The following is a 57,671-nucleotide window of genomic DNA, read 5'->3' as shown; positions in this document are numbered from 1 at the left end:
CACTTACAACGCCGACACCGACCGCATCCTCACCGACGCCCCCTTCTTCGCCGGGGAGTGGCTCAGAGGACGCCACTGCGGACTCCTCGCCGGCGCGGCCGTCGGCACCTGGGACACCGCAGCCCTGGCCGCATTCCCCCTCCGCCACAACGCCATGCGCTGGCTAGGCCTCACCGGCAAGACCATCATCATCGACGAGGCCCACGCCTACGACGCCTACGGACACCGTGTCACCGAACGCTTCCTGGAATGGCTGGGCCACACCCGAACCCCCGTGATCCTGCTGTCCGCCACCCTCACCGGCACCATCGCCACCCGCCTCGCCACCGCCTACCGCACCGGCGCCGGACACACCACCCTCGTCACCATCGCCCCCACCTACCCAGGCTGGACCCACATCGACGCCCAAACCGGCACCGTCACCACCAGCGACACCCTCGCAACCACCCGCGCCCGCCGCCTGGCCGTCAACCTCCACCACGTCCACCACCAAGCCGACCCGACCACCTCCGACAGCCGCCTCGCCACCATCACCCGCACCCTCCAGCCCATGATCGACGAAAGCCACGGCTGCGCAGCGATCGTCTGCAACACCGTCGCCGACGCCCAAGCCACCGCCCGCCACCTGCGGACTTCATGGACCGGCCCCGGCGCCCCACTCGTTCAACTACTCCACGCCCGAATGCCGGCAAGCCAACGCCAAGGCATCACACGTCGCATCGAAAACTGGGCAGGCAAACCCCGCGCCGCCCACACCACCGCCTCCGGCACCTACATCCCCGCCCGCGGCCGCCGCCCCACCCGACCGGTCATCGTCGTCGCCACCCAGGTCATCGAACAATCCCTCGACGTCGACTTCGACCACGTCATCACCGACCTCGCCCCCATCGCCCTCCTCCTCCAACGAGCCGGCCGCTGCCACCGCCACCCCCGCGCACACCGCCCCACATGGGCCCCCACCCCTGCCATGACCGTCCTCATCCCCACCGGGAACCTCCCACCACGCCAATGGGGCACCGTCTACAGCGAAACCCTCCTCGACCGCACCGTCACAGCCCTCCAGACCCTCCACCGCGGCATCTGCGCCATCCCCGCAGACGTCCAACACCTCGTCGACCACGTCTACACCATCGACTGGACCACCACCCCCGCTGCCAACGACCAAGCCACCGAACAAGCCCAGCGCGCCACCGCCGACACCGCCACCATCCCCACCCCCACCCGCCCCATCCGCGACCTCCGCCCCCTCACCACCATCGACAACCAAGACCTCATCGCCACCCGACTCGGCGCGGACACCACCCGCATCCTCCCCGTCTGGACCGACACCGACAGTCGAATCTGGCTCGATCGCAAAGCACGCCACCAACCCCTTCCCACCCACATCAGCCCCGCCGACACCAAAACCATCCGCAACCTGATGTCCCGCACCATCCAAATCGACCAACGCTGGCTCCAAGGACGCCACCCCGACACCGACACCCCAACCAGCTGGAGAAACATCGGCGCCCTGCGAGACGTCCTCCTCCTGCCCCAACGCACCACCCGCACAGGCACACAGCCTTACGGACTCAACGGCAGGACCATCCACCTCCACACCCTCGACGGCCTCGTACGCGACTAACAGACACTCCGCACGACACTGCACCTTGACAACAGGACCGAAGCCGAACCACGAACTCTCAGCGCAAGCAGAGGTAAACCGTGCTTGGGCCATGCGAAGACCACCAGCCAGCCATCCTCTCCGCGCGAGCGGAGGTGAGCCGCAGCTGGGGTTCACCGTCACGCACATGCCCGGGTCCTCTCCGCGAGCGGAGGTGAGCCGGCGGTGGACTGGTGGACGGGCCCAGACGTTCGGGTCCTCTCCGCGCGAGCGGAGGTGAGCCGCCGTTCACGGAGACGTGGAAGCCGGGCCCGAAGTTCTCTCCACGCGAGCGCAGCCAGACCGCCCGAGAGACAGGTGTCCCCTGGCACGCAACCGTGTCACCTCATCAACACCCCTCGCAGCGGCAGCGAGAGTGACCCCTCCCAAGCGCCCCAGCCGTTGCCACACCCTCTGACCTGCACTAACGTCGACGATCCGTCATCGCTTCCCGTGGAACCTCGCAGGGGCAAGGTTGGCAGTGCCGTCGGCGGCGACGGTGGAGACCCACGCGATCGGCAGGGGCACGACCACGGCGGTCATCAGCCGGCAGAAGGACGAGAACTGGATGGCTTGAGGGTCGAAGGCGACACGCATGATCATCCGTATCCCGCGTGCCCGTCGGATCTCCGATGGGCACGACAGACCGAACTCCACGGGTGATCGCGTTACGAGCTCGTAGGCTTCATGCTACTGAACTTGATCGGGTGTTGTCGGGCATACAGCTCATCGTGCTCCGCATGCCTTGCGCGATGATGAATCGTGTTCCCAGGCGATCGGAATCCGGTTCGTTGCACGGCGCCGGGACCGCTAGGGTCAGGCGGGTGAGTGATCCTCAGCCAGTCGTATGGCTACTTACCGGCATGCCCGGCTCAGGTAAGACCACCTTCGCGAAGGCGTTGGCACGAGGCGGTGTCGTCCGTCTGTCAGTGGATGAACAAATGACAGCCCGGCATGGACGGATCGGCAAGGACCACGCCGAGTACGAACACCTCGCGCTTCAGGCTCCCGTGATCGAGGACGTTCGGCGACAGCTCGTCGCACTCCTACGGGAAGGCCGTTCGGTAGTGCTGGATCACGGCCTGGGCACCCGTGCGGTCAGGGACGACTACAAGCAGCTGGTCACGGAGTATGGCGCCAGGTGGCGGCTCGTCCACTTCCAGGCTGATCACGATGAGTTGTTGCGGAGACTGGCCAAGCGGAACAACGAACAAGAACATGGCGTGATTTCGCCAGAGACGCTGGCCTGGATCGCCGAGCACTCTGAAGCCCCTGCGGGTGAGGGTGAAGAACCCCCGGTACTTCCAACCTCAGCCTGACAAAGCTCCCGGGCTGAGAAGGCTGCCGGTCACACAGGTCCGTCCCGGTCGATAGCCAGGCCAGATCAGGTGTCCAGCGCCAGGTCGGCGCCGGCAAGGCATCCGTCGATGAGGTGCGGCCGGTACTGGATCTTCCTGAGGCTACGCTTCACGGCGGTGGCGAGCTGGTCGAGGTTCGCGGCGGCAAGGTTGCCGATGGTCCGTTTCACCAGTGACCAGATGCCGTCCTGCGGGTTGAGGTCGGTTGCGTAGGAAGGGAAGTGGAAGACGGTCAGCCAGTCCTCGTTCGCGGCGATGAAGTCCTTCATCTGCGGCATGAGGTGGGTGCGCAGGTTGTTCCAGACCAGGACGATGGGGCCTGTGAGCTGGTTGTGGGCCCGCACGATGAGGTCGCGAAAGTCCTGCCAGGTGAAGCCCTTGGGCTCGCCTTTGCGGCCCCGGTGGACGTGGAAGCTGTAGATCAGCCGCGACCGCTCTCCGGAACGGAAGCAGGTCCTTCCCCGCCATCGAGACCCGTCCGGAGCCCCGGCCCCGGACGCGGACGACGGGCGTCTGGCCGACGCGGCCCCAGGACCTTGCGCGTGGCGGTTTCAGCGACTGGCTGGCCTCGTCCTCGAAGACGATCCAGGCACCGCGGGCCGCCGCCGTGCTTTTACCTGTGGCCACACCTCCTTCTTCCATAACTCCACTGCCTCGTCGTCACGTTCGATCGCCCGCCGAGCCGGCTGCTGCCAGGACCAGCCATGGCGTTTGAGTAGCCGCCACGTCCCCTCCACTGTGTAGCTGACGTGGAACAACCGTCCGATCAACGTCTTCACCCGGGCCAACGTCCACCGCTGGACCGCCCAGCCATGGGCGAGCGGACCACGCTCCAACTCCCGCTCCAGCCTGGCCATCTGGCAACTCGACAGCCTCGGACGCCCAGGCGAGCCCTTCGACCGGACCCCCTCCCGGCCCCGCTCCCGCCACTGCCGACGCCAGCGCTCCACCGACCGTTCGCTCACCCGAAGCGCGACCACGATCTCCCTGTTCTTCGCACCGCCCTCGAAGAGACCGACTGCCTCCAGCCGAACCCGCTCCCTAAGGGCTGTCCCGTAAAAGACCTTCGAGGCCCGCAGCGTGCTATCCCATGACAGCTCGGGCCGCGTCGAGAAAGGCCAGTCTGTTGTCCTCCAGGTAGTCGCGCACGCTCTCACCGTCGGGCAAGCCTTCCCACACGGTCCGGTTGAGGTCGAGGAAGTACTTGCGTGCCGCGTCGTGCACGGGCAGCGGAAACTGGATACGGATCAGCCGTTCCACGACCCAGAGTCTGTTCATGGAGTCTCGGGTCGTGAGGAACCAAGGGGTCATGTCGTCCCACTCGTGCGGCCGACTGAAGGCCGCACGCTCCGCCTCGGCCCCCACCTCGACGAACCGCTCCAGCAGCGTAAGCCGCTCCGCACGCCGGGCCTCCGACAACTCGGTCTGCTGCCGCCGCTGCTCCGTCCGCTCAGCCGACCGCTGCGTTGCAAACTGGACGAGGAAGGACAGCGCGCCACCGAGCGCGACGCCGCCCAACGATATGAGTGACACCCAAACTTGACCAGACATGGTAGCTATCGTTCCACGCTGTCGATCTTTAAGTGCCGCCTCTCAGTCGATCTTTGAGTCGCTGCGAACATGGTCAGTCGTTGCGCAGTTTGCTCGTCTATCCAGTGAGGGTGAGGTTGTGCAGGCGGGCGATGCCGAGCATGGCGTGGTGGACACCGTCGCCCTTGAGGCGGCAGTCGCGGAGGATCTTCCAGGTCTTCATGCGGGCGAAGGCGTGCTCGACGCGAGCCCGGATCTGCTTGTGCGAGCGGTTGTGTTCCTGCTTCCAGTCGGGGAGTTCCTCACCGGCCCGGCGGCGGTGCGGCATCACCAGGCCGGTTCCCGGATAGCCGCCGTCGGCGATCGTCACGGTCTTCCCGACAGCGGTCTTGGCCCCGGATTCCTCCCACGCCCTGCAGTCGTTGCGGTTACCGGGCAGGGGCTGGCCGACCACGACGATCAGACGGGTGTCGGCATCGATGACGACCTGGTGGTTGGTGGAGTACCTGTAGTTCTTGGACTGTTCGGCGATCGTGTGGTCGCGGGTGGGGACCAGGGTGCCGTCCACGATGAGTACCGTGTCTTTCCCGAAGCGACGCCTGGGCTGGAGCGCGAGGAGCGGGCCAAGTTGGTCGATGATCCGGTCGGCCGCCGACTTCGAGACTCCGAAGAGCGGGGCTATCTGGCGCATCGTCAAGTTCGTCCGCCAGTACGCCGCGACCAGCAGTACCCGGTCCCCCAGCGGCAGCCCCCACGGCCGCCCCTTACGCACCGCGTCCGCACCCTCGCGGCGCAGCGCGGTCACCAACTTCCCGAAGCATCGTGGGCTCATCCCGGTGAACGGGGCTATCCAGGACGGCTCCGACGCCGTGATCACACCAGACACAGCGAGATCATCTCAACTGCTGGCCATTCGCGGTGGCTTCTCGCGGCTGGCTTCGTTCGCTTTCAGTAGCAGCGTTCGCCTGATTGCTTGAGCAGCGGTGGCCCGTGAGCCAGGAGTGTGGGTAGTGGAGACTGCTTTGCGCCCTGTGCGATCGGCATGGATGCTGGCTCGCCGGAGGTACTGAAGATGATCAACGTTGTGTTGAAGCTGTCAGCCCGTGATTTGGTGCATGCGGACCTGGCGTCGTGCGGGTGGGCAGGGTCTGACCGCCACCTGGCCGGCGTCGCAAAGCAGTTGGAACGTGCCCGGATCGGCGAGGTCGACTACCTTGCGGTCTGCCCTGCAATGGACATCCCTGTGGCGAAGGGCGGCGTCGACTACCAGGCCAAGGAGGGTGTCGGCACTTTGTGGCAGCTGGCAGTCCACCCCGCATTACAGTCGTGCGGGATCGGCACGTTCCTTGTTGAAGCCGCAGAACTGCGGATCAGGAACCGCGGTCTGCGGCAGGCCGAGCTCGGTGTGGAGGAAAGCAACCCCCGGGCACGTGCGCTATACGAAAGGCTGGGTTACGTCGCGTACGACCGTCAGCCGGACTCGTGGGACGAGCAAGCCCCTGATGGATCGTTGCGCCGCTACGAAACGATGTGCACGTTGATGCGGAAGGAACTCACGTAGCCTCAGTCACCTTCGCGGGATCTGTCAGCGGACGCGTCGTCCTTCGCCCTGCACGTGCATGCCAAGGCACGTGCAGGCCAAGGCACGTGCGTGCTCGATGGACCCAACCGGAGCCTGTGGGGCGGCTCGCCCGACGGTGAGAGTGTGCGGGGCGTGGCGACGCAGCCCGAGCGGTCACGAGATAGCCCACCACTGACCCCAACGATCTTTTACGGGACAGCCCTTAGCAGCCCTCTTCACGTCGTTCAAGCCGCCGCCCTGCGCGTATCTCACAAACCACAATTACCGACCAGCCCTACGCACCGTCAGGCAAATGCCCCGACATCACTCAATCAAGTTCAGTATCAACTCGTACGAATTACGCAGGATATTCGGCCCCGCCAACCGAACTAGCGGTTGAACCATAGCTACTTCGGTTCCCGACCGTGTCCTTATCAGCCCCCGGTGGTGAAGGTTGAGCTGCGCTTCGACCGGCCTTCCACTCGTCGCATTGCGTCAGGTCCCAAAGGGAGAGAAAGCACCCCCAGGAGCCAGACCGCGTGAGAGGTGGGCCAGCCTTGGGTGCGGCGAGCACTTGAACCGTAGCGCTCCAGCTATGCCATTCTTCGACCGAGCGATTCCCTCTCGGCAGAGCGTTCCGGAGTGGCATCCGCAGAGGCACCCAAACTTCTCACTGTGCTCCGGGTTCGCGCTTTTACGGCAACCGCACCGTTCTGACTGGCCCTTCAGGGATGCCAGACCATTGGATGCGGAACCGGGATCCCCTATTCGTATCGCGATCTCATCTTCAAGGAGGGTTCACGCGACCCCTTCCCGCCCCGCAGGTCCATCACACCTCTGCGAAGGCAGGGTTTTGGCGATGGCTTCGTCGATCAGGCTGTCGCGAGAAATGAGTGTCCACGTCGCACCGGAGGCTGTTCGATCGATGAGGAGCTCCGCCATCGGGACTGCACTTTCCTGCTCATCGATCCAATTCACTTCAATCTCTCTCTTCTTGTCAGAATCTTGCTCTCCACCCTCCCTCTGGCGTCCGGCTTGGCCGCGCCGAATATCTGGGATAGTGAGGCTCGATCGAGTAGATGATCTTTTCTTCAGCGGACCACCCACTCGAGCCCTCCGTTACAGCATGTCCGTCGGGTCTGTTCGGGCCCGTGCATGAACCCGGGCACCCAACGCACAGGTGCCTTGGCAGGGAAGAGAGTCACCCGGACACCGAAATCAATCAGGATCTCTTTCCGGGCCTGTACATCCGGTGCGCGGAACCAGCGGTCCGCGACGGTCTCACCCGTCGGCCGCCGGACCATGCCTGGTGTTGCTGAGGCTCGGTCTCAAGCGCGGCAAGTTCACGGCCCAGGGCCGCGTAGCGCTCACGGAACCAAGAGGCGTCATCCGAGGAGTCGTACAGCCCAGCCTCTCGGTCGGCTCGAAGCCGCACACGGTTGGCCCGCGTCTCGGCGATGCGCTCGGGTATCCCGTCTCCGGGGTCGTGCACCGTCTCGAAGCTCAGGCCATCGCCTAGCTTGCGAAGAAACCATTCCTCGACGTAGGAGTCGAGGAGGTGGGCCTGGATCAGTGGCGAGGGACGGCAGTTCTGGGACTGTAGCGACCCCTTGTTCCGGGTGGTGCAGGTGTAGCGCGGAGGCGCGTCCTTTGACGTCTGGGTGTAGAGCCGGGCGTGGCACTGCCCGGGCGGGTGCGGCTCGACGTGGTCGACCTTGCCCCCCATGACCTTCCACACGTACTGGAAGCCGTAGGACGGCTTGCCCTTCGGCCGGCCTGCTGCCCTGATCTTGACCGTGGCGTCGCGGTTGCGGCGCTGGATCGCGCGCAGTTCCATCTGCGCGCCCCAGGCTTCCATGGTGAACCGGTTCTCGTCTGCCGAGTCGTCCAGCTCCCACGGACCGTCGTGTCCGTACGTGACGAGCATCTTCTTCTCGTCCCGCATCTTGTATCCAGTGTTCAGGCAGTCGACGACGTTGCGCCCCAGCCGATCTACGGCGGCCGCGACGAGACCGTCATAGGGGCCCTTCTCGTCACGGAGCCAGGAACCCAGCTTCGGGCGGGACACGGGGTCAGTGGCGCCCGAGACTTCCCAGTCGTCTGCCCAGCCAATGATGTGCGCGCCCACGGACGCGGCAGCAGCAAGCACATTCTCCCGCTGGCGCTCAGGGGACGAAGTCGCCAGCTTCACGCGCGACAGTCGCCGCACTCCGAGCAGGCATTTGCCACATCCGTCGTAGGGACGCTCGATCGCATGTGGGGCCATACCGCGCGAGACTCTCTCCGCTCGCGCACGCATGGTACGGAGAAGCGGCGGCACAACACCTGGGAGCGATCTTGGTCAGCCCAGGAAGCTCAACCGCACCTGACGGTCCGTATTATCGATGTTCGTATCGACCAGACACACCGACTGCCACGTCCCCAGTTCCAGCCGCCCCCCGATCACCGGCAGTGTCGCGTGCGGCGGGACGAGGGCGGGGAGTACGTGGTCGCGGCCGTGTCCGGGGCTGCCGTGGCGGTGCTGCCAGCGGTCGTCGGAGGGAAGCAGGGTGTGGAGGGCGGCCAAAAGGTCCTCGTCGCTGCCCGATCCGGTTTCGAGGAGGGCGATACCGGCGGTCGCGTGCGGGACGAAGACGTTGAGCAGGCCGTCCCGGGCGGCTGCGGTCCGGGCGAGGAACTGCGCGCAGTCACGCGTCAGGTCGGTGACCGTCTCCGCCGATCCGGTGGTGATGTGCAGGACGCTGGTGGTGAAGGCAGGGGGCATGTACCCATCCTCCCGCCCCTCTGCCGAGATCGCCCGTCCACGTGCCGAGACACCATTGACCGTGTCGGCCGCGGCTGACTACGTTCGGCACCATGGTGCGTTCAGCTCTGCTCACTACGCGCGGTCACATCGACCTGCTGCGGGTGGCTTCCGCCGCGTGTTGTCGCGGCTGCTGACGTCTTTTCCGCACATCGCTTCCGCCGGTGAGCGGGCACTTCGCCCGTCTTCACCCGCCGCCGTACGTGTCTGCACGTACGCGCCCCGGTGCCCTCCACCTCGTCGACCGCGTGTCGTGACCCCCGCGCCGTAGCAGCGGCACGGCGTCACCCGCGACCGGGGTCGAGGTGCTCCTCCCCTGTCCGTGGACTGCTCGTGGAGCCCTCATGACCATCGGCCATGCCCTCTCTCCACCGGATACATCGCCGGAATCCGCCGGTGAGGAATCGCTTTCGTCCAGGAGCCCGTCGCTCGATCTGGAGCCGGTCGTCCGCGCCTCCGCCCGGGGTGCGCTCCTGCGCGCGGTGCCCCGTGGGATCCGCCGGACCTTCGGGCCGCTGCTGCTTCTCGTGCTGTGGCAGGTGCTCAGCGCCACCGGGGTTCTGCACCCCGACGTACTCGCGTCACCCGGCACCATCGCCCGTGCCGCCGCGGATCTGATCGCGGACGGGACGCTGCCGTCGGCGATGGGGATCTCGTTGCGGCGGGTGGCCGTGGGGCTGGTCGTCGGGGGTGTCGTCGGCACGGCGCTCGCGCTGGTCTCCGGGCTCTCACGGCTCGGCGAGGATCTCGTGGACGCGAGCGTGCAGATGCTGCGCACCGTTCCCTGGGTCGGGCTGATCCCCCTGTTCATCATCTGGTTCGGGATCGGTGAGGCACCGAAGGTGGCGCTCATCGCGCTCGGTGTGGCCTTTCATCTGTATCTCAATGTGTATGCGGGCATTCGCGGGGTCGACGCCCATCTCATCGAGGCAGGCGAATCGTTGGGGCTCGGCCGTTGGGGACTGATCAGGCATGTGGTGCTGCCGGGTGCGCTCCCAGGAGCGATGACGGGGCTGCGCTATTCGCTCGCCACCGCGTGGCTGGCGCTGGTCTTCGGTGAGTCCGTCAACGCCGATGCCGGGATCGGTTTCCTGATGAATCAGGCCCGGGAGTTCTTCCGCACCGACGTCATCGTCGTCTGCCTGGTCGTCTATGCCTGCCTCGGCCTCGCCGCCGATGCCGTCGTCCGCCTACTCGAAAGGCTGCTGCTGCAATGGCGACCGACCTTCACGGGAAAGTGAACTCCCCCGCACCGGCCGACCGGCCCGGGCCCGCCGTGCGGGTCGAGGGGCTGACCCGTTCCTTCGACGGACGCGCCGTCATCGACGGGCTCGATCTCACGCTGCGCGCCGGGGAGTTCACCGCCCTCCTCGGACGCAGCGGCTGCGGCAAGTCGACCCTGCTGCGGGTGCTGGCCGGGCTGGACCGGGAGATCGAGGGCACCGTGCTCGTCCCGAAGCGGCGTGCCGTCGCCTTTCAGGCACCCCGGCTGATGCCGTGGAAGAGGGTCTGGCGCAATGTGCTGCTGGGACTGCCGGGAAAGCCGGAACGGGCGGTCGCCGAACGCGCGTTGGCGGAGGTCGGGCTGCGGGAACGGTCGGGGGCCTGGCCCAGGACGCTCTCCGGTGGTGAGGCACAGCGCGCGTCTCTGGCTCGGGCGCTGGTGCGGGAGCCCGATCTGCTGCTGCTCGACGAACCGTTCGGCGCGCTCGACGCGTTGACCCGGATCAGGGCCCAGCAGCTGGTGGCCGAGCTCTGGCAGCGGCGTGGCTGCGCCGTGCTGCTGGTCACGCACGACGTGGACGAGGCGCTGCTGCTGGCCGACCGTGCGCTGGTCATGCGGGACGGTGCGATCGCGTACGAGACGCCCGTCGCCCTGGACCGGCCGCGCGCGGTGGGCAGTCCCGAGTTCGCCGCACTGCGTTCCCGGTTGTTGTCGGAGCTGGGCGTCGATACCGCCGCCGCACCCGCCGAAACCGCCTGAACAGCGACCCGCCGATCACCGACCTCCGGCGGCGCACGGGAGTCCCCGCGCGCCCCGAGAAGAGAGAAGCCGATGAGAAGCCGAACCCTGCCGGCCCTGCTCCTCCCCCTCACCCTGCTGCTGGCCGCCTGCGGCGGAGCCACGTCCGCCTCCACCGCGGACAACACCGACGGGAAGAGTGGTGTCGTCCTCCGTGTCGGCGACCAGAAGGGAGGCTACGAAGCGATCCTGCGTGCCTCCGGTGAACTGGACGACCTCGACTACCGGATCACCTGGTCGACCTTCACCTCGGGCCCGCCCCTGCTCGAAGCGATCAACGCCGAAGCTGTGGACATCGGGGGTGTCGGCAACACTCCGCCGGTCTTCGCCGCGGGGTCCGACTCCAAGATCGTCGTGGTGGGGGCCAGTCACGGCTCGTCCGCCGGTGAGGCGATCGTGGTCCCGAAGGATTCGCCGCTGCGGAGTCCGGCACAGCTCAAGGGCCGGTCGATCGCGGTGGCGCAGGGCAGTTCGGCCCACTACCAGCTGGTGGCCTCGCTGAAGAAGGCGGGACTCGGCATCTCGGACGTGAAGCTGAAGTACCTCCAGCCCGCCGACGCCCTGGCCGCCTTCAGCCGGGGCAAGGTCGATGCCTGGGCCATCTGGGATCCGTACACCTCGCAGGTGCTCCGCACCACGAACGCCCGGGTACTGACCACCGGTGAGGGCGTGGTGAACGGCCTCAGCTTCCAGGTGGCCTCGCCCTCCGCGCTGAAGGACGACAAGAAGTCCCGGGCCATCGGTGACCTGCTGCGCCGTCTGGAGCGTGCGCAGAGCTGGGTCTTCGAGCACCCGGAGGCGTGGGCGAAGGTCTGGGCGAAGGAGACCGGGCTGCCGTACGAGGTCGCCCTGGACTCGGTCGAGCGCAGCCACGGAACCCGGGTGCCCGTTGCCGTCGACACTGCCGCGGTCGCGTCCGAGCAGGCGATCGCCGACACCTTCGCCGATCTGAAGCTCGTTCCGCGGCGCTTCGCCTTCAAGGACTACGTCGACGCCCGCTTCAACCGTGATCTGCCCCCGTCCTCCACCACTCCCCGTTCGTACGGAAAGGCCTCGTCATGAATGTTCATCTGCATTGGTTCCTGCCCACGGGCGGTGACGGACGTACGCTCGTCGACCGGCACGCCTACACCGACGGCGGGATCAAGCGGAGCCGGATCACTCCGGTGAGCGGGGTGCGCGCACCCGACATCGAGTATCTGGCGCAGATCGCGAAGGCCGCCGAGCAGCTGGGGTTCGAGGCCGTGCTGACACCCACCGGGACCTGGTGCGAGGATGCCTGGCTGACGACAGTGGCGCTGGCGCAGCACACCGAACGCCTGAAGTTCCTCGTGGCGTTCCGGCCGGGGGCGATCTCACCGGTGCTCGCCGCGCAGATGGCGGCGACGTATCAGCGGATCACCCGGGGACGGTTGCTGCTCAATGTGGTGACGGGCGGCGATGCCACGGAGCAGCGGCGCTTCGGCGACCATCTCGACCACGACCGGCGCTATGCGCGGACCGCCGAATTCCTCTCGGTGGTGCGCGGCGCGTGGAGCGGGCGGCCCTACGACTTCGACGGTGAGCACTACCAGGTGGAGGGCGGGCTGACCGCGCTGCCGCCGGACCCGCTGCCCGACATCTTCTTCGGCGGGTCGTCGGCAGCGGCCGGTCCGGTGGCCGCCGCTCATGCCGATGTCTATCTGACCTGGGGCGAACCGCCGGCCGCGGTCAAGGAGAAGATCGACTGGATCCGCGGCCTGGCAGAGGAAGAGGGCCGTACGGTCCGCTTCGGCATCCGGCTGCACACCATTTCCCGCGACTCGTCGCGGGAGGCGTGGGCGACGGCGGACCGCTTGCTGGACGATCTCGACCCCGAGACGGTCGCCGCCGCTCAGCAGGCGTTGGGGCGGAGCGAGTCGGTCGGGCAGCAGCGCATGCTGGCCCTGCACGGCGGCTCACGCGACAAGCTGGAGATCGCGCCGAACCTGTGGGCCGGTGTCGGTCTGGTACGGGGCGGTGCGGGCACCGCGCTGGTCGGCAGTCACGCCGAGGTCGCCGACCGGATCGAGGAGTACCACTCCCTGGGCGTGGAGCACTTCGTGCTGTCCGGTTATCCGCATCTGGAGGAGGCGTACTGGTTCGGCGAGGGCGTGACGCCCGAGCTGGCGGCGCGTGGTCTGCTGACCACCGTACCGGCGTCGCCGCTGCTCAAGGTGCCTGCGGCGAACGGCCGACCGGCCTCCGCGCCGGGCGGGGCACCTCTCTTGATCGCCGGCGGTCGGTGAGCCGAGTGGTGCGGTGAGCCGAGTGGGGCCGTAAGCCCCTGGGGTCGTAAGCACTGGGGTCGTGAGCCCAGTGACCCGCGAGCCGTGCCCGGCGGTCGGCCGGTGGTCACCCTGCGCCGGTCCGGCGTCGGCCGTGCGTCGCCGCAGCGGTCGGGCGGTCGGTCGGGCGGTCGGGCGGTCGGGCGGTCGGCCGTGCGTCGCCGCACCGGTCCGGCGGTCGGGCCGTCGGCCGATGTGAGGGAACCATGCCGGGGCGCGGGAAGATCCCCGGCCCCCGAGAAGTTGGTAGAAGCGTGAACAACTTCGGGGTGGTCGCGGCAGTACGCACAGTCGATGTCGTCGTCATAGGCGCCGGACAGGCAGGACTGTCCGGCGCCTACCACCTGCGACGCGCCGGACTGGAACCCGACCGCGACTTCGTCGTGCTCGATCACGCCCCGCACCCCGGCGGCGCCTGGCAGTTCCGCTGGCCCTCGCTGACGTACGGCAAGGTCCACGGCATGCACGCGCTGCCGGGCATGGAACTCACCGGAGCCGACGACAGCCGCCCCTCGTCCGAGGTGATCAGCGCGTACTTCGCCACCTACGAGCGCACCTTCGACCTGCGCGTTCACCGGCCGGTCGAGGTGAGTGCCGTGCGCGAGGGAGACGGCGGACGGCTGCTCGTCGAGACGTCGGAGGGGACGTACGCCACCCGCGCCCTGATCAACGCCACCGGCACCTGGGACCGGCCGTTCTGGCCCCGCTGTCCGGGCCAGGAGACCTTCCGAGGGCGGCAGCTGCACACCGCGAACTATCCGGGGCCCACCGAGTTCGCCGGACAGCGCGTGGTGGTGGTCGGCGGCGGCGCCTCCGGCACGCAACATCTGATGGAGATCGCCCAGGTGGCGGCCGAGACGTACTGGGTCACGCGCCGGCCGCCCGTCTTCCGTGAGGGACCGTTCGGCGCGGAAGAGGGGCGCGCCGCCGTGGCACTGGTGGAGGAGCGGGTGCGGCGCGGGCTGCCGCCGCAGAGCGTGGTGAGTGTGACCGGACTCCCGCTCAACGACGCGATCCGGCGCGCCCGCGAAGAGGGCGTGCTCGACCGGTTGCCGATGTTCGACCGGATCACGCCGGGCGGCGTGGCATGGGATGACGGCCGGACGGTCGACGCGGATGTGATCCTCTGGGCGACGGGGTTCCGGGCCGCCATCGATCATCTCGCGCCGCTGAAGCTGCGCGAGCCGGGCGGCGGCATCCAGGTGGAGGACACACAGTCAGTACGGGACGAGCGCATCCATCTCGTCGGATACGGGCCGTCCGCCAGCACGATCGGCGCCAACCGGGCGGGGCGGTCCGCAGTGCGTGCGATCACCCGGCTGCTGGACACGCCCGAGCCGGAGCGGACCCCCGAGCCGGAGCGGATCCCTGAGCCGGTGTGGACCCCCGAGCCGGAGAGGACCCGTGAGCCGGAGCGGATCCCGGAGCCGGTGTGGACCCCTGAGCCGGTTCCTGCCGTGACCCGATCTCCGATACCTGGCATGACCCCATGAACAGAACATACGAACAGGGGATCGGGTGTTCGCTGGAACGCGTGATCGTTTCGCTGTTCGTTGCTCAACTCCGCCGGGCTGGTTGATGATTACAGGGCGCAAGCGACGGGCTGCAGACCGCGACTGCGCAGTCCCACATATGCACCGCGTACAAGGAGAATCACCGAATGAACGTCATCACCAACCTGCTGGCCGGCATCGTCCACTTCGTGGGTTGGCTCGTCTGACCATTGCTCCACCCGGCGCCGTCGCTTCCCGTCCCACGGGAGCGGCGGCGCCGCCGCGTGTACGGTCTCGGCGCAGCATGTCCGCTCCCATCGATCAGCTTGCCGCGGGAGCCAGTTGGCTGTCGCGCCGGACCAGGGCGGCATAGCGGCCACCCTGCTGAAGGAGTTCGTCATGGGTGCCGCGCTCGGCGGTCCGGCCGCCGTCCAGGACGACGATCTGGTCGGCGTCGCGGACGGTGGAGAGCCGGTGCGCGATGGTGATGGTGGTGCGCCCCGCGGACAGCGCGTCGATCGCCTCCTGGACAGCGAATTCGGTACGGGTGTCGAGGGCGCTCGTCGCTTCGTCGAGCACGAGGACGGGCGGGTCGCGCAGGATCGTACGGGCGATGGCGAGGCGCTGCTTCTCACCGCCGGAGAAGCGGTAGCCGCGTTCACCGACCAGGGTGTCGTAGCCGTCGGGCAGTGAGGCGATGTGGTCGTGGATCTGCGCCGCACGAGCGGCCGCCTCGATTTCGGCGTCCGTCGCGTCCGGCTTGGCGAAGCGCAGGTTCTCGGCGACCGAGGCATGGAAGAGATAGGTCTCCTGGGAGACCACGCCCACGGCCCGCGCCAGGGTGTCGAAGTCCAGATCGCGCACGTCGACGCCGTCGAGCGTGACCCGGCCGCCGGTGACGTCGTAGAGCCTGGGCACCAGATAGCTGAGCGTGGACTTGCCGGACCCGGTCGGACCGACGACCGCCAGGCTGCCTCCGGCCGGCACGGTCATATCGATGCCGGTAAGGGTGGGGCCGCTCTTCTCGTCGTAACTGAAGTCGACGTCCTCGAAGCGGATCTCACCGCGGATCCTCTCCAACCGGACGGGGTTCTCGGGCTCGGTGATGTCCACCTTGAGGTCGAGGTACTCGAAGATCCGCTGGAAGAGCGCGAGGGACGTCTGCATCTGCACGCCGGTGGAGAGCAGGCTCACGGCGGGCCGGAAGAGACCCTGCTGGAGCGAGACGAAGGCGACGAGCGTGCCGATGGAGACGGTGGGGCCGCCGGCCTGCAGGGCCAGGCCCGCTGCCCAGTAGATGACGGCGGGCATGGCGGCCATGACGATGCCGATCGTCGACATCCGCCACCGCCCGGCCATGCTGGAGCGCACTTCGAGGTCGACCAGCTTCTCGGACTCCTCGGCGAAACCCTTGGTGAGGGAGTCCGCCCGGCCCATCGTCCGGCCGAGCAGGATGCCACTGACCGAGAGCGACTCGGTGACCGTGGCCGCCATCGAGGCCATCTGCTTCTGACGCCGGGTGGTGATCTTCTTGCGCTCGCGGCCCACCTTGCGGCTGATCCAGACGAAGACCGGAAGCAGCAGGAGCGAGACGAGGGTGAGCCGCCAGTCGAGCGCCAGCATGGCGACGACCGTGGCGACGACCGCCGTGAGGTTGGAGACCAGCGACGTCGCCGTGGAGGTGACGGTCGCCTGCATGCCGCCGATGTCATTGGCGATGCGGGACTGCACCTCGCCGGTGCGGGTCCTGGTGAAGAAGGCGAGCGGCATCCGCTGGAGCTGGGCGTAGACCGCGGTGCGCAGGTCATGCATGACGCGCTGGCCCACCGTGGTGGAGATCAGGGTCTGCAGGACGCCGAAGACGCTGTTCATCACAGCGGTGACGACCATGCCGAGGGCGAGCAGCGACAGCAGTCCCGTACGCCCCTGGGGGATGGCGGTGTCCAGGATCTCGCGCAGCAGGAAAGGAGAGGCGACCGACACCAGCGACGCGGCGCCGACGAGCAGCCCGACCAGCGCGAGCCTGCCTCGGTAGGGACGGAAGAGGCGCAGGATGCGACGCACCTCGGCGGGCGGGCGACTCCCGTCCGGAGAGGGGGGCGTCCAGTTGATTTCTTCGGGTTTCATGGGCTCCTTCGTCGGGCGTGCGGCAACTCCGCGCAGGACCAGGGTCTCGGAACTGAGTCTCGGAACTGAGTCTCGGAACTGAGTCTCGGAACTGAGTCTCGGAACTGAGTCTCGGAACTGAGTCTCGGAACGGGGCCTCGGAACGGAGCCTCGGAACGGGACAGCCCGGAACAGGCAGAGCGTGCAACTCAAAGCTTTCGAGAGCATAGCTCATTGTTACCTATACTCACAATGCACAAGGTCCTGATATTGTTCCGCCCATGGACTCCTCCGACGCCGACGGCGTCCTCGCCGAGCAGTTGCTGCGGGTGACCCGCAGGCTCCAGCGGATTCAGAGCCGCCAGCTGGAACCGATCGGTATCACTCCCGCACAGTTCCGGCTGCTGCGCACCGTCGCTCATTACGACGGCCCGCCCCGGATGGCGGACCTCGCGCAGCGCCTGGATGTGGTTCCTCGTGCCGTGACCAGCCTGGTCGACGGCCTGGAGGCCAGCGGCCGGGTGCGCCGCGCCCCCGATCCGGACAGCCGCCGGGTGGTCCGGATCGAGATCACCGAGGAGGGTCTCGCCACCCTCCGGTCGCTGCGCGACGCGCGCCGGGCCGCCGCGGAGGAGATCCTGGCTCCATTGACCGCCGATCAGCGCGAGGTGCTGGGCGGGCTGCTGTCCGCCCTGGTCAACGGAATGCCGCAGCGCCGCTGCTGAACCCGCGGACCGGCGCGTCCACCCGCCGGGTGCCGCGCGAGGGCCGCCGCCGTACCGAAACGAACAGCCGAGGAGAGCCCGACATGCCACTGCTGGAGCCGAAGCCGGAAGCACTCCGCCCCGGTGCGGCGCGCACTCCGTCCCCGGACCGGGTTCATGACGCGCAGGCCCAGGGCACGCCCGAGCCGCTGCGCAGCGAGCTGACCGGGCTGCTGGGGCCGGAGAAGGTGCTGTGGAAGATCTCCGACCTGGTGAAGTACGCGTCCGACGCCAGTCCCTACCGGTTCGTCCCCCAGGTCGTCGTGGTTCCGGAGGACATCGACGACATCTCGGCGATCCTTTCGTACGCGCACGGCCGGGGCCGCGAGGTCGTCTTCCGGGCGGCCGGCACCAGTCTGAACGGCCAGGCCCAGGGCGAGGACATCCTGGTCGACGTACGCCACCACTGGACGGGCATCGAGGTCCTGGACGGCGGCGCGCGGGCCCGCGTCCGGCCGGGTACGACCATCCTGCGGGCCAACGCCACCCTCGCCCGGCACGGTCGGCTGCTGGGCCCCGACCCGGCCAGCGCCATCGCCTGCACCATCGGCGGAGTCGTCGCCAACAACGCCTCCGGAATGACCGCGGGAACGACGCGCAACGCCTACCGCACCGTCTCCTCCCTCACCTTCGTGCTGCCGAGCGGCACGGTCGTCGACACGGGCGACCCCGCGGCCGACGAGGACCTGGCCCGTGCCGAGCCGCTGCTGTGCGAGGGCCTGCTGGCGCTGAAGGCGGAGATCGAGGCCGATCCCGGGCTCACCGCCCGGATCCGCGCCAAGTACGAGATCAAGAACACCAACGGCTACCGACTCGACGCCTTCCTGGACGGCTCGACGCCCGTCCAGATCCTTCGGGGACTGATGGTCGGCTCGGAGGGCACCTTCGGCTTCATCTCCGAAGTCGTGTTCGACACTCTGCCACTGGACCGCCACGTCTCCACCGCCCTGCTGTTCTTCCCCTCCCTGACCTCGGCCGCGGCCGCCGTGCCCCGCTTCAACGAAGCAGGGGCGATCGCCGTCGAGCTGATGGACGGCAATACGCTGCGCGCGTCGGTGAGCGTCCAGGGTGTGCCCGCCGACTGGGCCGAGCTGCCCAAGGAGACCGCGGCGCTGCTGGTCGAGTTCCGGGCTCCGGACGAGGCGGGCCGGGAGGCGTACGAGCGCGCGGCGGCAGCCGTCGTCGAAGGGCTCGACCTGGTCGTGCCCGTGGCCTCGGTCAGCAATGAATTCACACGCGACGCGAAGGTGATCTCGGGCTACTGGAAGGCCCGCAAGGCGTTCGTCACCGCGGTCGGCGGCTCCCGGCCCTCGGGGACGACGCTGATCACGGAGGACTTCGCGGTGCCGCCCTCCCGCCTGGCCGATGCCTGCGAGTCCCTCCTCGCGCTCCAGGCGGAGCACGGATTCGACGCCGCCGTCGCCGGCCACGCGGCCCACGGCAATCTGCACTTCCTGCTGGCCTTCGACGCGGCGCAGCCGTCCGACGTCGACCGCTACGCCGCGTTCATGGACGACTTCTGCCGACTGACCGTGGAGCGCTTCGACGGCTCCCTGAAGGCGGAACACGCCACCGGCCGCAACATCGCGCCCTTCCTGGAACTGGAGTGGGGCCCGAAGGCGACCGGGTTGATGTGGCGCACGAAGCAGATCATCGATCCCGACGGGGTCCTGGCTCCCCGCATCGTCCTCGACCGCGATCCGAAGGCCCACCTGCGCGGGTTGAAGACCATTCCCGAGGTCGAGCCGATCGCCGACCCCTGCATCGAGTGCGGCTTCTGCGAGCCCACCTGTCCCAGCCACGACCTGACCACCTCACCGCGCCAACGCATCGTGCTGCGCCGGGAGATGATGCGGCAGCAGGGCGGCTCGCCGGTCGAGGCACATCTTCTCGACGCATACGGCTACGACGCCGTCGACACCTGTGCGGGCGACTCGACGTGCAAGCTGGCCTGCCCGGTCGGCATCGACACCGGAGCCCTGATGAAGGACTTCCGCCACCAGCGCCACTCGCCGCGCGAGGAACGGATCGCGGCGCTCACCGCGAAGAACTTCAAGGCGGTGGAGGCGGCGGCCCGGCTCGCGGTCGCCGCGGCCGACCGGATCGGGGACCGGCTGGGAGACGGGCCGCTGGAAACCATCACCGGGCTCGCCCGCAAGGCCGTACGCCCCGATCTGGTGCCCGAATGGCTGCCCGAGATTCCCGGCGCCGCCGCCCGGAAGCTGCCTCGTACCTCCCGCGTCGGGGCGAGCGCCGTCTACTACCCGGCATGTGTGAACCGCATCTTCGGCGGTCCCGAGGGCCACCGCGGCCCGTCGCTTCCGCAGGCCGTCGTGGCCGTCTCCGCCCGCGCCGGAAAGCCGGTGTGGATCCCGGACGATGTCGCGGGGACCTGCTGCGCGACGATCTGGCACTCCAAGGGGTACGACGACGGCAACACCGTCATGGCCAACCGCATCGTGGAAGCGGCCTGGGGCTGGACGGCCGGCGGGAAACTGCCCCTGGTCGTCGACGCCTCGTCGTGCACGCTGGGCATCGCCCATGAGGTGGTGCCGTATCTCACGGACGACAACAAGGAGTTGCACCGGGAGCTGACGATCGTCGACTCCCTGGTCTGGGCGGCCGACGAGTTGCTTCCCGAGCTGACCGTGCTCCGCAAAATCGATTCGGCGGTCCTGCATCCGACGTGTTCCATGCAGCATCTGGACGACGTGGAGCACCTGCGCACGGTCGCGGAGGCCTGCGCGGAGGAGGTCGTGATCCCCGACGACGCCGGGTGCTGCGCCTTCGCGGGCGACCGCGGCATGCTCCACAAGGAACTCACGGCCTCCGCGACGGCGAAGGAGGCCGCCGAGGTGAACGCGCGGGAGTACGACGCCCATCTCTCGGCCAACCGGATGTGCGAGATCGGTATGGACCGGGCCACGGGGCAGACGTACTACTCGGTGCTGATGGAGCTGGAGCGGGCCACGCGGCCAGGGGCCGTTGTGCGCTGATCTCCGCGACCGTCCGGTGACCGGCCCTTCCCGGGTCGGCCGGCGTTCCCGCTGATGTTCCCGAGAGCCGGGTGGGCTCGGTCATGGCCGAGCCCACCCGGCTTTTGCCGTGCACGAAAGTCCATGGTTTGGGAGCAGGAGTCCAATCGTTCCCCTTGCGTATCAGCAGGCTCAACTACCAAGGTCCTTGACGAGGTTCATTCACCAGCCGCGCACGTCAGACCCCCCTTCTGGAGGATCGATGAACGACGCAGCACAGCAGAAAGACGGCACGCAGGACGGCGACGAGGGCTCGATGAGCCGCCGCTCGGTCCTGTGGACGAGCGCATCCGTGGCCGGTGCCGGGCTCGGACTCGGCGGTCTCGGCAGCGGCACCGCGTCCGCGGCCCCCGCCCGGAGCCCGGAGGCCGCCGGCACGGAACAGGCGACAGCTCCCGAGCGCCAGGGACGCACGATGGTGGGAGTGCCGTTCGACCGGCGCTCCACCGTCCGGGTCGGCCTGGTCGGTCTCGGCAACCGCGGTGGCAGCATGATCGATCTCTTTCTCGCCGTCAGCGGCGTTCAGGTCGTCGCCGTCTGCGATCCGGTCAGGGCCAAGGCCGAACGGGCCGCCGCGAAGGTGACGGCCGCGGGGCAGCCGGCGCCCGCCGTCTACACCAACGGCGAGGACGACTACGAGAATCTCTGCAAGCGCGGGGACATCGACTTCGTCTATGTCGCGACGCCCTGGGACTTCCACTTCCAGATGGCGAAGACCGCCCTGCTGAACGGCAAGCATGTCGGCGTGGAGTGTCCGATCGCTCTCCAACTCGACCAGCTCTGGGAGTTGGTCGATCTCTCCGAACGCACCAGGCGTCACTGCATGCAGCTGGAGAACTGCTGTTACGGGCAGAACGAGATGCGGGTGCTGCGCATGGCGCATGCCGGGCTCTTCGGTGACCTGCTGCACGGCGCGGGCGCGTACAACCACGATCTGCGCGGCCTGATGTTCGATCCGGGGTACTACGAAGGTCCTTGGCGCAGGCTGTGGCACACCAGGCTGCGCGGGGACCTCTACCCCAACCACGGCTTCGGTCCGGTCGCCAACTACATGGACATCAACCGCGGAGACCGGGCGGTGAGCATCACCAGCGTCGGCTCCCCTTCCCTGGGGCTCGCCGAGTACCGCGAGAAGAACATGCCGGCCGGCGATCCGAGCTGGAAGGAGACCTATGTCGAGAGCGACCGGACGATCAGTCTCGTCCAGACCGCCAAAGGACGGGTCATCCGGCTGGAACACGATGTGTCCACTCCGCATCCGTACTCGCGGATCAACAGCCTGGGCGGGACGAAGGGCGTCTTCGAGGACTACCCGGCACGCATCTACATCGAGCCGGACCACACGAACGACAGCTGGGGCGACTTCTCCGCGTACGACCGGTGGGACCACTGGCTGTGGAAGGAGCACGCCAATCCGCCCGGCGGTCACGGCGGAATGGACTACATGCTGGTGTTCCGGCTGATGCAGTGCATGCGGCTGGGCCTGGTCCCGGACTTCGATGTGTACGACGCCGCGACCTGGACGTCGCCGGTGCCGCTCAGCCATCTCTCCATCAAGGCGAAGGGCGCCCCGCAGCAGATCCCGGACTTCACGCGCGGCGAGTGGAAGAAGGCCCGGTCCGGCATGGATTCGGAGAATCCGGAAAAGGGCTGACGGGTCGTACGACGGGCTGCGGGGCCCGCTCGGGCGAGCCGGGCCCCGCACACCGTCCCACCCCGTCCGTATCGCGACCATGGCGCGATACGGACTCCTGCCCGGAAAACCGATTGCCCCGGTGGGCGTCCCCGGGCGAACCTTGCACGGTTTGAGTCATCCCGAACAAACCGACACACACCGAACCATGGGACGTCATGCAGATTCGCGATCTTCCCTACACGGATCCCGGCGATCCCGATGTCCGCTCAGGTCCACGCTTCTTGTGGTGGCTCGGCCGCAATCAGCTCCGCGGCCAGCTCAAGGCCCTGTCCTGGGGGCTGCTGCACCAGTGCTCCCTGGCCGGGCTGCCGCTCGGCGTCGGCTTCGCCGTGCAGGCCGTCGTCGACCGTTCCGGCAGCCGGCTCGCGTGGGCGGGCGGCCTGATCGCGGTCCTGGGCGCGCTGATCGCGCTGGGCGACACCATGCTCCATCGGACCGCCGTCACCAACTGGATCACCGCCGCCGCGCGCGTTCAGCAATTGCTGGCCCGTAAGACCGCGGAACTCGGCGCGGCGCTGACCCGCCGGGTCGCCGCGGGCGAGGTCGTCGCGGTCTCCACCGGCGACGTCGAGAAGATCGGCTGGTTCGTCGAGGCGCTCTCCCGTTTCGCGGCGGCCGCTGCCGCCCTCGTGCTGATCTGCGTGGGGCTGATCATCTATCTGCCGTCGCTGGGCGTCCTGGTGGCACTCGCCGTGCCTCTGCTGGCCCTGGCCGTGCTCCCGCTCCTCCCCCGGGCCACCCGCCGCGCCGACCTCCAGCGCGAAAAGGCGGGCAAGGCCACCGAACTGGCCTCGGACACCGTGGCCGGGCTGCGGGTGCTGCGCGGAATCGGCGGCGAGGAGCTCTTCCTCGACCGCTACCGGCACGCCTCGCAGGAGGTACGCAGGGCCGCGGTGCGCAGCGCGCGGATGTGGTCACTGATCTCGGCGGTCCAGGTGCTGCTGCCGGGTGCACTGATCGTCTCGCTGGTCGTGTACGGGGCGACGCTGGCCCGCGACGGCCGGATCGAGGTCGGTCAGCTGGTGACGGTGTACAGCGCGGCGTCGCTGATGCTCTTCCCGTTGCGCCATGTCGAGGAGATCGCGATGGCGTACTCGTTCTCGCGGCCCTCCGCCAAGCGCGCGGTCCGGGTTCTGTCGCTGCGTCGCACGGACCGGCCGTCGACGGTCGACGCCGCGGCCTCCGGCGACCTGTACGACCCGGTCACCGGGCTGATGGCCCCGGCCGGCCTGTTCACGGCGGTGGTCTGCGGCGATCCGGACGAGGCGGGCCGGCTGGCCGAGCGGCTCGGCGGACACGCGGACGCGCACGTGGACACAGGCGTGGCCGCCGGCACGGACGGGGGCGCGCACGCCGGCACGGAGGGGCGCGCGCGTGCGGACGCCGGCACGGGCGAGGACGCGCATGCGGACGAGGGCGGGGAAACGGCGCAGGGCGTGCCGTCCGTTCTGCTCGGTGGCATACCGCTGGACGAACTCCGCCTGGAAGCGGCGCGGACCGCCGTACTGGTCCAGGAGAAGGACCCGGTGCTGCTCTCGGGCACGCTGCGCGAGCTGCTCGATGTGCCGTCGTCCGGCCGGGTGACCGCCGAGGACGCGCTGTCCGCCGCCCGGTGTGACGATGTGCTGGATTCACTGGCGCAGGCATCCGTCGCCGCGGACGGCGACCCGATGGCCACGCGTATCACCGAACGCGGCCGGTCGCTCTCGGGCGGCCAGCGCCAGCGGCTCGCACTGGCCCGGTCGCTCGTGACCGACCCGGAGGCACTGGTCCTCGACGAGCCGACCTCCGCCGTCGATTCGCACACGGAGGCACGGGTCGCCGCCGGAATCAAGGCACTGCGCCAGGGCCGCACGACCGTGGTGTTCGCCTCGTCACCGCTGCTGCTCGACCTCGCGGACCGGGTGGTGCTGGTGCACCGGGGCACGGTCGTCGCGATCGGACCGCACCGGGAACTGCTGCACACGGAGCCCCGTTACCGGGCGGTGGTGACGCGCGAGACGGACGACGAGACCGCGGACCTGACCGCTCGGGGCTCGCTCATGACGATCGAGGAAGTCGAGGAACGGGCATGATCGGCGTCGCCGAACCGTCGTACGACCCTGCCGCACCGGAGTCGGCGACGACGCTGCCGGTCGGCACCCCCACCACCGTGCGCAGCTACGTACGGGAGCTGCTGCGGCGCCATCGCAGGCCGTTCGCCGTGCTCGTCTCGTTCAACGCCATCGCGGTGATCGCCTCGATCGTCGGGCCGTATCTGCTGGGCGGGCTGGTCGAGGACCTGTCCGACGGCGTCACCGATCTGCATCTGGAGCGCACCGCCGGGGTGTTCGCGCTCGCGCTGATCGTGCAGACCGTGTTCACCCGGCTGATGCGGCTGCGCAGCGCGATGCTCGGCGAGGAGATGCTGGCCGATCTGCGCGAGGACTTCCTCGTGCGGTCGGTCGGGCTGCCGCCGGGTGTGCTGGAGCGGGCCGGGACGGGCGATCTGCTCTCCAGGATCACGACGGACATCGACCGGCTGGCCAATGCGATGCGTGAGGCCGTGCCGCAGCTGGCGATCGGTGTCGTGTGGGCCGGGCTGCTGCTCGCCGCGCTCACGGCGACGGCCCCGCCCCTGGCCCTCTCGGTCCTGGTCGCCCTGCCCGTCCTGCTCCTCGGCTGCCGCTGGTACTTCAAGCGGGCGCCGTCCGCGTACCGTTCGGAGGCCGCCGGGTACGCGGCGGTCGCGGCGATGCTCGCGGAGACGGTGGATGCCGGGCGGACCGTGGAGGCTCACCGTCTGGGTGCGCGCCGGGTGGCGCTGTCGGACCGGCGGGTCAAGGAGTGGACGGCGTGGGAGCGCTACACGCTCTTCTTGCGTTCTGTGCTCTTCCCCGTCATCAACGCCACCTATGTGACGATCCTCGGAACGGTGCTGATGCTCGGCGGCTGGTTCGTCATCGAGGGCTGGCTGACCGTGGGTCAGCTGACGACGGGAGCGCTGCTGGCGCAGATGATGGTGGACCCGATCGGGCTGATCCTGCGCTGGTACGACGAGTTGCAGGTCGCGCAGGTGTCGCTGGCCCGGCTGGTGGGCGTGCGGGACATCGAACCGGACGCGGGCGACGCGGAGGTTGTTCCGGACGGCCGGGACGTACGGGCGGACGAGGTGCGCTTCGGTTACCGCGCCGGGCTGGACGTCCTGCACCGGGTGTCGTTGGACGTCGCGCCGGGTACGCGCCTCGCGCTGGTCGGCCCGTCCGGGGCCGGCAAGTCCACCCTGGGGCGGCTGCTGGCCGGGATCTACGCTCCGCGTACGGGTGAAGTCACCCTCGGTGGTGCGGAGTTGTCACGGATGACGGCGGAGGATGTCCGTACGCATGTGGCGCTGGTGAACCAGGAGCACCATGTGTTCGTCGGTTCGCTGCGGGACAACCTGCTGCTGGCCCGTACGGGCGCCGAGGACACCGAGCTGTGGGCGTCGCTCGCGGCGGTCGACGCGGACGGCTGGGCGAGGGCCCTGGAGCAAGGGCTGGACACCGAGGTCGGTTCCGGCGGCCTGGCGCTGACACCGGCCCAGGCGCAGCAGATCGCCCTGGCCCGGCTGGTTCTGGCCGATCCGCACACGCTGGTGCTGGACGAGGCGACATCGCTGCTGGATCCGCGCGCGGCGAGGCACCTGGAGCGATCGCTGGCCCGGGTGTTGGACGGCCGCACGGTCGTGGCGATCGCCCACCGGCTGCACACCGCACACGACGCGGACGTGATCGCGGTCGTCGAAAGCGGCCGGATCAGCGAACTGGGCAGCCACGACGAACTGGTGGCGGCGGACGGAGCCTATGCGGCGCTGTGGCGGTCCTGGCACGGCTGAGGTGCCCGGACCGTGAAGGTCGCCAAGGCGGAGCGGTCCTGCTGTGAGATCCCGGTCGGGCGAAGACGACGGTGTGGTCGCCGTTGCGGACCACGCGGTCCCGGCTGGGCCGTTCCGCCTGGGTGGGCGTCACATCAATTTCCTTCCAGGGTACGGAAATCGGCGACCCACTGGGCCGTGGCCCTGATCCCTCCGAAGGTGCAGCAGTGGCGCGCAGCGCTTCGGCGCTGCGCGCCGGGCAGGGCGCGACTCGTCGTCGGTGCGGGTGAGACCGGCCCTGCGCCGTCGTCGTGCCTATGGCCGCGCCTGGGCCCGGCCGCCTCCCGGCGCAGCTGTGACCACTCCGTCGGACGTGGGACCGGGGGCGGGCTGCGAGGGGGTCGCGGCAGCCGTGACCAGGGTGGTGGACGGCCTGCGCGGGCGGCGCAGCAGGATCACGGAGACGAGGGCGGCGAGCAGCGTGAGTGCTGCGGCGACGAACAGGCACAGACGGAGGCCGTCGAGGAAGGCGTCGCCCACGGCTCCCAGGGCCTGGCCCGTGCCGGCGCCCAGATCCATCCGGGCGACCGCGCCCAGCCCGCCCGCTTCGGCGGTCTCCACGATGCTCTGCCGGGTCGCTCCCCCGATTCCGGCGTCGGCGAGATGGCCGGGGAAGGTGTCGAGGGCCCTGGCGGTGAGCAGGGCGCCCAGGACGGCCGGGCCGAGTGCCGCGCCGACCTGCCGGAAGGCGTTGTTGCCTGCTGCGGCCATTCCGGCCAGGTGAGGGGGCACCGACGCGACGGCGGTGGCGGTCATCGGCGTCAGGACGCCGCCCATCCCCACGCCCAGCAGGGCCAGCCGCCCCATGATGGAGACGAACGACGTGTCCGCGTCCACGGTGGTCAGCGAGAGCAGCGAGCCGGTGACGACGAGCAGCCCGGCCGTGATCAATGTGCGGGTGGGAATCCGGTGCATGAGACGCCCGACGGGACCACCGACGATGATCGCAGCCGCGGTGACCATGAGAAGCCGCCAGCCGGCCTGGAGGGTGTCGAGCTGCTGCACCAGGCCGAAGTACAGGCTCAGCAGGAAGAAGAAACCGATCAGGGCCAGGAAGGTGATCAACGCGACCAGTGTGGTGGCCGTGAACGCCGGACTGCGGAACAGCCTCAGATCCAGCATCGGGCTGTCGCTGCGCCGCTCGGCCAGGACGAAGGCGACCGAGCTGACCACGGCGATGAACAGCGCCACCAGAACCGGGACGTCGGTGAAGGAACCGGCACCGCCTTCGATCACTCCGTACACCAGCGCGGTGACCGCCGGCGCGGCGGTGAGCTGGCCGGGCCAGTCCAGCCGTCGCCCGTGCGGGGCACGCGAGTCGGTCAGCAGCCGCGCGGCGACGACCGTCGCGAGCAGTGAGACGGGAATGACCAGCAGGTAGATCCACCGCCAGGCGGCGTGTTCCAGGATGACTCCGGCGATCAGCGGACCGACGGCGAGCGCCATCAGAAGCGAGGTGGCCCACAGGCCGATGAACTTGCCGCGCTCCCGGTGGTCGGGCACCGCATGGCTGATCAGGGCCAGCGTCGTGGGCAGCAGCGCGGCAGCACCCAGTCCGGCGAGGGCCTGGCCGATCCACAGCACCTGGATGGACTGGGCGGTCAGCGCCACGGTGGCACCGGCGGCGGAAAGCAACAGGCCCGTCTGGAACACCTTCTTGCGCCCATGCACGTCGCCGAACACCCCGGCGGTCAGGATGAACGCGGCCATGGGCAGGACGAACGCACTCTGCACCCAGGCCAGTTGGGACGTCGACGCGCCCAGCGCCGCCTGGATGGCGGGCAGGCTCACGGCGACGGTGGTCACCGGCAAGTAGGCGACGAATACGCCCAGGCAGGCCATGGCGAGCGTTGCCGCCCGCCGGTCGGTCGGCCCGCTCGCCGAAGGTGTGACGTTCACGAAAACACTCCCTTGCGGCGCAACGCGCCGCGATCGACATCCAGCGGGGTTCTGTCCGGACGTCGGCCTCCCCAGCCGCGGCAGCCGGCGGACAACGCCGTCCCGCAGGTGGGGGCCGGGGGACAACGCCGTCCCGCAGTTCGGGGCCGGGGGAAGTGCCGCCCTCTGTTCGGACGAACCCGGGCCCCAGCATCGGCGAAACGAGGCAGAATCAACGAAGCGACGGCTTGTATTGATGAGAAACCTCTACCGCACCAGTACGTCGTGGCACACTTCCCCCGTGATCGACGATGTTGACAGGCAAATCCTCCGCGCTGTGCAGTGCGCGCCACGCGCTCCGTTCCGGCTCATCGGCGAAGTGATCGGCGTGTCGGAACAGACTGCGGCTCGCCGCTATCACGCTCTGCGCCGCGGCGGCGTGATGCGCGTGGTCGGCCTGGTCAATCCGGCCGTGCACGGAGCCGCGGAGTGGGTGGCTCGCATCCGCTGCCGTCCCGACCGCGTCGGCCCGCTCGCCGACACGCTCGCACGGCGTTCCGACATCGCCTACGCCAGCATCGCCTCCGCCGGTTCGGAGATCATCTGCATCATCCGCTCGCCGCTCGACGCCCGGCGCGAGGACATGCTGCTGCGGCAGCTGCCCAAGTCCGCCTCCGTACTCGACGTGAGCATCGACCTGCTCATCCACCCCTTCGGCAGCACGGACACAGCGGGCTGGACCGGCTACGGCGGACACCTCACCCCCGAGCAGAGACACGCGCTGACCGGCGGCCCGCCCCCCGTCCCGGCCGGCCCTCTCCTGTCCCCCGCCGCCGAGGACACCCCGCTCCTCGACGCCCTGGCCGAGGACGGCCGCACCACGCACACGCAGCTCGCCGAACTCACCGGCTGGTCCAAGGGCCGCATCGCCCGCCGACTGGACTCCCTGGAAACGTCCGGCACCCTCTCCTACGACATCGACCTGCTGCCCGAACGCCTCGGCCATCCCCTCTCCGCCACCCTCTGGCTGCGCGTGGCCCCCGCCCATCTGGAACGCGCCGGAGACGCGATCGCCCGACACGACGAAGTGGCGTACGCCGGAGCCATCAGCGGCGACCACAACGTGATGGTCATCGTCATCTGCCGCGACGCCGAGGACCTCTACCGCTACCTGACCACCCGCCTCGCTGCCACTCCCGGCGTGGACGCCTACGGGGTCAGCATCCGGACCCGCCGCCTCAAGCAGGCCGCCTCCCTCATCTCCCACGGCCGTCTCGTCCATCCCGCACCCGCTTAAGGGGCGTGCGGGCAATTGACGTGTGGACTCCGGGACTTGGCGTCCCCGGTCGGCGTGATGCTCGCGCGTGGGTTGTTCATCTGCGGGCCCTTGGCTCCGGCCCGGTCCCGGTGACCGCCGGCCGGCCGAACCGGCCTCCGCCGGGGTCCGGTGGTCAGATGAAGTTCAGCGCGGCCGCGCCGCCCACTCCCCCGAGCACCATGAAGACCGGCATCAGCACCTTCAGCTCCACCCAGCTGCCGGCCCTGAAGCGCATGCCCTTCGGCGGACCGATCGGGTACCAGCGCCTGCGTCCCACCGGGATGGGCCACAGGATCGGGCAGCCCGAGACGGTCAGCGCGTCACCGATGTCGTGGACGAGTGCGCCGAGCACGATCGGCAGCCCGAGCCACAGGTACTCCTGGCCAGGGGCACTGAACAGCCAGTCCGAGCCGTTGCCCGGCTTGTCCAGGACTCCGGCCAGGATCCAGGCGCTCGTCGCCCCGAGCAGCCACACCAGGACGTCGCTGGACATCCGGGCCGCCCGCCACAGCAGTCCTTCGACGGCGAGCACCAGGTGCACGAAGAGGATCGCCAGGACCGCCCACCGGCCGCCGGTGATCGCCGCGACGGAGGCCCCGGCACCGATCAGCACCGCCCACAGCCAGGTGTGCGTCAGGGTCCGGTGACCGCCGTTCCTGCGCGGGTCGCCGGAGCCCCGGGTGGCCTTGTAGACGGTGTGCGAGAGCTTGTCGACGATCTCGCAGAGTCCCCTGGAGACCGGTCCGAAGGCGCGCGAGATGGTCGCGGACTTGTGGTCGAGGTCCGGGGCGAGCGCGGCTCCGGCGGCGATCAGCGCGCCGACGACGAGGACGGGCCACGGCATCGTGTGGCCGGCGGCGGCCGCCGCCGCGCCCACCCCCAGCCAGGCCGCCGCCCCTGACAGAGAGTGTGCCGGTCCCATCATGGTTCTTCCCGCCCCCAATGTTGTTCTGCTGCCATTGCCTGTGCGGCACGGCCGAGTTGAGTGGGCAGCGTATCGTCCGTGATCTTCGGGCGGTCCTCCGGTTCCCGCATACGGGCGGAAGACAGGCAAGATGGGGGCGTGACCCTTATCGATCAGCTGCCCCCGACCGACGACCCCGACGCCCTCTTCGAGGCTTTCTCGTCATGGACCGAGACGCAGGGCATCACCCTCTACCCCGCGCAGGAGGAGGCGCTGATCGAGGTGGTCTCCGGCGCGAACGTGATCCTTTCCACCCCGACCGGTTCCGGAAAGAGCCTGGTCGCGGCGGGTGCGCACTTCACCGCCCTGGCCCAGGACAAGGTCACCTTCTACACCGCGCCGATCAAGGCACTGGTCTCGGAGAAGTTCTTCGACCTGTGCAAGCTGTTCGGTACGGAGAACGTCGGCATGCTCACCGGCGACGCCTCCGTGAACGCCGACGCCCCGGTGATCTGCTGCACGGCCGAGGTACTGGCTTCCATCGCGCTGCGTGACGGGAAGTACGCCGACATCGGCCAGGTCGTGATGGACGAGTTCCACTTCTACGCCGAACCGGACCGCGGCTGGGCCTGGCAGATCCCTCTCCTGGAACTGCCGCAGGCGCAGTTCGTCCTGATGTCGGCCACGCTCGGTGACGTCAGGATGTTCGAGGGGGATCTGACCCGGCGTACCGGCCGCCCCACCGCCGTGGTGCGCTCCGCGACCCGGCCGGTGCCGCTCAGTTACGAGTACCGGCTGACACCGATCACCGAGACCCTCACCGAACTCCTGGAGACCAGGCAGTCGCCCGTCTACATCGTGCACTTCACCCAGGCCGCGGCCGTCGAACGGGCGCAGTCGCTGATGAGCATCAACATGTGCACCAAGGAGGAGAAAGAGAAGATCGCCGATCTGATCGGCAACTTCCGCTTCACCACCAAGTTCGGCCAGAACCTCTCGCGCTACGTGCGGCACGGCATCGGGGTACACCACGCGGGCATGCTGCCGAAGTACCGGCGTCTGGTGGAGAAGCTCGCCCAGGCGGGTCTGCTGAAGGTGATCTGCGGTACGGACACCCTCGGCGTCGGCGTCAACGTGCCCATTCGCACCGTGCTGTTCACCGCGCTCACCAAGTACGACGGCACGCGCGTCCGCACGCTGCGGGCCCGTGAGTTCCACCAGATCGCCGGCCGCGCGGGCCGGGCCGGTTTCGACACGGCGGGCTTCGTCGTGGCCCAGGCGCCCGAGCACGTCATCGAGAACGAGAAGGCCGTCAAGAAGGCCGGCGACGACCCGAAGAAGAAGCGCAAGGTGGTCCGCAAGAAGGCCCCCGAGGGCTTCGTCGCCTGGTCGGAGACCACGTTCGACAAACTGATCCAGTCCGATCCCGAGCCGCTGACCTCGCGTTTCCGGGTCACGCACACGATGCTGCTGTCGGTGATCGCGCGTCCCGGCAACGCCTTCGAGGCGATGCGGCGGCTGCTGGAGGACAACCACGAGCCGCGCAGGGCGCAGTTGCGCCACATCCGCCGCGCCATCGCGATCTACCGCTCGCTGCTGGACGGCGGTGTCGTGGAGCGGCTCGACGAGCCGGACGCGGAGGGCCGGATCGTCCGCCTCACCGTCGATCTCCAGCAGGACTTCGCGCTCAACCAGCCGCTGTCCACCTTCGCGTTGGCCGCGTTCGACCTGCTGGCCCCGGACTCCCCCTCGTACGCGCTGGACATGGTCTCCGTCGTCGAGTCGACGCTCGACGACCCGCGGCAGATTCTCGCCGCCCAGCAGAACAAGGCGCGCGGCGAAGCGGTCGGGCAGATGAAGGCGGACGGCATCGAGTACGAGGAGCGGATGGAGCTGCTCCAGGACGTCACGTACCCGAAGCCGCTGAGCGAGCTGCTGTGGCACGCCTACGACGTGTACCGCAGGAGCCACCCGTGGGTGGGCGACCACCCGGTGTCGCCGAAGTCCGTGATCCGTGACATGTACGAACGCGCCATGACGTTCACGGAGTTCACCTCGAACTACGAGCTGGCCCGCACCGAGGGCATCGTGCTGCGCTATCTCGCGAGCGCGTACAAGGCTCTGGAGCACACGATTCCGGACGACCTCAAGTCCGAGGACCTCCAGGACCTGATCGCCTGGCTCGGCGAGATGGTCCGCCAGGTGGACTCCAGTCTCCTCGACGAGTGGGAGCAGCTCGCCAACCCGGAGGTGGAGACCGCCGAGGAGGCGCAGGAGCGGGCCGACGAGGTGAAGCCGGTCACGGCCAACGCCCGTGCTTTCCGGGTGCTGGTGCGCAACGCGATGTTCCGCCGGGTCGAGCTGGCCGCGCTGGACAGGGTCGGCGAGCTCGGCGAGCTGGACGGCGGCGCGGGCTGGGACGAGGAGGCGTGGGGCGAAGCCATGGACGCCTACTGGGACGAGTACGAGGATCTGGGTACCGGTCCGGACGCCCGCGGGCCGAAACTGCTGAAGATCGACGAGGACGCGGCGCACGGCCTGTGGCGGGTCTGGCAGGCCTTCGCCGACCCGAACGGCGACCACGACTGGGGCATCAGCGCGGAGATCGATCTGGCCGCCTCCGACGAGGAGGGCCGGGCCGTCGTCCGCGTCACCTCCGTCGGTCAGCTGTGAGGACGTACGCCGTGGTGGCGGCGCCGCTGCGAGAGTGGAGACGAACCGCATGACGAACCCCGCCGAGCGCCTGGTCGATCTGCTCGACCTGGAACGGATCGAGGTCAACATCTTCCGCGGGCGCAGCCCCCAGGAGTCCCTGCAGCGGGTCTTCGGCGGGCAGGTCGCCGGGCAGGCACTGGTGGCGGCCGGCCGTACCACCGACGGGGACCGGCCGGTCCATTCGCTGCACGCCTACTTCCTGCGTCCGGGGCGTCCGGGTGTGCCGATCGTCTACGACGTCGAGCGCATCCGGGACGGCCGGTCGTTCACCACCCGCCGGGTCACGGCCGTCCAGCAGGGCCGGACGATCTTCAGTCTGACAGCGTCGTTCCACCGGCCGGAGGAGGCGGGGTTCGAGCACCAGCTGCCGCCCGCCCGCGAGGTCCCCGACCCCGAGGAGCTGCCGACCGTCGCCGAGGAGGTGCGTGAGCATCTGGGAGCACTCCCCGAAGCGCTGGAGCGCATGGCCCGCCGGCAGCCCTTCGACATCCGGTACGTGGACCGGCTGCGGTGGACGCGGGAGGAGGCCGAGGGCGCTGACCCGCGCAGCGCGGTCTGGATGCGTGCGGTCGGACCGCTGGGCGACGACCCGCTGGTGCACACCTGCGCCCTGACGTACGCCAGTGACATGACGCTGCTCGACGCGGTCCGTATTCCGGTGGAGCCGTTGTGGGGTCCGCGCGGTTTCGACATGGCGTCGCTGGACCACGCGATGTGGTTTCACCGGCCGTTCCGGGCGGACGAATGGTTCCTCTACGACCAGGAGTCGCCGATCGCGACCGGCGGACGGGGACTGGCGCGCGGCCGGATCTACGACCGCGCGGGCAATCTGCTGGTGTCCGTGGTGCAGGAGGGGCTGTTCCGCCGCCTGGATCAGTAGCCGTTCCCGGTTGCCCGTGGCCGGGCTCGGAGGTCCGTGGCCGTTCCCAGAGGTCCGTAGCCGGGCTCGGAGGTCCGTGGCCGTTCCCGGGTGCCCGTGGCCGGGCTCGGAGGTGCGTAGCCGTTACCGGCTCAGATGCCGGGGAGGGGGTCCTGCTCGACCTCGTGGCGGCGCGTGCGAATGTCCGGCGCCGCCGGGTGCAGTTTGGCGTCGCAGGCCGGACCGAGGCCGGTGCGGCGTGACGCCGTGCCGGTGAGCGGACGGCCGCACAGGCGGCAACGCACCACGCGCCGACGGGCGGTCGGACCGTCCTCGGGCAGGGGCTCGACGCCGGATTCGGGAAAGGGTTCAGCGGACTCCACGCGTCGATCTTCTCAGCCCTTAGTCTGCGACGTGCTGAAACGGCACACGACAGAGGAGTTCGCGGGTGAGCAACGTGCTGACACTGAGGCCGGTCCCCCAGCCGAAGAAGGACAAGAAGGCGGGCGTCGGGAATGCCCCGGGGGTGGTCGCGCCTGTCGGCCATGTCGTCAGGTTCGCCGACGAGCCCGGCGGAGTGTCCCGGGTGGTCGCCCATGTGGAGCGCGAACTCCCGCAGGGAGGCATACCGGCCTACCTCGCGGCCCGCAAGACCGGTGCGCGCTCCCTCATCCTGTGGGCCGACCCCGACCGCCGGGCCCGGGTGGCGACCCTGGTCACCGCATCCGCGGCCGAAGGTGCCACCAGGTACCAGGTGCTGGGCGCGGAGGGTGAGGTCATCGGGACGCTCGTACGCGAGAAGGCCCTGCGGACTCGCTGGACGGTCGCCCAGACGGGTTGCCCCCAAGCGGTCGGTCTCAAGGGGCGGGTCTTCTGGTGGTACGTGTGGTGGCTGCTGTTCCCCGTCCAGGTGGCCATCGGCGTCGGCAGCTTGCTGAGCGGTGGCGGCGACGTGGCACGTGGTCCGCGGCGCATCATCTGGCGGGCCGGTCAGGAAGTGCCACTGGAGTTCCGGTCGGACGACGACGAGATCCATGTCAACGCACAGTGGGTCGACTGGCGGCTCGCCGCCGCCCTGACGGCGCTGATCCGCACCTTCGACAGCTGGCTCGGAACTCCCTGGGACGACAGGAAGCAGTGAGCCGGAGCCAGGGGCGACGGCTCGGGCGGACCCTGTTCAGGAGGCGAGGATTCCGGCCTTCTGCGCCGCGAACTCGCGGTCGCTCAGCAGACCTTGGCTCCTCAGGTCGTCGAGTTCCTTGAGCTGGGCGATCTTGCTGCTCATCTCGTCCTCCGGCGTGAGAGGCGGAGGTTCCACGGCGGTGGGCGGGGCCGCCGACGACATCTGTGGCCGCGCGTGCGGCTGTGCTTGTGTCTCCGCGTGCACGGCGTCCTGCCGTGCCCAGCGGCCCGCCTGCCGCCGGGAGACCCGGTGGGAGACCGAGCCGGCGGTTCCGGCGATCACCGCCGTACGGGCGACGCCGCGAAGAAGGCCTGGCATGGTGCATCTCCTTTGTCTGGCTCTGCGGGACGTCGACCGGCTGTGCCGGACGTCCGTTCCGGACGTTCCTCCGTCCGGAACGGACGTCCGGAACGGGCCCGATCGGGGGCGGGGGCGGATGCCCGCGGGACGCGGCACCGGGGCGCGCGTGCCCGGGACCATCCGAACGGGAGGCCAAGGGACCGCGAACGGCTCAGACCCTCGACTCGGCCGCGTCGAGCGAGGCCAGGACCTCCTGGATCGGGATACGGCCGTTGGCGACGAGCCGGCCTCCGGAGCGGCGCACCGCTGCCGCGAACGGTCCCGCCCAGACGTTCTCGTAGATGAGGATTCCGGCGGAGCTTCCGGGTTCGAGGACGGCGCTCGCCTCGTCGATGTCCTCCTGGCCGAGCAGGCCCGACGACGCCCCTTCGAACACGGCCAGGGCACCGTCGCCGGCCCCGGTCAGCTCGGAGAGCTCCACGCCCTCGACCGTTCCGTCCTGGTTCTTCCTGACGAACCTCAGATCCAGGATCCGGATGATGCCCCGGTCGACCAGGTTGACGAGCAGGGGAAGCCCTTCTCCCGTCATCCGGCTTCCCGCTGGGAATTCGACCACCATGTAGTCGATCGGTCCCGTCTCGTCGCCCTCGTCGCTTCCGCCGCTCACGCCAGCTCCTCAGCATCTCGACTGCCCCGGTTCCGCCGGAGACCACGGCCTCGGCCATTGCACCAGCGGGTGCGCCGCGGCGCATCTCGGGCATGGAGCTGGGTGGGTGTGGCCCCCGTTGGGCCGTTGGACGGACGACCGGCCGCTTTCACGGACCGGCGAGGCGAGCGGCGCCCCTCGGGCCGGGAGCCCGAGGGGCGGGTGACCGGTCGCCCCTGCCGGGCCGGCGGGCCCGGCAAGCGGAGTTCGCGACCGGACCGAGGATGACGGCCGGTCCCTCAGGCCCTCTCCCCCTCGTCGTACGGACCCGCGCACAGCGCCCACATGATGAAGACGTTGATGGCGATGAGGATGATGGACCAGAACGGATAGAAGGGCAGCCACAGGAAATGGGCCAGGGCACCCAGCCCCGCGAACACGATGCCCACCACGCGCGCCCACACGGCCCCGGTGAACAGCGCACAGCCGGCGAGGACGATGACGATGCCCAGGATGAGGTGGATCCATCCCCAGCCGACGAGGCTGAACTGGAACACATAGTTCCGCGTCGTGACGAACACCAGGTCCTTGGTGATGGCGGCGATTCCCTCGAAGATCGCCATCGCGCCGCCGAAGATCATCAGAGCGGCCGCGAAGGCGGTCCAGCCGTACCGGAACGGATGATGCGATCTGTGGGCGGCCCCATGCGCCGCACTCGGGCCACTGGTCGTATTGGCCATGTCGGCCTCCTCGGGTAGCCGGGCAACCGGTGGACCCGAACGGGCCCGCCGGACCTCCCGACAAGCGTGGCACGACAGCGTCCGCTCAGCAGAACGACCGCCTCCGGCCGCCGTCACCACACCCCCGACCACCGCCCCTCACGCGGAAATTCTCCTATCGGAGATATTATCTCTGTCGTGAGAGAATTCGAAGGGGCGGAAGCCGGCTCCGTCGACGCCCGGCTCGCCGCACGACTGGGCGAACTGCGCACCGGACGTGGCTGGTCGCTGGACGAGCTGTCCCGGCGCAGCGGGGTGAGCCGCTCCACGCTGTCCCGGCTGGAGCGCGGCGAGTTGAGCCCGACCGCCACCCTGCTCAACACGTTGTGCACCGTCTACGAGCGGACGATGTCCCGGCTGCTGATGGAGGTGGAGGCGGATCCGCCGCAGCTGATTCCCGCCGCGCGGCAGTCCGTGTGGCGGGACGAGGCATCGGGCTTCGTGCGCCGGTCCGTCTCGCCGCCGCACCCCGGGCTGCGCGCCGAGATCATCGAGGGCACGCTCGACGCGGGAGCCGCGATCGCGTACGAGAACGCGCCCGTGTCCGGCGTGGAGCAGCATGTCTGGGTGCTGGAGGGGACGGTCGAGATCACCGTCGATGGCACCACGCACCTCGTGCGCGGCGGTGACTGCCTGCGCTTTCGACTGCACGGGCCCTCGCGCTTCCGCTGCCCGGGACCGGAACGGGTCCGCTACGCACTGGTGATCGTTCTGACGTGAACGCCGCGAACGCCATGAACCCCGCGGACGCCATGAACACCGTGAACGCCATGAACACCGTGAACGCCATGAACGACCGTTGCCGCCGTGACCCTCGTGAAGCTGCTCAAGCTGTGAAAGGACCCGCGTCATGACCGAGATCATCCCGGCAACCGGACCCGAACTGGTCACCTACGCCGATGAGTTGGCCGCTCTTCTGGTGGAGACCGTGAACGCCGGATCGTCGGTGGGCTTCCTCGCGCCGCTGGAGCGCGACCAGGCTGCGGCCTGGTGGCGGGAGAGGGCCGGGGCCGTCGACGCCGGACACCTTCAGGTCTGGATCGCGCGGGACGGCGAACGGGTGGCCGGGACCATCGGACTGGTCCGGGCTTCGCTGCCGAACGCCCGTCACCGTGCGGAAGTGGCCAAGTTGATGGTCCGCACATCGGAGCGCGGCCGGGGACTCGGCCGCGCGCTGCTCGCCGCCGCCGAACGGTCGGCCGCCGACGCGGGGGTCACTCTGCTGGTACTGGACACCGAGAGCGGCAGTGCCGCCGAACACCTCTACCGCTCGGCGGGTTGGACCGAGTGCGGATCGATTCCCGACTACGCCTGCGACCCCGCGGGTGTCCTGAAACCGACGACTTTGTACTACAAGGCGGTCGACCGGGCGGCCGAGGGCACACCGGCCAACCCACGGACGTGACAATGGCCATGAAAGCCACCCTCACAAGGAGAAGGTCATGACGCTGCACGACATCCCCCTGCGCACCCTCACCGGCGATCCCACCTCCCTGGCCGACTACCGCGGCCGGGCGGTCCTGGTGGTGAACGTCGCCTCCCAGTGCGGGCTCACGCCGCAGTACGCGGGCCTGGAGCGGCTCCAGAAGCAGTACGCGGACCGCGGCTTCACCGTGCTCGGCGTGCCGTGCAACCAGTTCGCGGGCCAGGAGCCGGGGACCGCTGAGGAGATCCAGACCTTCTGCTCGACGACGTACGGCGTGAGCTTCCCGCTGCTGGAGAAGACCGACGTGAACGGCGATGGGCGCCACCCGCTCTATGCCGAACTGACGGGGATCGCGGACGAGTCCGGCGAGGCCGGCGACGTCCAGTGGAACTTCGAGAAGTTCCTCATCTCGCCTGCGGGTGAGCCGGTCGCGCGCCTGCGCCCGGGCACGGAGCCGGAGGCCCCGGAGCTCATCGCGGCCATCGAGTCCCAGTTGCCCGCCTGACCGGACCCGCCGCGGGACCGGCCGCGCCAGGCGGCCGGTCCCGTCCAACGGCCGTTCCGGCCTCGACCGCCGACCGCACCGTGCTAGCGGATCGGCATGCCCGAGAGGGTGCGGGCGATCACCAGACGCTGGATCTCGCTCGTCCCCTCGAAGATCGTGTAGATCGCCGCGTCCCGGTGCATCCGCTCCACCGGGTACTCACGGGTGAAGCCGTTGCCGCCGAGGATCTGGATGGCCTGGGCGGTGACCTTCTTCGCCGTCTCGCTCGCGTACAGCTTGGACATGGAACCCTCGGCCGAGGTGAACGGCTTGCCGGTGGCCGCCATCCAGGAGGCGCGCCAGACGAGGAGCCGGGCCGCGTCGATCTGCGTCCGCATGTCGGCGAGCTGGAAGGCGACGCCCTGGTTGTCGATGATCGGCCGGCCGAACTGGGTGCGGGTCTTCGCGTAGTCCAGCGCGACTTCGTACGCCGCACGGGCGGTGCCGACCGCCATGGCGCCCACTGCGGGACGGGATGCCTCGAAGGTGGCCATCGCCGCGTTCTTCACCCGCTCACCACCGGACGCCGCACGCTCACGGGCCCGCGCCAGGCGCTGGTCGAGCTTCTCCTTGCCACCGAGCAGGCAGTGCCCGGGGATCCGGACGTCCTCCAGGACCACCTCGGCGGTGTGCGAGGCACGGATGCCGTGCTTCTTGAACTTCTGCCCCTGGGAGAGACCGGGGGTGTCCGGCGGCACGATGAACGAGGCGTGCCCCTTGGAGCCGAGCTCCGGGTCGACCACGGCGACGACGACGTGGACGTTGGCGATGCCGCCGTTGGTCGCCCAGGTCTTGGTGCCGTTCAGCACCCACTCGTCCTTGGCCTGGTCGTACACGGCGCGGGTGCGCATCGAGGCGACGTCGGAGCCGGCGTCCGGCTCGGAGGAGCAGAAGGCGGCGACCTTCACGTCGTCGGCGTCGCCGTACATCTGCGGGATCCAGGTACCGATCTGCTCCTCGGTGCCGTTGGCGAGGACGCCCACGGCCGCCAGGCCCGTACCGACGATCGACAGGGCGATGCCCGCGTCCCCCCAGAAGAGCTCCTCCATCGCCATCGGGATTCCGAGACCCGTCGGGTCGAAGAACTGCTGGGCGTAGAAGTCGAGGGAGTAGATGCCGACCTTGGCCGCCTCCTGGATGACGGGCCAGGGCGTTTCCTCACGCTCGTCCCACTCCGAAGCCGCCGGGCGGATCACGTCGGCGGCGAAGCCGTGAAGCCAGTCACGGACCTGCTTCTGATCATCGTTGAGTTCGAGCGTGAACTCGGCCATGTTCCCTCCACGTACTGCCCTGAAGAACCACTGGTTACTTGCGGTAACCGCAGTCTGTTACCGACAAGTAGCCCCTGTCAACCGCCCGAGTGCCGATCCGCCTCACGCAGGGCGGGGTGTTACGTTGCGCAGGCAGGAAGCGATTGCACGGCCAGGGGTGGGGAGAGGGCGACATGGAGACCACACGACAGGCCGAGCGCCAGCGGACAGCGGCCGAGAGGCGCCGTCGCGAGCTGCTCGAGGCCGCCGACCGCGTGGTGCTCAGGGACGGTCCGGGGGCGTCGATGAACGCCATCGCGGCGGAGGCCGGAATCACCAAGCCCATCCTGTACCGGCACTTCGGCGACAAGGGCGGCCTCTACCGCGCCCTCGCCAAACGCCACACCGACGCCCTGCTCATCGCGCTGCGGGCGGCGCTCGACGCGCCCGCCGAGCGCCGCCGGCGCGTGGAGTCGACGCTCGACACCTACCTCGCGGCGATCGAGGCACGCCCGCAGGTCTACCGCTTCCTGATGCACCCGTCCGACGACGCGGCGCCCGCGACCGAGCGGGGTTTCGACGTCGGACGGCACTCCGCTCCGCTGCTGCGCCGGCTCGGCGAGGAACTCGCCCTGGTGATCGCCGAGCGGGTGGACCTGGGCCCGGACAGTGAGGCAGTGGCCCGCATATGGGGTCACGGCATCGTCGGCATGATGCACGCCGCGGGCGACTGGTGGCTGGGGGAACGCCCCTGCTCCCGCGAGCAGTTGGTGCGCAGTCTGGCGGATCTGCTGTGGGGCAGGCTGGCCGCCGTCGGCGACCGGCCCGGCGGTCCGGGGTTCTGAGAGTCCGGACGGTCAGTCGCCCCGCGCCCACGGCGCCCGACGGGCCGCGCGCAGCGCCCTCGCCCGGCGCAGCCCGGTCAGCCGGTCCATGTAGACCGTGCCTTCCAGGTGGTCGCACTCGTGCTGCAGGCAACGGGCGAAGAACCCGGTGCCGGTGACCCGTACCGGATCGCCCTCCACGGTCACGCCCTCCACGACGGCGCGGTCGAAGCGCGGGGTGCCGGCCTCGATACCGGGCAGCGAGAGGCAGCCCTCCGGGCCTCGTACGGTGATGCCGTCCGCCTCGACGAGCCTCGGGTTGACGAGATGCCCGAGGTGACGGACGTCGTCGTCGTCCGGGCAGTCGTAGACGAACACCCGCAGCGGAACACCGACCTGATTGGCCGCGAGTCCGACCCCCTGGGCCGCGTACATGGTGGCGTACATGTCCTCGACGAGGCGGGCGAGCGAGGGGCCGAAGTCCGTGACGGGGTCGCAGGCAGCGTGCAGCACCGGATCACCGAGCAGACTCATGGCACGAATCAGTCCGGAACTTCCGGGGATCGGGCGGTTTCGCATGGCGGCAATCGTACGTTCCACGTGACCTCCACCTTCCTGGCGGTGCCGCGGTGCGGTCGCCGCGCCGGACATCGATAGGCTGGGCGTGGACCGATGCAAGGAGGATCTAGGACGATGGCAGGCAACACGGAGCCGCTGTCGCCGCGGGCCAAGCTGGCCGTGACGGCGGGTAAGGCCGCGGCGGCGGTGTCGCGCGCCGCGGGGCGCGGCAGCGGATCGGTGATCGGCGGCCGGGTGGCACTCAAGCTCGACCCCGACCTGCTGGGGCGGCTGGCGCAGCACCTGGACGTGATCCTCGTGTCGGCGACGAACGGCAAGACGACGACGACCCGGCTGATCGCCGAGGCGCTGCGGGCCGCGGGCCCGGTCGTGTCGAACGCGCTCGGCGCGAACATGCCGGCGGGTATCACGTCGGCCCTGGCGGGCGGATCGGACGCGAAGTACGGCGTCATAGAGGTGGACGAGAAGTACCTCGCCGGGGTGGCACGCGACACGACACCCAAGGTGATCGCGCTGCTCAACCTCTCCCGCGACCAGTTGGACCGCGCCGCCGAGACCCGGATGCTCGCGGAGAAGTGGCGCGAGGGGCTGTCCGGCTCGAAGGCCGTGATCGTCGCGAACGCCGACGACCCCCTGATCGTCTGGGCGGCGTCCTCCTCCCCCAATGTCGTGTGGGTCGCGGCCGGCCAGGCATGGAAGGACGACGCCTGGTCCTGCCCGTCCTGCGGCGGTGTGATGCAGCGCCCCGGTGACGACTGGTTCTGCGGCGAGTGCGGATTCCGCCGGCCGGCCCCCAGCTGGGTCCTGCACGGGGACTACGTCCTGGATCCGCACGGTTCGGCGTGGCCGATCCACCTCCAGCTGCCCGGCCGCGCCAACAAGGCCAACGCCACCAGCTCCGCCGCCGTGGCCGCCGTCTTCGGAGTGCCGCCACAGGTCGCGCTGGAGCGCATGTATCAGGTGCAGGCCGTCGCGGGCCGCTACGACGTGGTGTCCTTCCAGGGCCGTGAGCTGCGGCTGCTGCTGGCGAAGAACCCCGCCGGCTGGCTCGAAACGTTTTCCCTGATCGACCCGCCGCCCACTCCGGTGGTCCTCTCCGTCAATGCCCGGGGTGCGGACGGTACGGACACGTCCTGGCTGTGGGACGTGGACTACACCCAGCTCGCCGGTCATCCGATCTTCGTGCTGGGCGACCGCAAGCTTGACCTGGCGGTCCGGCTCGAAGTGGCCGGTCTCGACTTCCGGGTCTGCGAGAACCTCGACGAGGCCGTGCGGCAGGCCCCGCCCGGCCGTATCGAGGTCATCGCCAACTACACCGCCTTCCAGGACCTGCGCCGCCGTGTCGGCAACTGACCCAGGCCACGGCCACCTCCGGAGAGGATGAAGCATGAGCAGCAACGGTCTGCGTCTGGTCTGGGTCTACCCCGACCTCCTCAGCACCTACGGCGACCAGGGCAACGCGCTCGTCGTGGAGCGCCGGGCCCGGCAGCGCGGTCTCGACGTCCAGCGCGTCGACGTCCGCAGCGACCAGCCGGTCCCGACGTCCGGCGACATCTATCTGATCGGCGGCGGTGAGGACCGGCCGCAGCGTCTCGCCGCGGAGCGGCTGCGCCGCGACGGCGGGCTCAGCCGGGCCGCGTCCAACGGCGCGATCATCTTCTCGGTCTGCGCCGGTTACCAGATCCTCGGCCACGAGTTCATCAACGACCTCGGTGAGCGCGAGCCCGGTCTCGGGCTGCTCGACGTCGTCTCCACCCGCGGCGACGGAGCCCGGTGCGTCGGTGACGTCCTGGCCGACATCGACCCGCGCCTCGGCCTGCCGCCGCTGACCGGTTTCGAGAACCACCAGGGCATCACCCATCTCGGCCCGACGGCACGGCCGTTCGCCCGGGTGCAGCTCGGCGGGGGCAACGGCACCGGGGACGGTACCGAGGGTGCGTACAACGACACCGTCTTCGGTACGTACATGCACGGTCCCGTGATGGCGCGCAACCCGCTGATCGCGGATCTGCTGCTGAAGCTGGCCCTCGACGTCAACGCTCTGCCGCCGACGGACGACCGCTGGTACGAGGCGCTGCGCGCCGAGCGCATCGCCTCGGCGACCCAGCCCGCCTGATGAGGCGTTTTCGGCTCAACTGAGCGGAGTCCAGCAGTCGGACGCCCGGTTCGGTCCCCCCACCCTGCGCCGGTAGGGTGGCGGGGATCCGACCGGACGACGTGGTCCGGTCGTCGGCCCACGTTGCAAAGGTTTCCCGGGCAATGCGAATTGGTGTGCTCACCTCCGGCGGCGACTGCCCCGGCCTCAACGCCGTCATCCGTTCCGTCGTGCATCGCGCGGTGGTCGACCACGGCGACGAGGTCATCGGCTTCCACGACGGGTGGAAGGGCCTCCTTGAGTGCGACTACCGCAAGCTCGACCTCGACGCGGTCGGCGGCATTCTCGCCCGCGGCGGCACGATCCTCGGCTCCTCCCGGGTCCAGCCCGCCCATCTGCGGGGCGGCGTCGAACAGGCCAGGGGCCATGTCGCGGACCTCGGTCTCGACGTGATCATCCCGATCGGCGGCGAGGGCACGCTGAAGGCGGCCAATCTGCTCTCCGAGGCGGGCCTGCCGATCGTCGGCGTACCGAAGACGATCGACAACGATATCGCCTCCACCGATGTGACCTTCGGCTTCGACACCGCTGTCGGAGTCGCCACCGAGGCCCTGGACCGGCTGAAAACCACCGCCGAGTCCCACCAGCGGGTACTGATCGTCGAGGTCATGGGCCGCCACACCGGCTGGATCGCCCTGCACTCGGGCATGGCGGCCGGTGCGCACGCCATCGTCGTGCCGGAGCGCCCCTTCGACATCGACGAGCTGACCGAGGTGGTCGGCAGGCGCTTCTCGGCCGGCAAGAAGTTCGCGATCGTCGTCGTCGCCGAGGGCGCCAAGCCGCGCCAGGGTTCCTCCATGGAGATCGAGCAGGGCACCAAGGACGTCTACGGGCACGAGCGGTTCGCCGGCGTGGCCACGCAGCTCTCCGGCGAGCTGGAGCAGCGCCTCGGCAAGGAGGCCCGACCGGTGATTCTCGGCCATGTGCAGCGCGGCGGCACGCCGACCGCGTACGACCGGGTGCTCGCCACCCGCTTCGGCTGGCACGCGGTGGAGGCGGCGCACCGCGGTGAATTCGGCATGATGACGGCGCTGCGCGGCACGGACATCGCGATGGTGCCCCTGGTCGAGGCCGTGGAGACCCTGAAGACGGTCCCGGCCGAGCGGTACGCCGAGGCGGAGTGCGTGCTCTGAGCGACACCCCGTCCGACGGACCGCCCCCGGCCGCAGCTGCGGCCGGGGGCGGTTCTACTCTGGTCGGGACAACCGGCACGAAACGGGGACGTCCCCAGCGGGAGTGAACAGATGGATCACAGCGGGCACGGCATGAACATGGATCTGCCGCCGTTCACGCTGGGACGCGGGCTCCAGTTCTCCGCGGACCCGTTCTTCCTCGTCGGCTGCGTGCTCGCCCTCGGCCTGTACGGGTACGCCGTGCTGCGACTGCGCAGGCGCGGGGACAGCTGGCCGGCCGGCCGGATCGTCTTCTTCGCCGTCGGTGTGCTGTCCATCGCCCTCGTGATGTGCACCGGGCTCAACGACTACGGCATGGTCATGTTTAGCGTGCACATGGTGCAGCACATGGTGATCAGCATGCTGTCGCCGATCCTCCTGCTGCTGGGCGCTCCGGTGACCCTGGCGCTGCGCGCGCTCCCGGTCGCGGGGCGTGGCCGCACTGGCCCGCGCGAGCTGCTGCTCATGCTGCTGCACAGCCGGTACATGAAGATCATCACGCATCCGGCCTTCACGATCCCGCTCTTCATCGCCAGCCTGTACGCGCTGTACTTCACACCGCTCTTCGACTTCCTGATGGGTTCGACAGCCGGGCACCTCGCGATGATGGTGCACTTCCTCGCGGTCGGTCTGGTGTTCTTCTGGCCGATCATGGGCGTCGATCCCGGGCCGCACCGGCCGGGCTACGTGATGCGCATGCTGGAGCTCTTCGCCGGGATGCCGTTCCACGCGTTCTTCGGTATCGCGCTGATGATGGCGTCGACCCCGATGGTGGAGACGTACAAGCATCCGCCGGCCTCGCTCGGCATCGACGCGCTGAGCGACCAGAACTGGGCGGGTGGTTTCGCCTGGGCGTTCAGTGAGATCCCGTCGGTGCTGGTGCTGATCGCGCTTGTCTTCCAGTGGTACCGCTCCGAGCAGCGGGCGGCGAAGCGCTCCGACCGGGCGGCCGACCGGGACGGGGACCAGGAGCTGCGGGCGTACAACGCCTATCTCGCCTCGTTGCAGGCGCGCGGGCAGTAGCGGTGGACATGCCTCCCGGGTGAGGATGGCATCCACGGCCGCGCGGCCGACGAGGAGGGTGCGGGCATGTCCGGATCCACGAAAACCATGGCTGTGATCACCGTGGTGGCCCTGGTGGTCGTCACGGCCTACACGGTGGCGCTGGGCAGCAGCGGCTGGCTCTGGTTCGGCTGGGTGGTGCTCGGCCTGATCACCCTGGGGATGGCCGCGACGCACGAATCCTGAGCCGGGCGGGGTGGCCCGCCCGGTCCAGGATGCTCGGTCCGGGACGCCTGGTCCGGATTGCTTGGTGCAGAATGCCTGATCCGGGATGCTTGGTCCGGTACGCCTGGTTCGGGACGCTTGGCCCAAGAGACGAGCGGCCTCAGAAGCGGAAGACCGGTCCGGTGACCGCGTCCATCACGCAGGCGTTGGAGAACGTCTTCCGCCACGCGACGCGGCGCCCGTCCCATGTACCGGTGGCGGTCGCCGTGACCGGGTCGAACTCCTGGGTGCACGGGTGCGGGTCACCGGGCAGCCCGTCCAGGTCGCCTGCCGCCTCGGCCAGCGCGGCGCAGGCGGCGGCCGCGTGGGGGTGGCGTGTGTCCGAGGTGGGCGGACAGGGCAGTGCGACGCCGCGGATCCAGGTGTTCTCGCTGCCCGAGACGGTGAGGAAGAGCGCTCGGTCCGGCACCGGCTGCGCGGACGGGGAATCCGCCGCCGCGGGTACGGCGGTGGCGAGGCTGAACAGGGCAGCGGCGGCGAGGGCCACACACAGACGCATGGGAGAACTCCTGCGGGTCGAGGGATTCCGGAACGCCCCGGGAACGCGGCTGGGGCGCCCCAGGCGCCTCAGGCATCCCGTGTCAGGGAGGAAGCCCGACCAGACGATCTCGAAGCCTCACCCCGGGCAAGGAGCCGCGCCGCCGACTCCACCTCCGGAGGCGGTCGCTGGGCCGGCCGGAGCACCGGCCGCGGCCGGTGACCCCACCCCCCAGAGGCGATCGCCGGGGCCGACCGGGCGCCCGCCGAGGGGGAATCCATGCCCGGAGATCCGGCCGACCGCTCCCCCGAGCACCTGCGGCCGACAGCGAGATGTCCGGCACCGGCGAGGTCACGACGGGGCGCATGGCCACCGTCACCGCACCGGTTCGGTTGGGGCGGGGCGGGGGGCAGACGGTCACCGTCATCGCACGGTTCGGGGCAGACAGTCACCGTCGCCGCACGGTCGGGGCCGGCAAGCACCGGCACGTCTGCGCGCTTCACCCTTATAGCAGTGGTTCGATCATCGTCCGATGACGCCCCGGATTCCCGCGCGGGCGAAACATCGGGGCCGAACCATGCACACCTGTTGCGACCAGCGGTGATGCACTTCTGGCCGACTGTGCGACGAGTCGTCAAGTTAACGAGGAAGTAAAGCAGTTGTGATTTGAGTCTTGACAGGTGCGCATCACCAGGCCACCTTGGGAGCGCTCCCACAATCAAGTCTTGCACACAGAGGCCGCCGTGCACCCCGGCAGAGAACCTGCTCGGGGCAACGGATCCTGCATGCCACCCCGGACCCGTTCCGCACCACCGCGCCACGCCTTCCCGCGTCCCTCCACCCCCTCCCCCACGACACCCGCCACTGGAGGATTTGTGTCGATATCCCGTAGAACATTCAGTAGTGCCCTCGGTGGCAGCATGCTCGCCCTGGGGCTGACCCAGGGCACCGGGGTCGCCGCTCCGAGCGCCCCGGCGGCCCGCGACGGCGCCCGCAGCGCCGCGGCGGACGACCCGTACACCCAGGCGTTCCTCACCCAGTACGCCAAGATCAAAGCGGCGGCCAACGGCTACTTCAGCCCGGAGGGTCTGCCGTACCACTCGGTCGAGACCCTGATGGTCGAGGCACCGGACCACGGTCACGAGACCACGTCGGAGGCCGTCAGCTTCTGGATGTGGCTGGAGGCGGCATACGGGCGGGTGACCGGTGACTGGGCCCCGTTCAACCAGGCCTGGACGGTGGCGGAGAAGACGATCATTCCGCAGCACGCCGACCAGTCGACCAACGACGCGTACAACCCCGGGGCCCCCGCGACGTACGCCCCGGAGTGGCCGCTGCCCGACCACTACCCCTCGGCCCTGGACAAGTCCGTCGCCGTCGGCTCGGACCCGCTCGCCACGGAACTGGCCGCGTCCTACGGCACGATGGACGTATACGGCATGCACTGGCTGATGGATCTCGACAACACCTACGGCTACGGCAACAAGCCGGGCACCGGTGGCGAGGCGGGCCCGGGTGCCGGTGCCTCGTTCATCAATTCCTACCAGCGCGGCGCGCAGGAGTCGGTGTGGGAGACCATCCCGCAGCCCACCACCGACCTGTTCGCCTACGGCGGCCCCAACGGCTACCTCGATCTGTTCGTCGGCGACCAGAGCTACGCCAAGCAGTGGAAGTACACCAACGCTCCCGACGCCGACGCCCGCGCGGTCCAGGCCGCCTACTGGGCCTACCGCTGGGCATCGGCGCAGGGCAAGGAGAGCGAGGTGGCAGCGTCGGTGGCGAAGGCCGCCAAGATGGGCGACTACCTGCGCTACGCCATGTTCGACAAGTACTTCAAGCGCATCGGCGACTGCACCGACCCCGCCTCCTGCCCGGCCGGCTCGGGCCGCGACTCCCAGCACTACCTGCTGTCCTGGTACTACGCCTGGGGCGGCGCCGCGGGCGGCAGCGGCGGCGGCTGGGCCTGGCGCATCGGTGACGGCTCCTCCCACCAGGGGTACCAGAACCCGCTCTCGGCCTGGGCGCTGTCCAACGTACCGGCGCTCACCCCGAAGTCCGCCACCGCGAGGACGGACTGGGCGAAGAGCCTGACCCGGCAACTGGAGTTCCTGACCTGGCTGCAGTCCAGCGAAGGAGGGCTGGCCGGTGGATGCACCAACAGCTGGGACGGCCAGTACGGCACGCCGCCGGCGGGTACCCCCACCTTCTACGGCATGGCCTACGACTGGCAGCCGGTCTACCACGACCCGCCGAGCAACAACTGGTTCGGCTTCCAGGTATGGGGCATGGAGCGGGTGGCCGCGTACTACTACGTCACCGGCAACGCGACCGCCGGGGCCGTACTGGACAAGTGGGTCGCCTGGGCCTCCGGCAAGACGACGGTCGGAGCGGACGGCAGCTACCGCTTCCCCTCCACGCTGAGCTGGACGGGACAGCCGGACACCTGGAACCCGGCCTCCCCCGGGGCGAACGCCGGACTGCACGTGTCGGTCCTCGACTACTCCAACGATGTCGGCGTGGGCGCCGCCTACGTGAAGACGCTCACCTACTACGCGGCGAAGTCGGGCGACCAGGCCGCGGGCGCGCTGGCCAAGGCGCTGCTCGACGCCATGGCGCTGAACGCCGACGCCAAGGGCATCGCGGTACCGGAGACCAGGGCCGACTACAACCGGTTCGACGACGAGGTGTACGTCCCGTCGGGGTGGTCGGGAACGATGCCGAACGGCGACACCATCGAGCCGGGCACCAGCTTCATCGACATCCGCAGCTGGTACCGGGACGACCCGGACTGGCCGAAGGTCCAGGCCTACCTGGACGGCGGCGCGGCGCCCACCTTCACCTACCACCGCTTCTGGGCCCAGGCGGCACTCGCGCTCGCCTTCGCCATCTACGCGGAACTCCTGGTGGAGGGCGGCGGCAGCGGGGACACCGAGGCGCCGACGGTGCCCGGTGGACTCACCGTGAGCGCCACGACGAGCAACAGTGTGTCGCTCTCCTGGTCGGCCGCCACCGACAACGTCGCGGTGACGGGCTACGACGTCTACCGCAACGGGGTGCTGGCGGGGAACGCGACGACTCCGGCCTTCACCGACGGGGATCTGGCCGCGGCCACCGAGTACAGCTATGCCGTGGCCGCACGGGACGCGGGCGGCAACACCTCGGCGCTCTCCGCCGCCGTGTCCGCGACCACGAAGGCGGGCAGCGGCGGCACGGGGACGGTGAAGGTCCAGTACAAGAACACCGACTCCTCGGCCACCGACAACCAGATCCGGCTGGGCCTACAACTCCTGAACACGGGCAGCGCGCCCGTGGACCTGTCCACGGTGACGGTCCGGTACTGGTTCACCTCCGACGGCGGCGCGAGCACCTTCGGCACCAACTGCGACTACGCGGCGCTCGGTTCGTCGAACATCACCCAGAAGGTGGTGGCCGCGACCAGCCCGAAGACGGGCGCCGAGCGCTATCTGGAAGTGGGATTCGCCGCGGGCGCCGGCACGTTGGCCGCGGGGGCCTCCACCGGCGAGATCCAGCTGCGCGTGAACAAGAGCGACTGGTCCGACTTCAACGAGGCGGACGACTACAGCCGGGCCACCAACACCGCGTACTCCGACAGCTCGAAGGTCGCGGCGTACATCGGCGGCGTCCTCGCCTGGGGGGTCGAGCCGTGAGGCACATACCGGACGGGACCGCCGGACGCAGGCTGCCGGTCCTCGCCGGAGCGGCAGCGGCGCTGCTGCTCGCCGCGGCGTCGACACTCACGGGTGCCTCGTCCGCGTCGGCCGCGCCCGTCACCGACTGCACCCAGTGGGGCACCACCGAACTGCAGGGGGGCGAGTACCTCTACCAGCAGAACGAGTGGAACTCCGAAGCCCGGCAGTGTGCCGAGATCGATCCGGCGACGGGGGCCTGGACCCTCACCGAGTCCTCGTTCTCGCTCCCGACGAACGGCGCCCCGGCCACCTACCCCTCCAGCTACAAGGGCTGCCACTGGGGTGCGTGCACCACGGACAGCGGATTGCCGCTGCGGGTCGACGCGTTGGGCAGCGTCCGCGCGGACTGGTCGACCACCCAGGTCGACGCCGGCGCCTACAACGTGGCGATGGACGTCTGGTTCAACTCCACTCCGGTCACGGACGACCAGCCGGACGGAACCGAGTTGATGATCTGGATGAACCACCGCGGCGGCGTCCAGCCGATCGGTTCGCGCACCGCAACGGTGCAGCTCGACGGCCGGGACTGGGACGTCTGGACGGGGCCCGGCGCCTCCGGCTGGAAGGTGATCTCGTACGTCCTCCAGAACGGCGCCACCGAACTGACCGACTTCGATGTGAAGGGACTGATCGACGACGGGGTCACGCGCGGCTCCATCGACCCGGCGCACTATCTGATCGACGCGGAGGCCGGGTTCGAGATCTGGCAGGGCGGCCAGGGACTCGGGATGAACGCGTTCGCCTTCGAGGCGAGCACGGAAGGCGGCGGCGACGGGGACACCGAGGCCCCGTCGGTCCCGGCGGGCGTCGAGGTCACCCGGACGACCAGCAGCACCGCCTCCCTTTCCTGGACGGCGTCGACGGACAACACCGGTGTCACCGGATACGACATCTACCGTGACGGGGTGAAGGTGGGCAGCACGGCCACCACCGCCTTCACCGACACCGGGCTCCTCGCCTCGTCCTCGTACAGCTACACCCTGCGGGCGCGCGACGCGGCCGGCAACAGTTCGACGGCTTCGGCCGCCGTCACCGCGACGACCGAGCAGGGCGAGGGCGGCACGGCAGGCGCGCTGAAGGTGCAGTACAAGAACAACGACTCCTCGCCGGGCGACAACCAGATCAGGCCCGGGCTGCAGCTGGTCAACACCGGCAGCACCCCGGTGGATCTGAGCCGGGCGACCGTCCGCTACTGGTTCAGCGGCGAATCCGGGTCGACCACGTACGGCACCTCGTGCGACTACGCCGTCCTCGGCTGCGGCACCGTCACCCACCGCGTACAGCCGTCCTCCGCCTCCGGTCCGGGCTCCGACCACTACCTGGAGGTCGGATTCAGCGGCGGAACGCTGGCGGCGGGAGCCTCCACCGGCGAGATCCAGCTACGGCTGAACAAGTCCGACTGGTCCGACTTCGACGAGTCCGACGACTACAGCCGCGGCACCAACACGGCCTACGCCGACACCTCGAAGGTGGCCGTCTACCTCGACGGCGCGCTCGTCGCGGGCTCCGCGCCCTGACCGCGGCAGGTCGCGGACCTGCCGCCCCCGAGCTCCCGATGGCGGGTCGCCCACCCCGCTGGATCCGTCATCGGGCCACCACTCGCCCCGGCTCCTTCCAGGAAGGGATCCACACCGTGATTCTGCGCCGACGCGCGGCCCCGGCCCGCTCGGACCCGGGACACCGCCCCGGCTGCGCCTGAGCGCGGCCGACCGGTCGGACCTTGCCGGGACCGGCCCTCAGCCACTCCCCACCCCCTTACCGCCTCCACCGACGCACCGGAAACCACCGTGCACATCGACGGTGACCTGGTGCGGGGCACCGCGCCCTGACGGGCCGCTGCCCGAGCGCAACACCCCCACGAACCCGTCTGCGGGGCACCACCGCAGACGTATGAGAGGAGTACGGAGCCGCAATGAGAACCACCAGAGGCACCACACTGCACGGAGTACGCCGGAAGTTGGCCGCACTCTCCGCCCTGGCGATGGGCGCGGCGCTGGCAGTGGCCATCCCCTCGCCCGCGTCGGCCGCCGCAGCAGCCCGGGTCGACAACCCGTACGTGGGCGCCACGGCGTATGTGAACCCCGACTGGTCCGCCAAGGCGGCGGCCGAACCCGGGGGCAGCGCGATCGCCGACGAGCCGTCCTTCGTCTGGATGGACCGGATCGCGGCCATCGAGGGCTCGGCCACCGCGATGAGCCTGCGCGAGCACCTCGACACCGCCCTGGACCAGGGAGCGAACCTCTTCCAGGTGGTCATCTACGACCTGCCGGGACGGGACTGCGCGGCTCTGGCGTCCAACGGTGAGCTCGGACCCACCGAGCTCGACAAGTACAAGAACGAATACATCGACCCCATTTCCGACATCCTCGCCGACCCGGCCTACGCGAGCCTGCGCATCGTCACCATCATCGAGCCGGACTCGCTGCCGAACCTGGTCACCAACGCCGGCGGCACGGCCGGATCCACCGAGGCGTGCGCGACGATGAAGGCGAACGGCAACTACGAGAAGGGTGTCGGCTACGCCCTGCACACCCTGGGTGCCATTCCCAACGTCTACAACTACGTCGATGCCGCCCACCACGGCTGGCTGGGCTGGGACTCCAACTTCGTCCCGGCGGCACAGGAGTTCAAGAAGGCCGCGACGTCCGAGGGCGCCACGGTCGCCGATGTCCAGGGCTTCATCGTGAACACCGCCAACTACTCGGCGCTGAAGGAGCCGTACTTCAAGGTCACCGACAGCGTGAACGGCACCACGGTCCGCCAGTCCAAGTGGGTGGACTGGAACTACTACGTCGATGAGCTCACCTTCGCGCAGGGGCTGCGCACGGAGCTGGTCAACCAGGGCTTCGCCTCGGACATCGGCATGCTGATCGACACCGCCCGCAACGGCTGGGGCGGGTCCGAGCGGCCCACCGCCGCAGGGCCTTTGACCAGCGTGGACGACTATGTCAACGGTGGCCGCGTCGACCGGCGCATCCACGCCGGCAACTGGTGCAACCAGAGCGGTGCGGGCATCGGTGAGCGACCCACCACCGCCCCTGAGCCCGGTATCGACGCCTACGTCTGGGCCAAGCCCCCGGGCGAGTCGGACGGCAACAGCGCGCCCATCGACAACGACGAGGGCAAGGGCTTCGACCGGATGTGCGACCCCACGTACACCGGTAACGGCCGCAACGGCAACAGCATGAGCGGCGCCCTGCCGAACTCCCCGCTCGCGGGCCACTGGTTCTCCGCGCAGTTCCAGGAGCTCGTGCGCAACGCCTACCCGGCGCTGAACGGCAACGGCGGTGGCGGTACCGAGGACACCCAGGCGCCGACCGCGCCCACGGGTCTGACCGTCTCGGCGAAGAGCAGCGGCAGTGTCTCGCTGTCGTGGACGGCGTCGACCGACAACACCGGTGTGACGGCGTACGACGTGTACCGCGCAGGGGTGAAGGTCGGTTCCACCGCGTCGACCTCCTACACGGACGCGGGCCTGACGGCCTCGACGGCGTACAGCTACACGGTCAAGGCGCGGGACGCGGCCGGTAACGTCTCGGCGGCCTCGGCGGCGGTCTCCGCCACGACCGAAGCGGGCGGCGGCACCGGCAGCGGCACCCTCAAGGTGCAGTACAAGAACACCGACGCCTCGGCCACGGACAACCAGATCCGGATGGGCCTGCAACTGGTCAACACCGGTTCCACCGCGGTCGATCTGTCCACGGTGAAGGTGCGTTACTGGTTCACGCCGGAGGCAGGTGCGAGCACCTTCTCCACCTCGTGCGACTACGCGGTCATCGGCTGCTCCAGCGTGACCAGCGGTGTGTCCGGCGGCGGCTCCGCCGCGGGGGCCAGCCACTACCTGGAGGTCGGCTTCAGCAGCGGCACCCTGGCGGCGGGGGCCTCCACCGGAGAGATCCAGCTGCGACTGAACAAGTCCGACTGGTCCAACTTCGACGAGTCCGACGACTACAGCCGCGGCACCAACACGGCCTACGCCGACACCTCGAAGGTCGCCGTCTACGCGGGCGGCGCGCTCTCCTGGGGCACCGCTCCCTGATCGGTCTCCCCGTCGCCGTCCGCATGGGCGGCGACGGGGTCCGTGTGCCGGGTGAGGGACGCGCCCGGCACGATCCGCCCCCTGCCGCTCTCCCGGCAGGGGGCGGCCGTCGTTCCCGGGCGGGCAGACCTCAGGCAGGGAAGCACGGGGCGCGATTTCACGCCTTCCCCTGTGGTAATCACAACACGGATATCACAGCGGATCACCTGCCACAAGACCGCGTACTGGGGGCGCAATGCCGTTCAGAGAGGGCCAGTTGGGGTGACATCGCCTCATTCCCGAGGCTGCGGACGACGGATCGGTAACACTCTTGACACCCCCCGGGGGTGCTCATAGTCTCCACGCCACAGAATTAACGTTAGATTTCACATCGGCAAAATCGGTGCGACGGAAGGACGTGCTCGTGTCCGGTCCCTCGGCAGCGGATGCACCCGACCCCCGTCGCGCCGGAGGACCAGCGGCCGGCCGCCCCGAAGACCGGTCTCTGCGGCCGTACGGTCTGCGCTGCGAGCACCGCACCACCCCGCTCGGGATCGACGCGTCCGCGCCCCGGCTCTCCTGGCGGCTGGCGTCCGACCGCCGCGGCGACGACCCGGTGGCGTACCGGGTCCGAGTCTCCGAGCGCCCCGAAGACCTGCACGGCGGTCGACTCCTCTGGGACACGGGGCGGGTGACGGACCCCGAGGCGATCGCCGTCGAGTACACCGGGCCCGCCCTCGCGGACCGTACGCGCTACCACTGGCGGGTCTCCGTCTGGCCGGCCGCTTCGACGGTGCCCGCCGAGGCGACGTCCTGGTTCGAGACGGCCTTCGGCGACGCCGACGCGTGGCGGGCGTCGTGGATCACCCACGACCCGTGGCCGGTCGACGTCGTGGACGCGCCCACCGAGGGCGGATTCGCCCTCGACGACCACGGGCTCGCCCCCTGCCCCGTCCTGCGGCGCGCCTTCACCGGCTCGGCCGGTGCCCGAGCGCGGCTCCACGTCAGCGCGCGCGGCCTGTACGAGGTCCGGCTCAACGGCGTACGCGTGGGAGACGCCGAACTCGCCCCGGGCTGGACCGATTACCACCGCCGCGTCCAGTACCAGACGTACGACGTGACCGAGTTGCTGCGTGAGGGTGAGAACGTGCTCGCCGCGACCGTCGCCGACGGCTGGTGGAGCGGATTCGTCGGCTTCGAACCGCGCAGGGCAGGAGCGCACTACGGCTCGGTCCCGCAGTTCCTGGCCGAACTCCACCTCACAGGAGCGGACGGCGGGAGCAGCGCGGTCGTCACCGACGGGACCTGGCGCACCGGCACGGGCGTCATCCGCCACGCGGATCTGCTGATGGGCGAGTGCCATGACCTGCGGCACGCGGCCGACGGCTGGGACCTGCCGGGCTTCGACGACACCGGCTGGTCCCCGGCCCTGGTCACGAACACCGGTCACGAGCTGCTCGTGGCGTCCGTCGACGAACCCGTGCGGGCGATGGCCGAGCTGCGGCCGCACTCGGTCAGGGCCGTCTCCCCGGGCACCCACATCGTCGACTTCGGCCAGAACCTCGCCGGTCGTGTACGGCTGCGGATCGGTGAACTCGCCCACGGGGCACGGGTGGTGGTCCGCCACGCGGAGGTGCTGGACGAGTCGGGCCAGCTGTACACCGCCAATCTGCGCACCGCCGCCGCGACCGATGTGCTCGTCGGGGACGGGCGCCGGGACATCGTGTTCGAGCCGCGCTTCACCTATCACGGGTTCCGCTATGCCGAGATCAGTGGTCTGCCGGAGCTGACGGGGTCCGACGTCGTCGCCGTGGCGCTGCACAGCGACACCCCGTGGGCCGGGGAGTTCGACTGCTCGGACGCGGAGCTCCGCCGGCTCCACGACTGTGTGGCGTGGGGGCAGCGCTCGAACTTCGTGAGTGTGCCCACGGACTGTCCGCAGCGCGACGAACGGCTCGGCTGGCTGGCCGACGCCCAGGTCTTCCTGCCGACGGCCGCCCTCAACGCGGACGTCGCCGCGTTCTTCACCAAGTGGCTGCGCGACGTCGACGACGCCCGCACGCCCGACGGGGGCTTCACCAACGTCGCCCCGCGCCTCGTGGGGGTCAGCGACGAAGGGGCGCCCGGCTGGGGCGATGCGGGAGTGATCATCCCGTGGCACCTCTACCGCGTCTACGACGACCCGCGCTTCCTCGACCGGGCGCTGGAGGGCATGTGTGCCTGGGTGGATCTGATCCACCATCACAATCCTGATCTGGTCTGGCGCAGACGGGTCGGTCCGCACTTCTCCGACTGGCTCGCTCCTGGCACCCCCACCCCGCGCGACGTCATCGCCACGGCCTGCTTCGCACACAGTGCCCGCCTCACGGCGAAGGCCGCGGGTGTACTCGGGCACAAGGATGCGGAGGACCGCTACCACCGGCTGGCCGACGCCGTCCGCCGCACGTTCACGGAGCACTTCGTCACCGTCGGACGTGCCGCAGACGCGCCTCCCGCCGTCCGTGTCTCGGGAGACACCCAGACCGGGTATCTCGTCGCGCTCGCCTTCGGGTTGCTGCCCGACGGCCTCGTCGAGGCCGCGGCCCGGCGTCTCGCCGAACTCGTCGAATCGGCCGGTCCTGCCCTCCTCACCGGATTCCTCGGCGTCGCGCTCGCCGCGCCCGTCCTCGACACGCACGGACGGGCCGACCTCGCCCACGCTCTCCTCCTCCGCGACGAGGTGCCGTCGTGGCGGTTTCCGCTGCGGCACGGCGCCACCACCATCTGGGAGCGCTGGGACGGATGGACGCCCGGCACCGGGTTCCGCGCACCGTCGATGAACTCCTTCAACCACTACGCGCTCGGCTCGATCGGCGAATGGCTGTACCGCGGTGTCGCCGGCCTCGACCAGGCCCCCGACTCCACCGGCTACCGGCATCTGCTGATACGGCCCCGCCCCGGTCCCCTGCACCACGCGAGCGCCCGTCACGAATCGGTGCGCGGCACGGTCGAGGTGGCCTGGGAACGGCACGGCGACCGGCTCGCCCTGCGCGTCCGGGTACCGCCCGGCTCCACCGCCGATGTGTACGTGCCCACCACGGATCCCCTTTCGGTCCGCGAGTCGGACGTGTCCCCGCGAGCCGACGGCCGTCGCGTCACGCTGCTCTCGACCGCCCCCGACCACGTTCTGTGCCGCGTGTCCTCGGGCACCTACCGCTTCACCGCGCTCTGTCCGCCGGCCGGCGGCCACGCCGAGGTGCGCCCGGCGGACCGGGTCCGGCCGCCGCTCACCCCGAGCCGACACCCATCAGGACCGGCGGCGACACCGTCGTCCGCCCGTTCGTACGAGGAGGACACACCATGACGACGGGTTCTCACAGCCGGCCGGGCCGGGGCTCGGTCGGCCGACGGGGATTTCTCCGCATCGGAGGCGGTGTCGCCGCGCTCGCCGCCCTTCC

49 protein-coding genes (2 of these 49 cut by a window edge) are annotated in these 57,671 nt (G+C 69.6%); 32 read left to right on the top strand and 17 right to left on the bottom strand.

The genetic code is table 11. The features are described 5' to 3' along the window. Positions 1–1,624 carry the 3' portion of a CRISPR-associated helicase Cas3' gene (gene cas3, locus ACFVUT_RS22100; RefSeq protein WP_389659016.1) on the top strand. Its footprint begins 1,130 nt before the window's first position, so the window shows 1,624 of its 2,754 coding nt (coding positions 1,131–2,754); the start codon falls outside the window, past its left edge; its stop codon occupies positions 1,622–1,624. Between the two features lie 459 nt (positions 1,625–2,083). Here cas3 and ACFVUT_RS22095 read toward each other — a convergent pair whose 3' ends face one another. After that, positions 2,084–2,239, bottom strand: coding sequence for a hypothetical protein (locus ACFVUT_RS22095; RefSeq protein WP_389659013.1), 156 nt, complete (start codon positions 2,237–2,239; stop codon positions 2,084–2,086). 227 nt (positions 2,240–2,466) lie between these two features. On the opposite strand from ACFVUT_RS22095, the gene ACFVUT_RS22090 reads away from it, so the two are divergent. Next, positions 2,467–2,961 carry an ATP-binding protein gene (locus tag ACFVUT_RS22090; RefSeq protein WP_358952448.1) on the top strand — a complete coding sequence of 165 codons (495 nt, stop codon included), beginning with the start codon at positions 2,467–2,469 and terminating at the stop codon, positions 2,959–2,961. 65 nt (positions 2,962–3,026) lie between these two features. Here the strand turns inward: ACFVUT_RS22090 and ACFVUT_RS22085 are convergent, their stop codons facing one another. The 4 genes from ACFVUT_RS22085 to ACFVUT_RS22070 all read right to left on the bottom strand — a co-directional run bounded on the left by ACFVUT_RS22085 (position 3,027) and on the right by ACFVUT_RS22070 (position 5,416). Beyond that, a complete protein-coding gene (locus ACFVUT_RS22085; protein WP_389659010.1) occupies positions 3,027–3,344 on the bottom strand; it encodes a transposase in 318 nt (105 codons plus the stop codon). Between the two features lie 207 nt (positions 3,345–3,551). Continuing rightward, entirely contained in the window at positions 3,552–4,079 is a 528-nt protein-coding gene (locus tag ACFVUT_RS22080) for a winged helix-turn-helix domain-containing protein (protein ID WP_389659043.1), read from the bottom strand. Positions 4,080–4,083: 4 nt separating this feature from the next. Further along, a complete protein-coding gene (locus ACFVUT_RS22075) occupies positions 4,084–4,551 on the bottom strand; it encodes a hypothetical protein (protein ID WP_389659007.1) in 468 nt (155 codons plus the stop codon). A gap of 97 nt (positions 4,552–4,648) precedes the next feature. Then, positions 4,649–5,416: a transposase gene (locus ACFVUT_RS22070; protein ID WP_389659003.1), complete on the bottom strand. Its 768-nt coding sequence runs from the start codon at positions 5,414–5,416 to the stop codon at positions 4,649–4,651. A 186-nt stretch (positions 5,417–5,602) separates the two neighbouring features. On the opposite strand from ACFVUT_RS22070, the gene ACFVUT_RS22065 reads away from it, so the two are divergent. After that, on the top strand, positions 5,603–6,091 hold the full coding sequence (locus ACFVUT_RS22065; protein ID WP_389659000.1) for a GNAT family N-acetyltransferase: 489 nt from the start codon (positions 5,603–5,605) through the stop codon (positions 6,089–6,091). A 1,222-nt stretch (positions 6,092–7,313) separates the two neighbouring features. Here the strand turns inward: ACFVUT_RS22065 and ACFVUT_RS22060 are convergent. Next, positions 7,314–8,357 (bottom strand): recombinase family protein, encoded by a 1,044-nt coding sequence (locus tag ACFVUT_RS22060; RefSeq protein WP_389658997.1) that lies wholly within the window; start codon positions 8,355–8,357, stop codon positions 7,314–7,316. Between the two features lie 75 nt (positions 8,358–8,432). Further along, a complete protein-coding gene (locus ACFVUT_RS22055) occupies positions 8,433–8,855 on the bottom strand; it encodes a secondary thiamine-phosphate synthase enzyme YjbQ (RefSeq protein WP_389658994.1) in 423 nt (140 codons plus the stop codon). 92 nt (positions 8,856–8,947) lie between these two features. Here ACFVUT_RS22055 and ACFVUT_RS22050 point away from each other — a divergent pair, with 92 nt between their 5' ends. The 6 genes from ACFVUT_RS22050 (at position 8,948) to ACFVUT_RS22025 (ending at position 14,716) form a co-directional block, all read left to right on the top strand. Then, entirely contained in the window at positions 8,948–9,031 is an 84-nt protein-coding gene (locus tag ACFVUT_RS22050; protein WP_389659041.1) for a putative leader peptide, read from the top strand. Positions 9,032–9,238: 207 nt separating this feature from the next. Beyond that, the gene (locus tag ACFVUT_RS22045) at positions 9,239–10,135 is read left to right on the top strand and encodes an ABC transporter permease (protein WP_389658991.1); all 897 of its coding nucleotides are present in this window, start codon (positions 9,239–9,241) and stop codon (positions 10,133–10,135) included. Then, positions 10,108–10,878 carry an ABC transporter ATP-binding protein gene (locus ACFVUT_RS22040; protein ID WP_389658988.1) on the top strand — a complete coding sequence of 257 codons (771 nt, stop codon included), beginning with the start codon at positions 10,108–10,110 and terminating at the stop codon, positions 10,876–10,878. Before ACFVUT_RS22045 ends, ACFVUT_RS22040 begins: the two co-directional genes overlap by 28 nt. A gap of 72 nt (positions 10,879–10,950) precedes the next feature. Continuing rightward, the gene (locus ACFVUT_RS22035) at positions 10,951–11,979 is read left to right on the top strand and encodes an ABC transporter substrate-binding protein (RefSeq protein ID WP_389658985.1); all 1,029 of its coding nucleotides are present in this window, start codon (positions 10,951–10,953) and stop codon (positions 11,977–11,979) included. Continuing rightward, positions 11,976–13,184, top strand: coding sequence for an LLM class flavin-dependent oxidoreductase (locus tag ACFVUT_RS22030; protein ID WP_389658982.1), 1,209 nt, complete (start codon positions 11,976–11,978; stop codon positions 13,182–13,184). Before ACFVUT_RS22035 ends, ACFVUT_RS22030 begins: the two co-directional genes overlap by 4 nt. Positions 13,185–13,477: 293 nt before the next feature. Next, on the top strand, positions 13,478–14,716 hold the full coding sequence (locus ACFVUT_RS22025) for an NAD(P)-binding domain-containing protein (protein ID WP_389658979.1): 1,239 nt from the start codon (positions 13,478–13,480) through the stop codon (positions 14,714–14,716). 321 nt (positions 14,717–15,037) lie between these two features. Here ACFVUT_RS22025 and ACFVUT_RS22020 read toward each other — a convergent pair whose 3' ends face one another. Further along, positions 15,038–16,843 carry an ABC transporter ATP-binding protein gene (locus ACFVUT_RS22020; protein ID WP_389658977.1) on the bottom strand — a complete coding sequence of 602 codons (1,806 nt, stop codon included), beginning with the start codon at positions 16,841–16,843 and terminating at the stop codon, positions 15,038–15,040. Between the two features lie 260 nt (positions 16,844–17,103). Between ACFVUT_RS22020 and ACFVUT_RS22015 the strand changes: the two genes are divergently transcribed. From ACFVUT_RS22015 to ACFVUT_RS21995, 5 genes are all read left to right on the top strand, one after another. After that, on the top strand, positions 17,104–17,547 hold the full coding sequence (locus ACFVUT_RS22015; RefSeq protein WP_389658974.1) for a MarR family winged helix-turn-helix transcriptional regulator: 444 nt from the start codon (positions 17,104–17,106) through the stop codon (positions 17,545–17,547). An 83-nt stretch (positions 17,548–17,630) separates the two neighbouring features. Then, the gene (locus tag ACFVUT_RS22010; RefSeq protein WP_389658971.1) at positions 17,631–20,582 is read left to right on the top strand and encodes an FAD-binding and (Fe-S)-binding domain-containing protein; all 2,952 of its coding nucleotides are present in this window, start codon (positions 17,631–17,633) and stop codon (positions 20,580–20,582) included. 241 nt (positions 20,583–20,823) lie between these two features. Continuing rightward, positions 20,824–22,275 (top strand): Gfo/Idh/MocA family protein, encoded by a 1,452-nt coding sequence (locus ACFVUT_RS22005; protein WP_389658968.1) that lies wholly within the window; start codon positions 20,824–20,826, stop codon positions 22,273–22,275. Positions 22,276–22,472: 197 nt separating this feature from the next. After that, a complete protein-coding gene (locus ACFVUT_RS22000) occupies positions 22,473–24,392 on the top strand; it encodes an ABC transporter transmembrane domain-containing protein (protein ID WP_389658965.1) in 1,920 nt (639 codons plus the stop codon). Beyond that, a complete protein-coding gene (locus tag ACFVUT_RS21995; protein WP_389658962.1) occupies positions 24,389–26,170 on the top strand; it encodes an ABC transporter ATP-binding protein in 1,782 nt (593 codons plus the stop codon). Before ACFVUT_RS22000 ends, ACFVUT_RS21995 begins: the two co-directional genes overlap by 4 nt. A 294-nt stretch (positions 26,171–26,464) precedes the next feature. Here ACFVUT_RS21995 and ACFVUT_RS21990 read toward each other — a convergent pair whose 3' ends face one another. After that, complete coding sequence (locus ACFVUT_RS21990; protein ID WP_389658959.1) at positions 26,465–28,108, bottom strand: MFS transporter; 1,644 nt, start codon at positions 28,106–28,108, stop codon at positions 26,465–26,467. A gap of 280 nt (positions 28,109–28,388) precedes the next feature. Between ACFVUT_RS21990 and ACFVUT_RS21985 the strand changes: the two genes are divergently transcribed. Further along, the gene (locus ACFVUT_RS21985) at positions 28,389–29,384 is read left to right on the top strand and encodes an Lrp/AsnC family transcriptional regulator (protein ID WP_389658956.1); all 996 of its coding nucleotides are present in this window, start codon (positions 28,389–28,391) and stop codon (positions 29,382–29,384) included. A gap of 154 nt (positions 29,385–29,538) precedes the next feature. Here ACFVUT_RS21985 and ACFVUT_RS21980 read toward each other — a convergent pair whose 3' ends face one another. Further along, the gene (locus tag ACFVUT_RS21980) at positions 29,539–30,330 is read right to left on the bottom strand and encodes a metal-dependent hydrolase (protein ID WP_389658953.1); all 792 of its coding nucleotides are present in this window, start codon (positions 30,328–30,330) and stop codon (positions 29,539–29,541) included. Between the two features lie 138 nt (positions 30,331–30,468). On the opposite strand from ACFVUT_RS21980, the gene ACFVUT_RS21975 reads away from it, so the two are divergent. Beyond that, positions 30,469–32,982 (top strand): DEAD/DEAH box helicase, encoded by a 2,514-nt coding sequence (locus tag ACFVUT_RS21975; RefSeq protein WP_389658950.1) that lies wholly within the window; start codon positions 30,469–30,471, stop codon positions 32,980–32,982. A 49-nt stretch (positions 32,983–33,031) separates the two neighbouring features. Beyond that, positions 33,032–33,904 carry an acyl-CoA thioesterase gene (locus ACFVUT_RS21970; protein ID WP_389658947.1) on the top strand — a complete coding sequence of 291 codons (873 nt, stop codon included), beginning with the start codon at positions 33,032–33,034 and terminating at the stop codon, positions 33,902–33,904. Between the two features lie 131 nt (positions 33,905–34,035). On the opposite strand, the gene ACFVUT_RS21965 is transcribed toward ACFVUT_RS21970, so the two are convergent. After that, positions 34,036–34,266, bottom strand: a complete 231-nt coding sequence (locus ACFVUT_RS21965; RefSeq protein ID WP_389658945.1) for a DUF6011 domain-containing protein — start codon at positions 34,264–34,266, stop codon at positions 34,036–34,038. 65 nt (positions 34,267–34,331) lie between these two features. Here ACFVUT_RS21965 and ACFVUT_RS21960 point away from each other — a divergent pair, with 65 nt between their 5' ends. Beyond that, entirely contained in the window at positions 34,332–35,024 is a 693-nt protein-coding gene (locus ACFVUT_RS21960; RefSeq protein ID WP_389658943.1) for a hypothetical protein, read from the top strand. A gap of 36 nt (positions 35,025–35,060) precedes the next feature. On the opposite strand, the gene ACFVUT_RS21955 is transcribed toward ACFVUT_RS21960, so the two are convergent. From ACFVUT_RS21955 to ACFVUT_RS21945, 3 genes are all read right to left on the bottom strand, one after another. Continuing rightward, the gene (locus tag ACFVUT_RS21955) at positions 35,061–35,384 is read right to left on the bottom strand and encodes an SHOCT domain-containing protein (protein ID WP_389658940.1); all 324 of its coding nucleotides are present in this window, start codon (positions 35,382–35,384) and stop codon (positions 35,061–35,063) included. 193 nt (positions 35,385–35,577) lie between these two features. Beyond that, positions 35,578–36,033: a DUF6325 family protein gene (locus tag ACFVUT_RS21950; protein ID WP_389658937.1), complete on the bottom strand. Its 456-nt coding sequence runs from the start codon at positions 36,031–36,033 to the stop codon at positions 35,578–35,580. Positions 36,034–36,311: 278 nt separating this feature from the next. Then, positions 36,312–36,752, bottom strand: coding sequence for a hypothetical protein (locus ACFVUT_RS21945; protein WP_389658934.1), 441 nt, complete (start codon positions 36,750–36,752; stop codon positions 36,312–36,314). Between the two features lie 177 nt (positions 36,753–36,929). Between ACFVUT_RS21945 and ACFVUT_RS21940 the strand changes: the two genes are divergently transcribed. From ACFVUT_RS21940 to ACFVUT_RS21930, 3 genes are all read left to right on the top strand, one after another. Then, positions 36,930–37,511, top strand: a complete 582-nt coding sequence (locus ACFVUT_RS21940; RefSeq protein ID WP_389658931.1) for a helix-turn-helix domain-containing protein — start codon at positions 36,930–36,932, stop codon at positions 37,509–37,511. A gap of 130 nt (positions 37,512–37,641) precedes the next feature. After that, positions 37,642–38,196 (top strand): GNAT family N-acetyltransferase, encoded by a 555-nt coding sequence (locus tag ACFVUT_RS21935; RefSeq protein WP_389658928.1) that lies wholly within the window; start codon positions 37,642–37,644, stop codon positions 38,194–38,196. Between the two features lie 37 nt (positions 38,197–38,233). Continuing rightward, on the top strand, positions 38,234–38,722 hold the full coding sequence (locus ACFVUT_RS21930; RefSeq protein WP_389658925.1) for a glutathione peroxidase: 489 nt from the start codon (positions 38,234–38,236) through the stop codon (positions 38,720–38,722). Between the two features lie 83 nt (positions 38,723–38,805). Here ACFVUT_RS21930 and ACFVUT_RS21925 read toward each other — a convergent pair whose 3' ends face one another. Further along, on the bottom strand, positions 38,806–40,032 hold the full coding sequence (locus tag ACFVUT_RS21925) for an acyl-CoA dehydrogenase family protein (protein WP_389658922.1): 1,227 nt from the start codon (positions 40,030–40,032) through the stop codon (positions 38,806–38,808). A 173-nt stretch (positions 40,033–40,205) separates the two neighbouring features. Between ACFVUT_RS21925 and ACFVUT_RS21920 the strand changes: the two genes are divergently transcribed. Next, positions 40,206–40,856 carry a TetR family transcriptional regulator gene (locus ACFVUT_RS21920; RefSeq protein WP_389658919.1) on the top strand — a complete coding sequence of 217 codons (651 nt, stop codon included), beginning with the start codon at positions 40,206–40,208 and terminating at the stop codon, positions 40,854–40,856. Positions 40,857–40,868: 12 nt separating this feature from the next. On the opposite strand, the gene def is transcribed toward ACFVUT_RS21920, so the two are convergent. After that, entirely contained in the window at positions 40,869–41,414 is a 546-nt protein-coding gene (def, locus tag ACFVUT_RS21915) for a peptide deformylase (RefSeq protein WP_389658916.1), read from the bottom strand. 114 nt (positions 41,415–41,528) lie between these two features. Here def and ACFVUT_RS21910 point away from each other — a divergent pair, with 114 nt between their 5' ends. From ACFVUT_RS21910 to ACFVUT_RS21890, 5 genes are all read left to right on the top strand, one after another. Further along, positions 41,529–42,767, top strand: coding sequence for a MurT ligase domain-containing protein (locus tag ACFVUT_RS21910; protein ID WP_389658913.1), 1,239 nt, complete (start codon positions 41,529–41,531; stop codon positions 42,765–42,767). Between the two features lie 34 nt (positions 42,768–42,801). Beyond that, complete coding sequence (locus ACFVUT_RS21905; protein ID WP_389658910.1) at positions 42,802–43,530, top strand: type 1 glutamine amidotransferase; 729 nt, start codon at positions 42,802–42,804, stop codon at positions 43,528–43,530. A 143-nt stretch (positions 43,531–43,673) separates the two neighbouring features. Beyond that, positions 43,674–44,702 carry a 6-phosphofructokinase gene (locus tag ACFVUT_RS21900; RefSeq protein ID WP_389658907.1) on the top strand — a complete coding sequence of 343 codons (1,029 nt, stop codon included), beginning with the start codon at positions 43,674–43,676 and terminating at the stop codon, positions 44,700–44,702. Between the two features lie 111 nt (positions 44,703–44,813). Then, positions 44,814–45,764: a cytochrome c oxidase assembly protein gene (locus tag ACFVUT_RS21895; protein ID WP_389658904.1), complete on the top strand. Its 951-nt coding sequence runs from the start codon at positions 44,814–44,816 to the stop codon at positions 45,762–45,764. 66 nt (positions 45,765–45,830) lie between these two features. Then, positions 45,831–45,989 (top strand): hypothetical protein, encoded by a 159-nt coding sequence (locus ACFVUT_RS21890; RefSeq protein WP_389658902.1) that lies wholly within the window; start codon positions 45,831–45,833, stop codon positions 45,987–45,989. Positions 45,990–46,128: 139 nt separating this feature from the next. Here ACFVUT_RS21890 and ACFVUT_RS21885 read toward each other — a convergent pair whose 3' ends face one another. Beyond that, positions 46,129–46,527: an SSI family serine proteinase inhibitor gene (locus ACFVUT_RS21885; protein WP_389658899.1), complete on the bottom strand. Its 399-nt coding sequence runs from the start codon at positions 46,525–46,527 to the stop codon at positions 46,129–46,131. A gap of 899 nt (positions 46,528–47,426) precedes the next feature. Here ACFVUT_RS21885 and ACFVUT_RS21880 point away from each other — a divergent pair. The 5 genes from ACFVUT_RS21880 to ACFVUT_RS21860 form a co-directional block, all read left to right on the top strand. Further along, entirely contained in the window at positions 47,427–50,174 is a 2,748-nt protein-coding gene (locus tag ACFVUT_RS21880; RefSeq protein WP_389659038.1) for a glycoside hydrolase family 48 protein, read from the top strand. After that, a complete protein-coding gene (locus tag ACFVUT_RS21875; protein WP_389658897.1) occupies positions 50,171–51,733 on the top strand; it encodes a cellulose binding domain-containing protein in 1,563 nt (520 codons plus the stop codon). Before ACFVUT_RS21880 ends, ACFVUT_RS21875 begins: the two co-directional genes overlap by 4 nt. Before the next feature lie 395 nt (positions 51,734–52,128). Next, positions 52,129–54,255, top strand: a complete 2,127-nt coding sequence (locus tag ACFVUT_RS21870) for a glycoside hydrolase family 6 protein (protein WP_389658894.1) — start codon at positions 52,129–52,131, stop codon at positions 54,253–54,255. Positions 54,256–54,658: 403 nt separating this feature from the next. Then, positions 54,659–57,577 (top strand): family 78 glycoside hydrolase catalytic domain, encoded by a 2,919-nt coding sequence (locus ACFVUT_RS21865; protein ID WP_389658891.1) that lies wholly within the window; start codon positions 54,659–54,661, stop codon positions 57,575–57,577. Beyond that, a protein-coding gene (locus ACFVUT_RS21860; RefSeq protein ID WP_389658888.1) for an extracellular solute-binding protein crosses the window boundary here: on the top strand, positions 57,574–57,671 show its 5' portion. Its footprint extends 1,210 nt past the window's final position; 98 of the gene's 1,308 nt are visible here — the first part of the coding sequence; its start codon is at positions 57,574–57,576; the stop codon falls past the right edge of the window. Before ACFVUT_RS21865 ends, ACFVUT_RS21860 begins: the two co-directional genes overlap by 4 nt.

This window comes from Streptomyces sp. NPDC058051 (genome assembly GCF_042885475.1).
Lineage (GTDB): Bacteria > Actinomycetota > Actinomycetes > Streptomycetales > Streptomycetaceae > Streptomyces.
This window is presented reverse-complemented; position numbering and strand designations above follow the sequence as displayed.

What these genes read in the sequence shown, in the direction of transcription:
- ACFVUT_RS22095 (WP_389659013.1), bottom strand. Translation starts at nt 2,239, where the DNA reads ATGCGTGTCGCCTTCGACCCTCAAGCCATCCAGTTCTCGTCCTTCTGC.
- ACFVUT_RS22075 (WP_389659007.1), bottom strand. Translation starts at nt 4,551, where the DNA reads ATGTCTGGTCAAGTTTGGGTGTCACTCATATCGTTGGGCGGCGTCGCG.
- ACFVUT_RS22065 (WP_389659000.1), top strand. Translation starts at nt 5,603, where the DNA reads ATGATCAACGTTGTGTTGAAGCTGTCAGCCCGTGATTTGGTGCATGCG.
- ACFVUT_RS22060 (WP_389658997.1), bottom strand. Translation starts at nt 8,357, where the DNA reads ATGGCCCCACATGCGATCGAGCGTCCCTACGACGGATGTGGCAAATGC.
- ACFVUT_RS22055 (WP_389658994.1), bottom strand. Translation starts at nt 8,855, where the DNA reads ATGCCCCCTGCCTTCACCACCAGCGTCCTGCACATCACCACCGGATCG.
- ACFVUT_RS22050 (WP_389659041.1), top strand. Translation starts at nt 8,948, where the DNA reads ATGGTGCGTTCAGCTCTGCTCACTACGCGCGGTCACATCGACCTGCTG.
- ACFVUT_RS22045 (WP_389658991.1), top strand. Translation starts at nt 9,239, where the DNA reads ATGACCATCGGCCATGCCCTCTCTCCACCGGATACATCGCCGGAATCC.
- ACFVUT_RS22040 (WP_389658988.1), top strand. Translation starts at nt 10,108, where the DNA reads ATGGCGACCGACCTTCACGGGAAAGTGAACTCCCCCGCACCGGCCGAC.
- ACFVUT_RS22035 (WP_389658985.1), top strand. Translation starts at nt 10,951, where the DNA reads ATGAGAAGCCGAACCCTGCCGGCCCTGCTCCTCCCCCTCACCCTGCTG.
- ACFVUT_RS22030 (WP_389658982.1), top strand. Translation starts at nt 11,976, where the DNA reads ATGAATGTTCATCTGCATTGGTTCCTGCCCACGGGCGGTGACGGACGT.
- ACFVUT_RS22020 (WP_389658977.1), bottom strand. Translation starts at nt 16,843, where the DNA reads ATGAAACCCGAAGAAATCAACTGGACGCCCCCCTCTCCGGACGGGAGT.
- ACFVUT_RS22015 (WP_389658974.1), top strand. Translation starts at nt 17,104, where the DNA reads ATGGACTCCTCCGACGCCGACGGCGTCCTCGCCGAGCAGTTGCTGCGG.
- ACFVUT_RS22010 (WP_389658971.1), top strand. Translation starts at nt 17,631, where the DNA reads ATGCCACTGCTGGAGCCGAAGCCGGAAGCACTCCGCCCCGGTGCGGCG.
- ACFVUT_RS22005 (WP_389658968.1), top strand. Translation starts at nt 20,824, where the DNA reads ATGAACGACGCAGCACAGCAGAAAGACGGCACGCAGGACGGCGACGAG.
- ACFVUT_RS22000 (WP_389658965.1), top strand. Translation starts at nt 22,473, where the DNA reads ATGCAGATTCGCGATCTTCCCTACACGGATCCCGGCGATCCCGATGTC.
- ACFVUT_RS21995 (WP_389658962.1), top strand. Translation starts at nt 24,389, where the DNA reads ATGATCGGCGTCGCCGAACCGTCGTACGACCCTGCCGCACCGGAGTCG.
- ACFVUT_RS21980 (WP_389658953.1), bottom strand. Translation starts at nt 30,330, where the DNA reads ATGATGGGACCGGCACACTCTCTGTCAGGGGCGGCGGCCTGGCTGGGG.
- ACFVUT_RS21970 (WP_389658947.1), top strand. Translation starts at nt 33,032, where the DNA reads ATGACGAACCCCGCCGAGCGCCTGGTCGATCTGCTCGACCTGGAACGG.
- ACFVUT_RS21955 (WP_389658940.1), bottom strand. Translation starts at nt 35,384, where the DNA reads ATGCCAGGCCTTCTTCGCGGCGTCGCCCGTACGGCGGTGATCGCCGGA.
- ACFVUT_RS21945 (WP_389658934.1), bottom strand. Translation starts at nt 36,752, where the DNA reads ATGGCCAATACGACCAGTGGCCCGAGTGCGGCGCATGGGGCCGCCCAC.
- ACFVUT_RS21935 (WP_389658928.1), top strand. Translation starts at nt 37,642, where the DNA reads ATGACCGAGATCATCCCGGCAACCGGACCCGAACTGGTCACCTACGCC.
- ACFVUT_RS21930 (WP_389658925.1), top strand. Translation starts at nt 38,234, where the DNA reads ATGACGCTGCACGACATCCCCCTGCGCACCCTCACCGGCGATCCCACC.
- ACFVUT_RS21925 (WP_389658922.1), bottom strand. Translation starts at nt 40,032, where the DNA reads ATGGCCGAGTTCACGCTCGAACTCAACGATGATCAGAAGCAGGTCCGT.
- ACFVUT_RS21920 (WP_389658919.1), top strand. Translation starts at nt 40,206, where the DNA reads ATGGAGACCACACGACAGGCCGAGCGCCAGCGGACAGCGGCCGAGAGG.
- def (WP_389658916.1), bottom strand. Translation starts at nt 41,414, where the DNA reads ATGCGAAACCGCCCGATCCCCGGAAGTTCCGGACTGATTCGTGCCATG.
- ACFVUT_RS21910 (WP_389658913.1), top strand. Translation starts at nt 41,529, where the DNA reads ATGGCAGGCAACACGGAGCCGCTGTCGCCGCGGGCCAAGCTGGCCGTG.
- ACFVUT_RS21905 (WP_389658910.1), top strand. Translation starts at nt 42,802, where the DNA reads ATGAGCAGCAACGGTCTGCGTCTGGTCTGGGTCTACCCCGACCTCCTC.
- ACFVUT_RS21900 (WP_389658907.1), top strand. Translation starts at nt 43,674, where the DNA reads ATGCGAATTGGTGTGCTCACCTCCGGCGGCGACTGCCCCGGCCTCAAC.
- ACFVUT_RS21895 (WP_389658904.1), top strand. Translation starts at nt 44,814, where the DNA reads ATGGATCACAGCGGGCACGGCATGAACATGGATCTGCCGCCGTTCACG.
- ACFVUT_RS21890 (WP_389658902.1), top strand. Translation starts at nt 45,831, where the DNA reads ATGTCCGGATCCACGAAAACCATGGCTGTGATCACCGTGGTGGCCCTG.
- ACFVUT_RS21885 (WP_389658899.1), bottom strand. Translation starts at nt 46,527, where the DNA reads ATGCGTCTGTGTGTGGCCCTCGCCGCCGCTGCCCTGTTCAGCCTCGCC.
- ACFVUT_RS21880 (WP_389659038.1), top strand. Translation starts at nt 47,427, where the DNA reads ATGCTCGCCCTGGGGCTGACCCAGGGCACCGGGGTCGCCGCTCCGAGC.
- ACFVUT_RS21870 (WP_389658894.1), top strand. Translation starts at nt 52,129, where the DNA reads ATGAGAACCACCAGAGGCACCACACTGCACGGAGTACGCCGGAAGTTG.